The 55,859-nt window shown below is 70.4% G+C and carries 54 protein-coding genes; 15 read left to right on the forward strand and 39 right to left on the reverse strand.

Features of this window, described 5'->3' with window-relative positions:
- Positions 1-64 precede the first annotated feature (64 nt).
- A complete protein-coding gene (locus FGD71_RS27465) occupies positions 65-391 on the forward strand; it encodes a putative quinol monooxygenase (protein ID WP_240436794.1) in 327 nt (108 codons plus the stop codon).
- 92 nt (positions 392-483) lie between these two features.
- Here FGD71_RS27465 and FGD71_RS27470 read toward each other — a convergent pair whose 3' ends face one another.
- Together FGD71_RS27470 and FGD71_RS27475 are read right to left on the reverse strand one after the other, a co-directional pair.
- Complete coding sequence (locus tag FGD71_RS27470; RefSeq protein WP_119103218.1) at positions 484-714, reverse strand: tautomerase family protein; 231 nt, start codon at positions 712-714, stop codon at positions 484-486.
- A gap of 62 nt (positions 715-776) precedes the next feature.
- Complete coding sequence (locus tag FGD71_RS27475) at positions 777-1,559, reverse strand: SDR family oxidoreductase (protein WP_119103219.1); 783 nt, start codon at positions 1,557-1,559, stop codon at positions 777-779.
- 196 nt (positions 1,560-1,755) lie between these two features.
- On the opposite strand from FGD71_RS27475, the gene FGD71_RS27480 reads away from it, so the two are divergent.
- On the forward strand, positions 1,756-2,628 hold the full coding sequence (locus FGD71_RS27480) for a helix-turn-helix transcriptional regulator (RefSeq protein ID WP_119103220.1): 873 nt from the start codon (positions 1,756-1,758) through the stop codon (positions 2,626-2,628).
- A 27-nt stretch (positions 2,629-2,655) separates the two neighbouring features.
- Here the strand turns inward: FGD71_RS27480 and FGD71_RS49725 are convergent, their stop codons facing one another.
- The 4 genes from FGD71_RS49725 to FGD71_RS27500 form a co-directional block, all read right to left on the reverse strand.
- Positions 2,656-4,206 (reverse strand): FG-GAP and VCBS repeat-containing protein, encoded by a 1,551-nt coding sequence (locus FGD71_RS49725; protein WP_276147158.1) that lies wholly within the window; start codon positions 4,204-4,206, stop codon positions 2,656-2,658.
- 123 nt (positions 4,207-4,329) lie between these two features.
- Positions 4,330-5,091 carry an SDR family oxidoreductase gene (locus tag FGD71_RS27490; RefSeq protein WP_119103221.1) on the reverse strand — a complete coding sequence of 254 codons (762 nt, stop codon included), beginning with the start codon at positions 5,089-5,091 and terminating at the stop codon, positions 4,330-4,332.
- A 237-nt stretch (positions 5,092-5,328) separates the two neighbouring features.
- A complete protein-coding gene (locus tag FGD71_RS27495) occupies positions 5,329-6,180 on the reverse strand; it encodes an oxidoreductase (protein ID WP_119103311.1) in 852 nt (283 codons plus the stop codon).
- Positions 6,181-6,419: 239 nt separating this feature from the next.
- Positions 6,420-7,289 (reverse strand): helix-turn-helix transcriptional regulator, encoded by an 870-nt coding sequence (locus FGD71_RS27500; protein ID WP_119103222.1) that lies wholly within the window; start codon positions 7,287-7,289, stop codon positions 6,420-6,422.
- Between the two features lie 158 nt (positions 7,290-7,447).
- Between FGD71_RS27500 and FGD71_RS50235 the strand changes: the two genes are divergently transcribed.
- Positions 7,448-7,753, forward strand: coding sequence for a hypothetical protein (locus FGD71_RS50235; protein WP_425329668.1), 306 nt, complete (start codon positions 7,448-7,450; stop codon positions 7,751-7,753).
- A 186-nt stretch (positions 7,754-7,939) separates the two neighbouring features.
- Here FGD71_RS50235 and FGD71_RS27515 read toward each other — a convergent pair whose 3' ends face one another.
- Genes FGD71_RS27515 through FGD71_RS27530 form a run of 4 tightly spaced genes read right to left on the reverse strand, consistent with a single transcriptional unit; the run spans position 7,940 to position 10,932 of the window.
- The gene (locus tag FGD71_RS27515; RefSeq protein ID WP_119103224.1) at positions 7,940-8,983 is read right to left on the reverse strand and encodes an NADP-dependent oxidoreductase; all 1,044 of its coding nucleotides are present in this window, start codon (positions 8,981-8,983) and stop codon (positions 7,940-7,942) included.
- A gap of 4 nt (positions 8,984-8,987) precedes the next feature.
- Entirely contained in the window at positions 8,988-9,203 is a 216-nt protein-coding gene (locus FGD71_RS27520) for a transposase (RefSeq protein WP_119103225.1), read from the reverse strand.
- A gap of 5 nt (positions 9,204-9,208) precedes the next feature.
- Complete coding sequence (locus FGD71_RS27525) at positions 9,209-9,529, reverse strand: 2Fe-2S iron-sulfur cluster-binding protein (RefSeq protein ID WP_240436795.1); 321 nt, start codon at positions 9,527-9,529, stop codon at positions 9,209-9,211.
- Positions 9,526-10,932, reverse strand: coding sequence for an aromatic ring-hydroxylating oxygenase subunit alpha (locus FGD71_RS27530; RefSeq protein WP_119103226.1), 1,407 nt, complete (start codon positions 10,930-10,932; stop codon positions 9,526-9,528). The genes FGD71_RS27525 and FGD71_RS27530 overlap by 4 nt, the downstream gene beginning before the upstream one ends.
- Before the next feature lie 442 nt (positions 10,933-11,374).
- Between FGD71_RS27530 and FGD71_RS27535 the strand changes: the two genes are divergently transcribed.
- The 4 genes from FGD71_RS27535 (at position 11,375) to FGD71_RS27550 (ending at position 16,363) form a co-directional block, all read left to right on the forward strand.
- Positions 11,375-12,517, forward strand: coding sequence for a sugar ABC transporter substrate-binding protein (locus FGD71_RS27535; protein ID WP_119103227.1), 1,143 nt, complete (start codon positions 11,375-11,377; stop codon positions 12,515-12,517).
- Positions 12,518-12,580: 63 nt separating this feature from the next.
- Positions 12,581-14,179: a sugar ABC transporter ATP-binding protein gene (locus FGD71_RS27540; RefSeq protein WP_162931233.1), complete on the forward strand. Its 1,599-nt coding sequence runs from the start codon at positions 12,581-12,583 to the stop codon at positions 14,177-14,179.
- A 1-nt stretch (position 14,180) separates the two neighbouring features.
- Positions 14,181-15,317: an ABC transporter permease gene (locus FGD71_RS27545; protein ID WP_162931234.1), complete on the forward strand. Its 1,137-nt coding sequence runs from the start codon at positions 14,181-14,183 to the stop codon at positions 15,315-15,317.
- A 2-nt stretch (positions 15,318-15,319) separates the two neighbouring features.
- Entirely contained in the window at positions 15,320-16,363 is a 1,044-nt protein-coding gene (locus tag FGD71_RS27550) for an NAD(P)-dependent alcohol dehydrogenase (protein WP_119103230.1), read from the forward strand.
- 149 nt (positions 16,364-16,512) lie between these two features.
- On the opposite strand, the gene FGD71_RS27555 is transcribed toward FGD71_RS27550, so the two are convergent.
- The 4 genes from FGD71_RS27555 to FGD71_RS27570 all read right to left on the reverse strand — a co-directional run bounded on the left by FGD71_RS27555 (position 16,513) and on the right by FGD71_RS27570 (position 20,539).
- Positions 16,513-17,310 (reverse strand): serine hydrolase, encoded by a 798-nt coding sequence (locus tag FGD71_RS27555; protein WP_240436796.1) that lies wholly within the window; start codon positions 17,308-17,310, stop codon positions 16,513-16,515.
- Positions 17,311-17,547: 237 nt separating this feature from the next.
- Positions 17,548-18,345 carry a ThuA domain-containing protein gene (locus tag FGD71_RS27560; RefSeq protein ID WP_119103232.1) on the reverse strand — a complete coding sequence of 266 codons (798 nt, stop codon included), beginning with the start codon at positions 18,343-18,345 and terminating at the stop codon, positions 17,548-17,550.
- A gap of 3 nt (positions 18,346-18,348) precedes the next feature.
- Positions 18,349-19,113: an SDR family NAD(P)-dependent oxidoreductase gene (locus tag FGD71_RS27565; RefSeq protein ID WP_119103233.1), complete on the reverse strand. Its 765-nt coding sequence runs from the start codon at positions 19,111-19,113 to the stop codon at positions 18,349-18,351.
- A 151-nt stretch (positions 19,114-19,264) separates the two neighbouring features.
- Positions 19,265-20,539: an acyl-CoA dehydrogenase family protein gene (locus FGD71_RS27570; protein WP_119103234.1), complete on the reverse strand. Its 1,275-nt coding sequence runs from the start codon at positions 20,537-20,539 to the stop codon at positions 19,265-19,267.
- A 204-nt stretch (positions 20,540-20,743) separates the two neighbouring features.
- On the opposite strand from FGD71_RS27570, the gene FGD71_RS27575 reads away from it, so the two are divergent.
- The 5 genes from FGD71_RS27575 (at position 20,744) to FGD71_RS27595 (ending at position 26,415) form a co-directional block, all read left to right on the forward strand.
- Entirely contained in the window at positions 20,744-22,300 is a 1,557-nt protein-coding gene (locus FGD71_RS27575; protein WP_119103235.1) for an AMP-binding protein, read from the forward strand.
- Positions 22,301-22,383: 83 nt separating this feature from the next.
- Positions 22,384-22,989 carry a histidine phosphatase family protein gene (locus FGD71_RS27580; protein ID WP_119103236.1) on the forward strand — a complete coding sequence of 202 codons (606 nt, stop codon included), beginning with the start codon at positions 22,384-22,386 and terminating at the stop codon, positions 22,987-22,989.
- 40 nt (positions 22,990-23,029) lie between these two features.
- Complete coding sequence (locus tag FGD71_RS27585) at positions 23,030-24,220, forward strand: acetyl-CoA C-acyltransferase (RefSeq protein ID WP_119103237.1); 1,191 nt, start codon at positions 23,030-23,032, stop codon at positions 24,218-24,220.
- A gap of 68 nt (positions 24,221-24,288) precedes the next feature.
- Positions 24,289-25,257, forward strand: a complete 969-nt coding sequence (locus FGD71_RS27590) for a PDR/VanB family oxidoreductase (protein ID WP_119103238.1) — start codon at positions 24,289-24,291, stop codon at positions 25,255-25,257.
- Between the two features lie 186 nt (positions 25,258-25,443).
- On the forward strand, positions 25,444-26,415 hold the full coding sequence (locus tag FGD71_RS27595; RefSeq protein ID WP_240436797.1) for a TAXI family TRAP transporter solute-binding subunit: 972 nt from the start codon (positions 25,444-25,446) through the stop codon (positions 26,413-26,415).
- A 40-nt stretch (positions 26,416-26,455) separates the two neighbouring features.
- Here the strand turns inward: FGD71_RS27595 and FGD71_RS27600 are convergent, their stop codons facing one another.
- From FGD71_RS27600 to FGD71_RS27635, 8 genes are all read right to left on the reverse strand, one after another.
- Complete coding sequence (locus tag FGD71_RS27600; RefSeq protein WP_119103239.1) at positions 26,456-27,832, reverse strand: sensor histidine kinase; 1,377 nt, start codon at positions 27,830-27,832, stop codon at positions 26,456-26,458.
- Positions 27,829-28,551: a response regulator transcription factor gene (locus tag FGD71_RS27605; RefSeq protein WP_119103240.1), complete on the reverse strand. Its 723-nt coding sequence runs from the start codon at positions 28,549-28,551 to the stop codon at positions 27,829-27,831. The genes FGD71_RS27600 and FGD71_RS27605 overlap by 4 nt, the downstream gene beginning before the upstream one ends.
- Before the next feature lie 91 nt (positions 28,552-28,642).
- Entirely contained in the window at positions 28,643-30,004 is a 1,362-nt protein-coding gene (locus FGD71_RS27610; protein ID WP_119103314.1) for an MFS transporter, read from the reverse strand.
- A gap of 482 nt (positions 30,005-30,486) precedes the next feature.
- Entirely contained in the window at positions 30,487-31,425 is a 939-nt protein-coding gene (locus tag FGD71_RS27615) for a carbohydrate ABC transporter permease (RefSeq protein ID WP_240436798.1), read from the reverse strand.
- Positions 31,425-32,309: a carbohydrate ABC transporter permease gene (locus FGD71_RS27620; protein WP_119103241.1), complete on the reverse strand. Its 885-nt coding sequence runs from the start codon at positions 32,307-32,309 to the stop codon at positions 31,425-31,427. The genes FGD71_RS27615 and FGD71_RS27620 overlap by 1 nt, the downstream gene beginning before the upstream one ends.
- 10 nt (positions 32,310-32,319) lie before the next feature.
- On the reverse strand, positions 32,320-33,651 hold the full coding sequence (locus tag FGD71_RS27625) for an ABC transporter substrate-binding protein (RefSeq protein WP_119103242.1): 1,332 nt from the start codon (positions 33,649-33,651) through the stop codon (positions 32,320-32,322).
- A gap of 866 nt (positions 33,652-34,517) precedes the next feature.
- Positions 34,518-35,606 (reverse strand): LacI family DNA-binding transcriptional regulator, encoded by a 1,089-nt coding sequence (locus FGD71_RS27630; protein WP_119103243.1) that lies wholly within the window; start codon positions 35,604-35,606, stop codon positions 34,518-34,520.
- 298 nt (positions 35,607-35,904) lie between these two features.
- On the reverse strand, positions 35,905-36,369 hold the full coding sequence (locus FGD71_RS27635; protein ID WP_240436799.1) for an SRPBCC family protein: 465 nt from the start codon (positions 36,367-36,369) through the stop codon (positions 35,905-35,907).
- A gap of 224 nt (positions 36,370-36,593) precedes the next feature.
- Between FGD71_RS27635 and FGD71_RS27640 the strand changes: the two genes are divergently transcribed.
- The 3 genes from FGD71_RS27640 (at position 36,594) to FGD71_RS27650 (ending at position 39,765) form a co-directional block, all read left to right on the forward strand.
- Complete coding sequence (locus FGD71_RS27640; protein WP_119103245.1) at positions 36,594-37,790, forward strand: acyl-CoA dehydrogenase family protein; 1,197 nt, start codon at positions 36,594-36,596, stop codon at positions 37,788-37,790.
- Positions 37,787-38,857, forward strand: a complete 1,071-nt coding sequence (locus FGD71_RS27645; protein WP_119103246.1) for a phosphotransferase family protein — start codon at positions 37,787-37,789, stop codon at positions 38,855-38,857. The genes FGD71_RS27640 and FGD71_RS27645 overlap by 4 nt, the downstream gene beginning before the upstream one ends.
- 149 nt (positions 38,858-39,006) lie before the next feature.
- A complete protein-coding gene (locus tag FGD71_RS27650; protein WP_119103316.1) occupies positions 39,007-39,765 on the forward strand; it encodes an SDR family NAD(P)-dependent oxidoreductase in 759 nt (252 codons plus the stop codon).
- A 21-nt stretch (positions 39,766-39,786) separates the two neighbouring features.
- Here the strand turns inward: FGD71_RS27650 and FGD71_RS27655 are convergent, their stop codons facing one another.
- From FGD71_RS27655 to FGD71_RS27735, 17 genes are all read right to left on the reverse strand, one after another.
- Positions 39,787-40,827: an MBL fold metallo-hydrolase gene (locus FGD71_RS27655; protein WP_119103247.1), complete on the reverse strand. Its 1,041-nt coding sequence runs from the start codon at positions 40,825-40,827 to the stop codon at positions 39,787-39,789.
- Positions 40,828-40,941: 114 nt separating this feature from the next.
- Positions 40,942-42,513 carry a class I adenylate-forming enzyme family protein gene (locus tag FGD71_RS27660; RefSeq protein ID WP_119103248.1) on the reverse strand — a complete coding sequence of 524 codons (1,572 nt, stop codon included), beginning with the start codon at positions 42,511-42,513 and terminating at the stop codon, positions 40,942-40,944.
- Positions 42,514-42,641: 128 nt separating this feature from the next.
- Positions 42,642-42,962: an EthD family reductase gene (locus tag FGD71_RS27665; protein WP_119103249.1), complete on the reverse strand. Its 321-nt coding sequence runs from the start codon at positions 42,960-42,962 to the stop codon at positions 42,642-42,644.
- A 99-nt stretch (positions 42,963-43,061) separates the two neighbouring features.
- Complete coding sequence (locus tag FGD71_RS27670; protein ID WP_119103250.1) at positions 43,062-43,439, reverse strand: hypothetical protein; 378 nt, start codon at positions 43,437-43,439, stop codon at positions 43,062-43,064.
- Positions 43,436-43,807: a nuclear transport factor 2 family protein gene (locus FGD71_RS27675; protein WP_119103251.1), complete on the reverse strand. Its 372-nt coding sequence runs from the start codon at positions 43,805-43,807 to the stop codon at positions 43,436-43,438. Before FGD71_RS27675 ends, FGD71_RS27670 begins: the two co-directional genes overlap by 4 nt.
- A 206-nt stretch (positions 43,808-44,013) precedes the next feature.
- The gene (locus tag FGD71_RS27680; protein ID WP_119103252.1) at positions 44,014-44,637 is read right to left on the reverse strand and encodes a TetR/AcrR family transcriptional regulator; all 624 of its coding nucleotides are present in this window, start codon (positions 44,635-44,637) and stop codon (positions 44,014-44,016) included.
- A gap of 86 nt (positions 44,638-44,723) precedes the next feature.
- A complete protein-coding gene (locus FGD71_RS27685) occupies positions 44,724-45,890 on the reverse strand; it encodes an acetyl-CoA C-acetyltransferase (protein ID WP_240436800.1) in 1,167 nt (388 codons plus the stop codon).
- A gap of 89 nt (positions 45,891-45,979) precedes the next feature.
- The gene (locus FGD71_RS27690; RefSeq protein ID WP_240436801.1) at positions 45,980-46,774 is read right to left on the reverse strand and encodes an enoyl-CoA hydratase/isomerase family protein; all 795 of its coding nucleotides are present in this window, start codon (positions 46,772-46,774) and stop codon (positions 45,980-45,982) included.
- The gene (locus FGD71_RS27695; RefSeq protein ID WP_119103255.1) at positions 46,771-47,544 is read right to left on the reverse strand and encodes an SDR family NAD(P)-dependent oxidoreductase; all 774 of its coding nucleotides are present in this window, start codon (positions 47,542-47,544) and stop codon (positions 46,771-46,773) included. Before FGD71_RS27695 ends, FGD71_RS27690 begins: the two co-directional genes overlap by 4 nt.
- Positions 47,541-48,317 (reverse strand): SDR family oxidoreductase, encoded by a 777-nt coding sequence (locus FGD71_RS27700; RefSeq protein WP_119103256.1) that lies wholly within the window; start codon positions 48,315-48,317, stop codon positions 47,541-47,543. The genes FGD71_RS27695 and FGD71_RS27700 overlap by 4 nt, the downstream gene beginning before the upstream one ends.
- Positions 48,314-49,543, reverse strand: coding sequence for an acyl-CoA dehydrogenase family protein (locus tag FGD71_RS27705; RefSeq protein ID WP_119103257.1), 1,230 nt, complete (start codon positions 49,541-49,543; stop codon positions 48,314-48,316). The genes FGD71_RS27700 and FGD71_RS27705 overlap by 4 nt, the downstream gene beginning before the upstream one ends.
- A 37-nt stretch (positions 49,544-49,580) precedes the next feature.
- A complete protein-coding gene (locus FGD71_RS27710; protein ID WP_119103258.1) occupies positions 49,581-50,555 on the reverse strand; it encodes a phosphotransferase family protein in 975 nt (324 codons plus the stop codon).
- Positions 50,552-51,778, reverse strand: coding sequence for an acyl-CoA dehydrogenase family protein (locus FGD71_RS27715; protein WP_119103259.1), 1,227 nt, complete (start codon positions 51,776-51,778; stop codon positions 50,552-50,554). The genes FGD71_RS27710 and FGD71_RS27715 overlap by 4 nt, the downstream gene beginning before the upstream one ends.
- A gap of 30 nt (positions 51,779-51,808) precedes the next feature.
- Positions 51,809-52,954, reverse strand: coding sequence for a thiolase family protein (locus tag FGD71_RS27720; protein ID WP_119103260.1), 1,146 nt, complete (start codon positions 52,952-52,954; stop codon positions 51,809-51,811).
- Entirely contained in the window at positions 52,951-53,337 is a 387-nt protein-coding gene (locus tag FGD71_RS27725; RefSeq protein ID WP_119103317.1) for a Zn-ribbon domain-containing OB-fold protein, read from the reverse strand. Before FGD71_RS27725 ends, FGD71_RS27720 begins: the two co-directional genes overlap by 4 nt.
- A 5-nt stretch (positions 53,338-53,342) precedes the next feature.
- The gene (locus FGD71_RS27730) at positions 53,343-54,131 is read right to left on the reverse strand and encodes an enoyl-CoA hydratase/isomerase family protein (protein ID WP_119103261.1); all 789 of its coding nucleotides are present in this window, start codon (positions 54,129-54,131) and stop codon (positions 53,343-53,345) included.
- Positions 54,132-54,615: 484 nt separating this feature from the next.
- On the reverse strand, positions 54,616-55,770 hold the full coding sequence (locus FGD71_RS27735) for an acyl-CoA dehydrogenase family protein (RefSeq protein WP_119103262.1): 1,155 nt from the start codon (positions 55,768-55,770) through the stop codon (positions 54,616-54,618).
- Positions 55,771-55,859: the final 89 nt, after the last annotated feature.

Consider the following 55,859-nt stretch of genomic DNA (forward strand, 5'->3'; position numbering starts at 1 on the left):
CGTTCCTCTGCCGGAGGAACGGCGGGCCCGCGGCCATCACCTGGAAAGGATGGAAAGGACCACCGTGTCAGAGGACATCACCGCGGAAGTCATCGTCTCGGGCTGGATGGACTACTCACCCGGCGACCGCGACACGATGCTGGGGCATCTCGTCGAGCTGGGCCGCCTGACCCGCGAGGAGGAACCGGGCTGCCTGGACTACGCGATGACCGCGGACCCCACGGACGAGAGACGTATCCGGGTGTACGAGCGGTGGGCCTCCCAGCGGGCGCTCGACGAGCACTTCACCACAGCGCACATCAAGGACTTCCGGGCCGCGGTGTCCGGGCTGACCCGGGTGGGCGTGAGCCTCCAGGCCCACACCGTGGCCGCGTCGCGCGACATGCGCTGAGGCGGGCATGGTCGTCACCGACGCCGACGGAAGGCTGATGTTCGGCCACCCGGCCGAAGGTGGTGCGACCCCACTGACTGGTGATGGTCCCCCTACCGTTGCTCGGGCGATTGCTCGGGCGATTGCTCGAGCGTGGCGAGGGTCAGGACGTTGCCGCCGATGCCCCAGCCGCCGTCGGTGACCTCCTCGACCAGGACCATGGTGTTGGCGCGGGCCCGTTCGCCATAGATCTCGACGTAGAGCTCGGTGGTACGGGTGACGATCCGCTCTTTCTGCTTCTCGTCGAGGGTGCCGGCGGGGACCTTGAAGTTGGCGAACGGCATGGTGGTTCTCTTTTCTGGGATGGGATTACAGGGGGCTGCCTGCGCAAAGGCGCCGCGGTCGGTCAGATGATGCCGCCGTTGGCGCGGATGACCTGGCCGTTGACCCAGTGGCCGGCAGGCGAGGCGAGGAAGGCGACGACCTCGGCGACATCAGCGGGGGTGCCAAGCCGTTGCAGCGGGGGCTGGGCGGCCAGGCGTGCGATGGTCTCCTCGTCCTTGCCCTCGAGGAACAGGTCGGTGGCGGTGGGACCGGGGGCGACGGCGTTGACGGTGACGTCCCGGCCGCGCAGCTCTCGGGCGAGGATCATGGTGAGCGCCTCGATGGCACCCTTGCTGGCGCTGTAGGCGCCGTAGCCGGGAAACGCCAGACCCACCACCGACGTGGAGAACGTGACCACCGCCCCGCCTCCGCGGATCTTCCTGGCGGACTGCTGGGCGACGACGAAGCTCCCGCGGATGTTGGTGCGATGGACCGCGTCCAGCTTCGCCAGGTCCAGGTCGGCGACAGGGGACAGGTACAGTCGGCCGGCCGCGTGGACGACTACGTCGACGCCGCCGAACTCGGACTCGGCCGCGTCGAACAGCGCGGCCACCTGCTGCTCGTCGGCGACGTCGGCCTGGACAGCGACAGCCCGGCCACCGGCAGCGGTGACCTCCTTGACGGCGGCCTCGGCGAGATCACGGTTGCCCGCGTAACCGACCACGACGGCGAATCCGTCGGCGGACAGCCGGCTCACCGTCTCGCGGCCGATACCGCGGGAGCCGCCCGTGACGATGGCGACGCGGGGCTGGTCAGCATGGTGGTCGAGCGCAGCGCGAGGCGCCGCGGTTTCTTGGGGGGACATGAAGACTCCTGCAAGAGATGCCAGTTGCGGGATGCCACGACGGGTGGGTCGTGGCGTGGGGCGTCGGCGTTGTCACCGGCTGCTCCCTGCTTGCGCCTCCAGCGTGGGCCGTTGTCGCCGTGCCGGCCATGGCTGTCTCTACCCAGGGGTTGCCATCCCCTGGCTCAGGACGTCGGTGCGAGTCAGGATGGGGAGCGTGAACCACTCCGAACTCGCCGCCTATCTGAAGTCCCGGCGCGCCCGAATCCGCCCGTCCGACGTCGGCCTGCCCACTGGTCCGCGGCGCCGGGTGCCCGGACTGCGACGCGAGGAGGTCGCCCAGCTGGCGGGCCTGTCCGCCGACTACTACACCGAGTTGGAGCGTGGACGCGGCACCCAGCCCTCGGCTCAGGTGCTGGCCGCTCTGGCCCGGGCGCTGCGCTTGAACGGCGACGAACGCGACCATCTGTTCCATCTCGCCGGCCGTCGTGTCCCCCCGGCTGCGCTCGGCCCGACCGCGCACGTTCAGCCGGGCCTGCTCGGCCTGCTGGACCAGCTCACCACCACTCCTGCCCAGGTCATCACCGACCTGCACGAAACCCTCGTCCAAAACCCTCTGGCCGCCGCGCTCGTCGGCCGGCCCCCGGCCGTGCACGGTCCCGCGGCAAGCTTCGTCTACCGCTGGTTCACCGATCCTGACGCCCGTAGCCTCTACCCGGCCGAGGACCACCCTCACCACTCGCGGGTCTTCGTGGCCGACCTCCAGGCGGTCGCCGCACGGCGCGGCCGGGACGCCGAAGTGAACGAGATGGTGGCCGCACTACGACGGCGCAACCAGGAGTTCGCCGACCTGTGGGACACCCGCGATGTCGGCCTCCGACGGACCGACCACAAACGCATCGTGCACGCCACGCTGGGCGTCATCGAGCTGGACTGCCACAGTCTGTTCAGCGAGGACGGACGCCAGCGTCTGCTGTGGTTCTCCGCCCCACCCGGCACCGAAGGGGCTGCCCAGCTGCAGCTGCTCTCCGTCATCGGCACCCAGGACATGACGCCCAGCGCGAACGAACTCGGACAGCCACGGGCCTGAGCAGGGTCTGGCGCGGGCGTCATCGTGCTAGCAGGCGATCCCCGTGCCGCCCATCAGGAGGGACGGCACGCCCTTCGCATCGGCGAAGGAACTCCCGTGCAGGCGGGTGACACCCCGGGTGGACAGGCCGTCGGCGGCGCCGGGCAGCAGCCACGCGGAGCTGGGGCTCGTGTCGTCGCCCGGCGCCGACACCACGAGATCGGCCCGGTGGTCGCCGTCGAGGTCGGTGAGGCCGACGGCCTGCCCGAAGGCGTGATCCCTGCCCGGGACGCCGTGGACGTCACGTTCGTCGAACACGCGGGCGCCCCTGCCCGTCAGACCGTGCCGTGCGCCCAGGAAGAGCAGCACCTCCTCCGGGCCCGCCTTCGCGTACACCTCGGCCCGGGGAGCGCCGGCCACGACGTCGGCGTAGCCGTCTCCGTTCACGTCGCCGGTGTCCAGGGAGGTGAACACGGCGTCGTTGTCCGCGGTCCGGGGTTCCTTGCCGGGCACGCCCGGGGAGTCGCGGTCGAGGGTCGTGATTCGGGTCCCCGGGCCGTTCTCGGTGCCGTACGCCACTGTCACCGAGCTGCGGCTCGACCGGCCGCCTCGAGGGCTGACGACCAGGTCGCCGTAGCCGTCGGCGTCCACGTCGCCGACCGTCGCCGTCGCCCCGGCGGGGACGTGCGTGCCGTCCGGCCGTGCGAAGCCTTCGCGGCCGCCCTGGAGGTAGCTGCCGGCCCAGTGCAGGCCGGACCAGTCCTCCTCGCCGCCCGTGTCGTCGTCGTGGAAGCTCACCAGGTCGTCGATTCCGTCGCCGTTGAGGTCCCCGGCGACGAGATCCCGGTACGCCGCCTCGCCCGACAGGTCGTCGGGCATCCGGGGCGCGGGAACCCTGCCCGTTCCGGCGGGGGCGCCGTCCCGTCGGAACGGGCCCTTCAGCAGCCCCTTGCCGGAGCCGATCCCGAAGACGAGGTCGGCGTGCCCGTCGCCGTCGAAGTCACCGGCGGCGAGCTGCTCCTCGAGGATGGGCTCCCGCACCCCGGGAACACGGCTGCCGTCCGTCCCCGGCACCCGGGCGGCGTGGGTCAGTCCCCGCCGCGAGCCCCACATGACGATCACGTGGGCGCCGTCCCTCTCGAACACGGAGGCCGCGAGGTCGGTGTAGCCGTCGTCGTCGAAGTCACGGGCCACCGTGTCGAGCCCGAACATCGCCTCGTCGCGCGCCTCACCGGGTATCCCGGGGTCGTTCTGCGTGAGGAACTGGCACCGCTCCAGGCCCGTCCCGGCACCTGAGCCGTACGCCACCTGGATGCTCCCGCCGACGTAGCCGTTCTCGACGTCTCCCTCGCCCGCGGCCAGGGCCACATCTGAGTGGCCGTCACCGTCGAAGTCGGCGGCGGGGGCGGCCGGGCCCGGCTCGACCGAGGCGGCGCCGACGGCCGGTGCGGTGCCGTGGGCGGTGGTACGGCACGCGTGCGGCGCGGTGATGTCCCGCGGCTCGTCGTCCGCGACCACGAACCCCACGACGAGGGCTACCGCGAGAACCGCCGCACCGCCCCCGAACACCCACTGCCGCTCGCCGATGCGTCCCCGCACACGCCCCTCCTCGTCGCCTCACCGACCCCGTACGACCCAGCACGCCTCAGCCGCCCGCGGCGGTTCCACCCCGCGTCCTGCCGAAGCGCCTGCTACATGTGCTGCTCACCCCACCTTCCCGAGCTACGGGCGCTGCCGCACAGGCCGGATGACCAACTCGTTGAGGTCGACATCGGCGGGCTGGCTGATCGCATAGGAGATCGCACGAGCAATGGCATCGGGCGAGATGGCCGCCGAGCGGTAAGCCTTCATCGCCGCCGCGGCTCCTGGTTCAGTGATGGTTTCGGCCAGTTCGGACTCAACGACACCAGGTGAGACGGTGGTGACCCGGATGAACGGCTCAGCCTCCTGCCGCAGCCCCTCTGTGATCGCCCAGGCGGCGTACTTGGTGGCGCAGTACACAGCAGCCGTGGGAACGACTGAGTAGGCGCCGATCGACGCAATGGTGATGAAGTGCCCGCTGCTCTGGCGCTGGAAGTGCGGCATGGCCGCAGCGATGCCATGCAGCAGACCCTTGACGTTGACATCGACCATCCGGTCCCATTCGTCCACCAGCAGTGAGTCAAGCCGCGACAGCGGCATGACACCGGCGTTGTTGACGATCACGTCGATCTGCCCCCGGGCAGTGACCGTTTCGTCGACGAACCTGGCCACGTCGGCCCGGTCGGTGACATCGAGACGGCGTACGTCGATGCTGCCGCCGTCGGCTCGGACGCTCTCCGCCAGGCCGGTCAACCGATCCTCCCGACGCGCACCGGCAACGACGTGGTGGCCTTCAGCGGCAAGCCGCCTGGCGATGCCTTCGCCGATGCCGCTGGTGGCACCCGTGACGAGTACGACCTTCCGGTTGCCCTGCTCTGTGGTCTCTGGGGTTGTCTGTGTCACCGCGTGCTCCTTGCTCAGTCAGGGCAGAAGCCCCGTCAACGGATCGTTCGCCTTCGAACTTGCCGTGCCGGCAACGGCGGGAGAAGGCCGGGATCTTCCTAGGAGTGCTGCACACCCCGTACCTGGCCGACGAGCCGCACCGCGCGGGCAGGACAGCGGCGGAGGCGTCGGGCAACCGAACCCGGACGCAGGGCTGGGCCCGGACGGACACCACGACCGACGGCGCGGAGTCCCCACTCAGTCGTGGTCGGGATAGTCGGCGCTGAGCGTCACGTCGCGCCACGTGGTGAAGTTGGTCCGCAGCGAGTCGAGCCTGGCCAGAGCGACATCGAGGGCGACCTTGCCCAGGAGCAGTCGAAGCGGCGGGTTCTCCGCGTCGACGGCGGCCATGATGGCGGCGGCGGCACGTTCGGGGTCTCCCGGCTGGTGTCCGTAGGTGTCCAGAGTGCTCTTGCGCCGTGCTCCCGCGGTCGCCTCGTAGTCTTCGATGCGGGTCGCGGACTGACGCATGGACGGGCCGGACCAGTTGGTGCGGAAGGCTCCGGGTTCGACGATCGTGACGTTGATGCCCAGCGGGCCGACTTCGGCCGCGAGGGATTCGGAGAGGCCTTCGACGGCGAACTTCGTCGCATGGTAGTAACCGGTGGCGCCGAAGGCGGCGAGGCCACCGAGGGACGAGATGTTGACGATGTGGCCGCTGCGCTGCTCGCGCATGCCCGGCAGTACGGCTCGGGTGACGTCCACGAGGCCGAAGACGTTGGTGTCGAAGAGGGCGCGGACCTGGTGCTCCTCTCCCTCTTCGAGGGCCGCGAGGTATCCGTGTCCGGCGTTGTTGACGAGGACGTCGATGGGGCCGAGGGCGGCCGTCGCCGCCTTGACGGCCGCGGCGATCTGGGCGCCGTCGGTCACATCGAGGGCGAGGGCCAGAGCCCGGTCCTCGTGGCCGGAGACGACGTCCGCAACCGTTCGCGGATCGCGAGCAGTGACCGCGGCCTTCCAGCCGCGTTCGAGCACAGCGGTGGCCAGGGCACGGCCCAGACCTGTGGAGCAGCCCGTGATGAACCAGACGGGCGTGGTGTTGGCAGACATGTGCGCCATGTCCCTTCGTCGAAACGGCTGTTCGTCGCGGTGTTGTGTCGAAGTGTTCTGTCGAGGTGCTGCGGCGAGGTGCTGCGTAGAGGTGCTGTTCCGCGCGGGCGGCGGCTGCTCGGAGTGGCCGTGCGGGGACGGCTCGAGGCATGCGGCATGATCAGGCGCGCCCCGATGCGGCGCGCTCTGAGGGCTCGGGATGTGTGGGCCGGCGCTCTGAGGACGGTGAGGCGGGCCGCTCAGGTGTCGTGGGCAGGTTGGTCCGCCGCCGCGGCGGTTTCCGGGATCTGTGAGGCGATCAGGCTGCCCAGCAGGGAAAGAGTGTGTTCGGAGGGGCTGCCGGGTTCGGCCTGGTAGACGACCAGTTGCTGCCCCGGCGCGCTGTTGACGGTCAACGACTCGTACTCCACGGTGAGTTCGCCGACGACGGGGTGGTGGAAGCGCTTGGTCTCCCTCGTCTTCTGGCGGATGTCGTGACGTGCCCACAACCTGCGGAAGTCGGCGCTCTTGAGCGACAGTTCGCCGACCACCTCGATCAGTTGGGGATCGTTGAGGTCGGACCCCGCCGCCTCACGCAGGCCGGCCACCGTGTTGACAGCGACCCGGTCCCAGTCCGGGTAGAAGTCCCGGGCGTCGGGATCGAGGAAGACCAGGCGCATCAGATCCCCGCTGTAGGTGTGTCCGGCGAACAGCGCCCCGCCGAGCGGGTTGTGGGCCAGCACCTTCATGCAGCGGTCCAGGATCACGGCCGGGGTGTTCGGCCAGTTGTTCATCATCCGCAGCAGGCCCGGGCCGACCTGGCGACCGTGCGTGCTCCGGCGCCCCTTGGCCGGCCGTGGCCGTGCCAGCTGGTGGAGGTGGGCGATCCCGTCGTCATCCAGCATCAGGACAGCAGCCAGGGCGTCGAGTACCTGCACGGAGGGGTTCCGTTCACGCCCCTGTTCGAGTCGTACGTAGTAGTCGGTGCTCAGCCCGGCCAGCATCGCCACTTCCTCCCGGCGCAGGCCTGAGACCCGGCGCCGGTCACCGCCCGGCATGTTCAGGTCCTCGGGCCGCACCAGTCCGCGGCGGGCTCTGAGGAACTGTCCAAGGAGGTTGTCGCTGTCCATGACTCGACACTAGCTCCGCACCCGTGGCGCAGGGTGGCCCTGATACTCCCAGGCACGCTCAGCTCCGCACCGCGTGTCCGTACCGACCCGGCGCAGGCCGGTGCCCACAGTAGAACTCCCCGTCAGGCCTGACCTGTTCAGGCGTCCGCATGCCTAGGGTGACGTTGACGACGGTGGGGTGGGTGAAGGGGAAGGAGATCACCGCGGCGGGCGGGGGCGTGCCGGAGGAGCCAGGGTCGCCGGCCGACTGCGCGACGGTCAGCGTGATCGCGCCGGGTTCGACGCGTCGGCGCAGGTCCCTTCCGGTGAAGTACACACCCTCCGTCGGCCACGACGCCTGCTCGCCCGCGAAGACCCGCTGGATCGAGCCGCTCGCACCGAGCAGCCCGGCGGCACGCGTCCACCCCAACGAGCGCGGCGAGCGCGGCATGGCCGACGCCGTTCTGAGGGCCATCAGGGCCTGAGAGGCTCCGGGCGCGCGTGTCAGGGGCGAGCGTGCCCGGTCCGCACCGGCGCCCGTGGGGACGGGGCCGTCCGGTACGGGTGAACGACCCTGCCGCGATCCCCTGACGTCCCGGGATCCACGGCCGGGTCTTCGCCCCCCCCCGGCTGCCCCCCCCATCAGAGCCCCCTCCCCCACTCTTGCGTCGTCACCGTCCCGCCTGAGAAGGGCCGTCCAGCCTCACCAGCATCTTGCCGACGTTTCCGCCGGCGAGCAGGGACAGCAGCGCCTCCGGCGCGTTCTCCAGGCCGTCCACCACCGTCTCCCGCGCGAGAACGTCGCCCGAGCGCAGCCAGTCGGCGACCCGGCTCTCGAACTCCGGCCGCAGGTCCTCGTGATCGCGCACGATGAAGCCGCGCAGGGTCAGCCGCTTGAGGACGGCCTGGATCAGCTGGTTGATGTCGGCGGACCGGCGGTCGCCGCCGAACTGCGACATCATGCCGCACAGGGCGACGCGGCCGCCGGGCCGCAAGGCGTGCAGGGCAGCCGCGAGTTGCTCGCCGCCCACGTTGTCGAAGTAGACGTCGATGCCCTCCGGCGCCAGCCGGGCCAGTGCCTCGCGCACCGGCTCGGCGCGGTAGTCGGCGGCGGCGTCGTAGCCGAACTCCTTCACCAGCAGGGCGCACTTGTCCGGCCCGCCCGCGGTCCCGATGACACGCTCCGCGCCCAGCATCCGGGCGAACTGCCCGGCGGCGCTGCCCACGGCCCCGGCCGCCGCCGAGACGAAGACCGTGTCACCGGGGCGGACCTCGGCGATCCGCGCCAGCCCGACGTACGCGGTGAAGCCGGTCTGCCCGAGCAGCCCCAACCAGGTCGGCAGCGGGGCGAGTTCGGGGTCGATGCGCCCGGCGCCGTCGGTGTCGGCGGGGTCGAGGACGGCCCGTTCCCGCCAGCCCAGCTGGTGGCGTACGAAGCTGCCGGGCGGAACGGAGGGGCAGCGGCTCTCCTCCACGACGCCCAGCGCCCGGCCGTCCAGCGGGGATCCGGGGGTGAAGTTGTGCGTGTAGTGCTTCTCGGTGCTCTCCAGCCGACCGCGCATCGAGGGGTCGACGCTCATATAGAGGTTGCGGACGAGGAGTTGCCCCTCGGCGAGCGGCGGCAGCGGACGCTCCTCGACCGCGAAGTCGGCGGGGGCCGGCTCTCCGTCGGGCCGGCGCACCAGACAGACCACCCGTGTGGTGCGGGCTGTCACCGGCTCACTCCTCCGGCTGGCGGGCGGAGCGCCGCTGGGCGAGCCGGCCCACCCAACCGGCCATCTGGAGGTCCGCGTGGCGCAGTTCGCCCGACTGCCAGCGGGCCTGGAAGTCGAAGATGCCCTGCGCGCCGGTCTTGGGGTCGGTCACCTCGACCAGTCCGTCCTCGGTGAGCCGGTACACATGCCCGGTCAACGGATGTGTCACTTGCTTGGGCATGGTGCTCACTCCTGCACTGGGCGGCGCACGCCGCGTTTGGTCACGGTCACCGGGCCGGCGACCCGGAGCTGGCAGGCGAGCCGGGTCCGGCCGTCCACCGGCCGGCGGAGGGCCTGGATGCCCTCGCGCTCCAGCGGGCCCACGGGTGAGCAGTTCTCGGCGCCCTCGTCGACCTCCACGAAGCAGGTGCGGCAGGTGCCCTTGCCGCCGCAGACGGTGGGCCACCGGTATCCGAGACGGCGGGCTGCGGTGAACACGTCCTCGTCGCCCCGCACCTCCAGCTCGGCGCCCGAGGGGCGGATGGCCACACGGTGGGTCACGGTCACCGGTTCATCCACTGGTCGAGGGTGTGGTTGAAGTGCCGTATCCGGCTCTCCTGGTAGTTGGCCAGGGTGATACCGGGTTTGCGCAGGGTCTTCAGTCCCTGCTGCACGTACGGCAGGTTCTCGCAGTCCTGGTCGAAGACCGGGCCCAGCAGGCCGAGTTCGGGGATGTCGGCGAAGAGCAGGTCGTCCGGCACCCAGCGGATCTTCGCTGGGGGCGGAGTCTCGCCGGACTTCGGCGGGGAGGACATGAAGAAGATCTCGGCGACGCAGGAGTCGGGGTCGAGCCCGTTGGGCCGGAACCGGTAGACGATGTTGGACTTGGCGCCGCCCCAGGGGTTGAAGTTGGGGAACAGCAGGTAGTTGATGGCGTCCAGCAGCTCGCTGTCGGAGGTCTTCGAAAAGTCCTGGTCCGAGGTGGCCGCCAGCTGTTCTCGCATCCGGTGCGCGAGCACCTGGCGCGCGGTGCCGCCGGGCGGTATCGGGGGAAGCTCGCCGCCTTCCGGCAGTGCCAGGTCGCGGCCCTGGGTGGCCGCGTAGAAGGAGCGCGAGTAGTAGAACGCCTCCAGGACGTCCTCCTCGGTGACGGAGTCCGCCACGTGGGGGCTGGGGGCACCCTGGATGTTGATCATCCGGTTCCAGTTCGGCTGGCCGGCGATGACGTCGTACTGGGAGTTGGCGTCGGCGAGCCACGGCAGCATCTGCGGGTGCGTGGCGATCACGTGGAAGGACTCGATGAACGCGTCCTGCGCGACCTTCCAGTTGCAGGGCAGCACCTTGGCGATGTGCAGCGACTTGTAGCGGTTCTCCAACGGCCAGATGTAGTACTCGTCGAAGGTGCCCCGGTAGCTGTCGAAGGACTCGGCGTACGGGTCCATGTTGATGAAGACGAAGCCGCGCCAGGTGGCCACCTTGGCCTCCGGGAGCGAGAACTTCTCGGGGGTGACATGGGGGAAGTCCCAGACGCAGGGCGGGGTCTGCATGGTGCCGTCGAGGTTCCAGGCGAAGCCGTGGAAGGGGCAGCGGAACTCGGCGACGTTGCCCCCGCCGGTACGCAGCTTGCGGCCCCGGTGCAGGCACGCGTTGACGAAGGCGCGGATCTCGTCGGGTGCCGTGCGCACGATGATCAGTGAGTCGTTGCCGATCTCGTAGATCTCGTGGTCGCCGACTTCGGGGATCTCACTCTCCAGACAGGCGAACTGCCACACACGGCGCCACACCTGCTCCATCTCGCGTTCGGCCCATTCACGGGAGATGAAGCGGTCGATGTCGATGTCCTCGCTGCCGAGGTGGTCGTTGTGGTCGTACCTCAGCGCGGGGGGAACGGTCCCGCTGTCCCGGTCGAGGTAGTCCTGGACGCTGGGCCCGGGACACCGCTCCGTGCCCAACTCCGACGATTCGCCCATCTTCGCTCCTCCAGCAGAAACTATAGATGGAGTGTAGTTAGTGATCGCATGCCAGAGCAACAGTTGTGACGGCGTCGGACGCGCACATCACCCAAGGTCCTGAGAAAGTCGGGCGCCCGACCTCGAATTTATTTCCGCCGCCCCCTCGCCAAGCCGGTTGCGACATGTCACACTCCGACGCACTTGAGACTGTAGTACGTCACAAGTTTCTGTTTGCGGGGACGCGGCTGCGCCCGTTCCCGCCCGAGCGCCGCACGGTCCCTTCCGTCGGCCACCGCGCCGCCCCTCCCCCCACGGCGGCGACCGCCATGGTCAACTCCACCACCCCCCACTGTGCCCCCGCTTCGGGACCGCACCGGAAGAGACTGGACAGAGCCGCCCGCCAGGACCGGAACGCCACCGGCCCGGCGGTACCGGCGCCACATCACAGGAGTGCTCAACGATGAGTTTCAGACCTGTTCGCGCGGCCCGCCGCGCGATGACCGCGATCGTCCCCGTCACCGCGCTGCTCACCCTCGCCGCGTGCGGCGGCGGTGCCACTCCCGCCGCCGACTCGTCGCAGGCGGCGGCGGAAGACTCTCCGGGCCTGACCGCCGCCCGCAAGGCCCTGCAGCAGTACTCACAGCGGCCGACGCGGATTCCCGTCACCCAGCCGGTGGGCAAGAAGATCCCCGAAGGCAAGAAGATCGACTTCATCCTGTGCGGTGTCCAGTCCTGCAAGGACCTCGCCGACCACTTCACCGCCGCGGCCAAGCAGCTCGGCTGGGAAGTCAAGCAGATCGCCACCCAGGGCACACCGGAGTCCGTCCAGGCCGCGTACGAGCAGGCGGTGCGCGACAAGCCCGACGCCGTCGTCGCCTCCGGATTCCCTCGCGCGGTGTACGCCAAGCAGCTGGCTCAGCTGAAGAAGGCCGACATCCCCGTCATCCAGTCGAACGCCGACGACGTCCTGGGGGACGGAATCGAACTGCTGAAGAACGGGCCGGCTGACGTCGATGTGCAGGGCACGATGATCGCCTCGTGGGTGGTCTCGAACAGCGGCGCCAAGGCCAACACCGTCTACTTCGACCTGCCCGCGTACACGATCCTCAAGCCCGTCAGGGACGGGTTCGAGGCGAAGTACCGGGAGTGGTGCGAGGGTTGCGAGCTGGACACCGTCGACGTGCCGATCACCGCGATCGGCAAGGACATGCCGGACCGGGTGGTGTCGTACATCCGCTCGCACCCGAAGGTGACCCACATCGTCTTCTCGCTGGGCCTGCTCAACGTGGGCGTCCCGGCCGCTCTGAAGACCGCCGGCATCACGGGCAAGCACATCGTCGTCAACGTCGGTGACGCACAGAGCTACCAGTACATCGAGGGCGGTCTCACCGACGCGGCCATGGCTCTGAACCTGTACGAGACGGCCTGGATCCAGGTCGACGCGCTGGCCCGCCACTTCACCGGCCAGTCGATGGACCTGGACCAGAAGGCGGAGCTGCCCAACATGCTGATCACCAAGGAGAACCTCCCGTCCGCCGATGGCGACTTCCCGCTGGTCGAGGACTACCAGAAGCAGTTCAAGGCGCTCTGGGGCCTGAGCTGACCAGCCCGGCGCCGTCGGCCATCACGCCGGCGGCGCCAGGTGCGACGGATGGATGGAGTAGCGGTGCACGCTGACACATCAGCAGGGACGGCGTACGGGCCGGCCTGGACGGACGAGGCGGACCGGCCGGTGCTTCGCGTCTCGGGGCTGTCGAAACGGTTCGGCGGAACCCAGGCGCTGAAGGACGTGGACCTCGACATCGCCCCTGGCGAGATCCACGCGCTGATCGGGCCCAACGGTTCCGGCAAGTCCACCCTCATCAAGATCCTCGCCGGATACCACCACGCGGAGCCGGGAGCCGTCGCCGAACTCGACGGCGAGCGGTTCGAACTGGGCCAGGTCACCGGTTCGCGGCACGACCGGCTCCGCTTCGTCCACCAGGAGCTGGGGCTGGTGGAGGAGCTGAGCGCCACGGACAATCTCGCGCTCAGCCGTGGCTTCGCCCGTACGGCGTTCGGCAACATCCGCTGGCCCGAGATGGAGCGCCGGACGGCCGCGCTGGTCGAGCGGTTCGGCCTCGGCATCGACGTACGCCGGCCGCTGGCCATGGCCACCCCCGTCCAGCGCGCGGTGGTGGCCATCGCCGCCGCGCTCCAGGGCTGGGAGGGCCGACGCGGCGTGCTGGTCCTCGACGAGCCGACCGCCGTACTGCCACCGGGTGAAGTCGCCCGGCTCTTCCACATCGTGCGGGAGATCCGCGACGCGGGCGCCAGTGTGCTCTACGTGTCGCACCGGATGGACGAGATCTTCGCGCTCGCCGACCGGGTCACCGTGATCCGCGGCGGACGCCGGATCGCCACCCGTCCGGTGGCCGGGCTCACCCCCCGCGCGCTGGCGGAGCTGATGGCGGGCCAGGAGAAGGAGACCGGGCACCAGTCGCAACCGCCCACCAGCGGCACAGGCGGCAGCACAGGCGGCGGCACCGGCATCGGCGTGGCCGCGCTGGAGGTCCGCGACCTGTGGGCCGGCCCGCTGCGCGGCGTCGGCTTCGACCTGGCCAGGGGCGAGCGGCTGGGCGTCACCGGTCTGGTCGGCTCCGGCCACGAGGCCGTGCCGTACGCGGTGTGCGGGGCCTGGACCGGGCCGGTGCGCGGCCGGGTGCGGATACCGGAGCGCTCCCCCCGGTGGGTCGACGCACGGAACGCCGCCGGCCTCGGCATCCCCCTGGTCCCCGCCGACCGGGCGAACGAAGGGGTGGTCGGCGACTTCTCGGTCGGGGAGAACCTCACCCTCCCCCTGCTCGACCGGCTCCGCGCCCGTCTCGGCCGACTGCACCGGAGGCGGGAGGACGCGCTCACCGAGGCGTGGATCCGGCGGGTTGAGGTGCGCACGGCCGGACGCGGAGCGCGGATCACCACGCTCAGCGGCGGCAACCAGCAGAAGGTCGTCATGGCCCGCTGTCTGGCCCAGCAGCCACCGGTGCTGGTGCTGTGCGAACCCACGGCAGGCGTGGACGTCGCCACCCGGCAGCAGCTCTACGAACTGATCGGGCGTCAGGCGGACGACGGCATGGGCGTGATCGTGTCCTCGTCCGACACGGAGGACCTGCTCGCGCTGTGCACCCGCGTCCTGGTGGTGCGGGACGGCCGGATCGTGCGGGAGATCAGCGGCCGGGACATCACCGAGCCCGCGCTCGTCCATGCCATGGAAGGAACCGAGTGACATGACATCCACCCCGACCCGGGCGGCGCAGCATCGGCCGGCCGAACCGAAGGTGCCCGCGGTGTCCGCCGTGGGGACACCGGTGGAGCTGGGCCGGCGAGCGGCGGCCGCCCTGTCGTTCCGGAACATCGGCGCCGTCTACGTATGGCTGCTGATCGCCGTGATCTTCTCCGTGTGGGCGCCGGAGACCTTCCCGACGGCCACCACGGTCAAGCAGGTACTGAACGGCAACGCCGTGGCCGGACTGGTGGCGCTCAGCGTCGTCACGCCGCTGGCCGCCCGTGTCTTCGACCTGTCGGTCGCCTACACCATGTCGCTCACCAGCGTGCTGACCGCCCGCTTCCTGGTCTCCGCGGGCCTCGGCCCGGGCACCGCGATCACCCTGGCGATGACGGCCGCCCTGCTGATCGGGGTGATCAACGGAATCGTGGTGGTGGTGCTGCGGGTCGACTCGTTCATCGCCACGCTGGCCACCGGCGCGCTGATCCAGTCCCTCATCACCATGGTGACCAACGACAGCTCGATCACCGGCGTGCAAATGCTGGCCAAGCCGTTCGCGAGCATCGCCCAACTGGACGCGGGCGGTATCACGCTCCCAGTGCTGTATCTGCTCGTCGCCGCGGTGGCCATCTGGTTCCTGCTGGAGCACACCGCCACGGGGCGCCGGCTGTACGCGACCGGCTTCAACCAGAACGCGGCACGCCTGCAGGGAGTGCGCACCGACCGGCTGCGCTTCATGACCCTGGTGACGGCCGCGCTGCTCTCCGGTTTCGCCGGAGTCGTCTTCGCGTCCTCCGTCGGCTCCGGATCGCCGAGCGCCGGCACGCCGTATCTGCTGTCGGCCTACGCGGCGGCCTTCGTAGGAGCCACCCAGCTGCGCGCCGGCCGCTTCAACGCCTGGGGCACGGTGATCGCGGTGCTGCTGCTCGGCACCGGCATCACCGGACTCGGGCTGGCCACCAGCGCACCGTGGGCCACGAGCCTGTTCACCGGCTCGGTCCTCATCATCGCGCTGGTCCTCACCGGAGGACGGATCGCCCTGCCGGCCATGCTGCGCCGCCGGAAGCCGTCCGCGCCGGGCTCCGATCCAGACGGAGCCGGCCCCGTACCCGTACCAGCACCCGACAAGGAGGCCTGACCATGAGAGCGGTTCAGTACCGAAAGGTGGGCAGTGCCCCCGAGGTCGTCGAGGTCCCCATGCCCGAACCCGGCCCGGGTCAGGTGCTGCTCAAGGTGACGGCGGCCGGCCTGTGCCACTCCGACCTGGCGGTCATGGGCTGGCCCGAGGAAGTGTTCCCCTACCCCCTGCCGCTGACGCTGGGTCACGAGGGCGTCGGCACCGTCGCGGCGCTGGGCCGGGGTGTCACCGGGCTCGCGGAGGGCGACGCGGTGGCGGTGTACGGACCCTGGGGCTGCGGCCTGTGCCGCAAGTGCGCGGAGGGAAAGGAGAACTACTGCCTGCGAGCCGCCGAGCTCGGGATCATGCCGCCCGGTCTCGGCTCCCCCGGCGCCCTCGCGGAGTTCATGGTGGTGGACTCGCCCCGCCACCTGGTGCCGCTGAACGGGCTCGACCCGGCGCAGGCGGCACCACTCACCGACGCGGGGCTGACCCCGTATCACGCGATTCTGAAATCCCTGCCCAAGCTGGGACCGGGCAGCACGGCGGTGGTGATCGGCGTCGGAGGACTGGGCCATCTCGCCGTCCAGCTGCTGCGCGCCCTGACCCCGGCCCGGGTGATCGCCCTCGATGTGAGCCAGGAGAAGCTCGAGCTGGCGCGCACCGTCGGCGCTCACGAGACGCTGCTCTCGAACGCCGAGGCTTCGGAGCGCGTCCGGGAACTCACCGGCGGAGTGGGGGCGGAGGCGGTACTGGACTTCGTGGGAGTCGAGGCGACGCTGTCGGTCGCCGCCGCTTCGGTGGCGGTGGAGGGCGACGTGACCATCGTCGGCATCGGTGGAGGCACCCTGGCGGTCGGCTTCGGCGGCGGACTGCCGTTCGAGGTCTCCGCCTGCTTCCCCTACTGGGGCAGCCGGACGGAGTTCATCGACGTCGTCGAACTGGCCCGGCAGGGCCTCGTCTCCTCCCATGTCGAGACGTTCTCACTGGAGGAGGCGCCCATGGCGTACGAGCGCCTGCACGCCGGGGAGATCAACGGCCGCGCGGTGGTGCTGCCGCACGGCTGAGCGAGCAGCGAACCGTCGGACCGGGCCAGGCCTCGGCCGGGTACTGGACAGGACCAGGTACTCGCCAGGGCCAGGTACTCGCCAGGGCCAGGCCCGACGGGTGTCCGCGGCGGGCGCGCGAGCCCTCGACTCGCCGTCCGGCCGGCCGCTCACTCCAGCCATGGCCGGGGCCAGGCCCGGGTACTGACCGCGCCGACCGCCGCTTTGGCCGCCCGCTCGACCAGCGAGATTCCGCCCCCCATCGACGCGTTGTCGCCACTGAGGACCGAGATCAGATAGCGGCGCCCGTGCACCGTGACCTGGCCGATGCTGTTGATGTCCCACAGCTCGGTCGTGCTGCGCTTCAGCCAGCCGTTCTTGAGGGACCATCGGGAACCTGCCGCCGCAGAGACCCCCCAGTCCTGGCCTTCCGTGATCTCGCTCATCAGCCGGCGGATGTACGCACGCGACTTCTGGTTCAGCCCCGCGGAAGCACGCGAGGACATCTGGCCCTCACCGCCGAACACCGCGCGCAGCAGCCTGACCTGGTCCTCCGCCGTCGTCTGGGTCAAGCCCCAGCGGGCGCCGTGGCCACCCTGCGTCGAGGACAGCCCCAGCTTCTCATTGGCCGCGTCCAGCCCCGGCGCCCGGCCGATCGCCCGCCACAGGGCATTGGCCGCCTCGTTGTCGCTCGCCTGGATCATCACCTTGGCATGACTGTGCTCCTCGTCGGTCAACTCGCGCTCCTTCTCCTGTGCCTGAAGGAGCAGTGTCGCGAGAATGTTGACCTTGACGATGCTCGCCGTGTCGAACGTCGCGCGGTCGCCGTACGACGCGATCTGCCGGTCGGCGTCGTCCAGGCGGAGCACCGCCACCGCCAGCCGCGCGTCGTCGTCGTCCGACAACACCGGCTCGATCGACCTGGCCAGCGCCGCGCCGAGGCCCTCGCGCGGTGCTGCCGCTCCCATGGCGGGCCCCGCTGCGGCAGATTTCCGCGGAGCGGGGCCCTTGACGGTGCCGGCCGAGGAGCAGCCTGCCGGCAGCGCCATGAGGGCGATGGCGGCGCAGACGATCAGAGTCTGCCGTCGGCGGCCGGGGGGCGTTGTGGTCTCTCTGTCCGTGCGGTGGTGGCTTCTGTACGACATGGCTGGGCGACCCTCAGCATCCTGGGTGGAGGAGACATGAGGGTATGAAAATATGACAAATCAGCCTCTTGGGCAGTTTGTGAAGTCTCGCCAGGCGCCGACGGCCCGCTCCAAGCACCGCTCGAGCACGGTCAGGAACTCCGGTGTCTCCCAGGGGCCCCGGTCCACGCGCCCGGTGTCGTCCACGCCCAGATCCTGCATGTCATAGCGGCCTCGGCAGTGGCCGAGGGTGAAGTAGCAGATCTCGCCCAGGCCGTGCCGCTTCAGGTAGAGCACGGGGCGGCGGGCGTCGTCGACAGCGGCCGTGTCGCCCTCGGCGAAACCTCGGCACGGCCCCGAGTACTCGGCATGCAGCAGCACCTCCAACTCCCCGTGCAGTTCGCAGACGTACAGCTCGTCGGAGACCGTGAAGGGCTCGATCCCGGCTACCAGCGGATGGTCCGGCCGAGTGACCCGTACCTCGTACGGCTCGATCGGCGGATGGGCCAGGAACTGGCTGCCGAGCACCTCGGCCAGGTCGCCGAGGAGCCGCGGGGTGGTGAACACCCGGGGCCCGTCGGGAGCGGGCGCCTCGATCACGGAGTTGGTGCCGTGCAGGGCGAGCCAGCGCCCGCCCCGCTCGACGAAGTGCGTCAACGCCTTCTGCTGCCCGGCGTCCGGACGTACGTCGCAGGTGTAGGTGAGCAACAGGTCGGCGGCCTCCAGAGCCGGCAGGCAGGCGAAGTCCCCGTACACCCGGGTGCGTACCCGTGGGTGATCACCGAGCAGTTCCAGCAGCCGCAGCCGCGCGTAGTCGAAGTCGTGCCACTTGCCGCCGCAGACCAGTACGGCGTCCAAGCGGCCTGCCGGGCCCGCCACGGCTCAGTACTGGACGCGGGTCAACAGCCCGCCGTCCACCACGAGGTTGACGCCGACACAGAACGAGCCGGTGCGGCCGAGGAGGAACGTCACCGCCGCGGCCACGTCCTCCGGGGTGCCGTAGCGGCCGATCGGCAGCTTGCCGAGCACCTCCTCGTACACCTCCGGGCGGCCCGTGCGGATCGTCTCCCAGGCGCCGCCCGGGAACTCGATCGGGCCGGGCGAGACGGTGTTGACCCGGATGCCCTTGGGGGCGAGGGCATGGGCGAGCGCCGAGGCGTGCTGGACCACGGCGGCCTTGATGGCTGAGTAGGAGTTGGCGCCCGCCGGGCGGGCGGTGTCCGAGGCGTTGGTCGTACCGATCACGACGACCGACGCGCGGTCGGAGCGTTCCAGGTGCGGCAGCGCCGCCTCGACCAGACCGGCGAACGGCAGGAGGTCACCGCGCAGGCTCGCCTCCCAGGACTCGGGGCCCTTGACGTTGCCCGCCGACACATTGGACACCAGCAGGTCGAGGCCGCCGAGTTCGTCGGCCGAGCGCTCCACGAAGCCCGCGAGCGCGGCCGGGTCGGTGACGTCGACCGGTTCGGCGAACACGGTCGCTCCGTCCGCGCGCAGTTCCGCGGCGGCCTTCGCCAGCGCCTCCTCACCCCGCGCGCACAGTGCCAGCGAGCAGCCCTCGGCGGCCAGTGTCCGGGCGATCGCCCGGCCGATGCCCCGGCTGGCGCCGGTCACGAGCGCCTTCGCGCCGGTCAGTCCTGTGTCCATCACTCTCACTCCTCGGTCGGTTCACGGCGCCGGGGCACAGGGGCAGCCATCACTGTCCTGCGGCTCGGCTGTGCTCGGCTGTGCTGTGCTCGGCTGGGCTCCGCTGCTGTGCTCAGCTCGTACTGGCGTGTCAGTGGCAAGCAACTCGTCATCAGCTGCTGGGCAGTTCGGAGAACGGCACTCGGTCCGTTCGCGGCTCGCCGGGCAGTCCCAGCACGCGCTCGCCGATCAGGTTGCGCTGGATCTGATCGGTGCCGCCGGCCAGCCGGTAGCCGGGGGCGCCCAGCAGGTGCTGCGTCCAGGCGAACGTGTCCGGCTCTCCGGTGTCGGCGCTGATCCGGGCACCCATCACTTCGGCCGCCGTCTGCCCCGTGCGAGTGAGCAGGTCGGAGGCCATGAGCTTGGTCAGCGACGCCTCCGGGCCCGGCCGGCCTCCGCCGGCGCTCGCCCTGGCGACCCGGTCCACGGTGGCCGCGCGCAGCGCGGACCGCACATACAGGTCGGCGAGACGCTGACGGACCAGCGGGTCTCCGGTGCGGCCGAGCGAGCGCGCGAGGGCGAGTACGTCCGCGAAGGTGCCGCCCTTGCGCCGGCTGCCGGTGCCCGAGGCGGTCCGTTCGAAGGCGAGGGTGGTGGTGGCGACCTCCCAGCCCTGCCCGGGGCGGCCGATCCGCAACCGGTCCGGGACGCGTACGCCGCTGAGGAACACCTCGTTGAAGGAGGCACCGCCGCTCATCTGGCGGATGGGGCGTATCTCCACGCCGGCGGCGTCCATCGGGACCAGAAAAGCGGTGATGCCCGCCTGTTTGACGACGTCAGGGTCGGTACGGGCCAACAGCAGTCCGTAGTCGGCGAACTGGGCTCCCGAGGTCCACACCTTCTGACCGTCGATCACCCAGTCGCCCTCGTCGCCGCCCCGCCCATCGCCTTCATCGGCGACCCTCTCCTGGCGGGCGCGGGTGCGCAGGGCGGCCAGGTCGGATCCGGCGCCGGGTTCGCTGAAGAGCTGGCAGGCCAGCAGGTCGGTGCGCAGGAACGCGCGAGCGTAGTCGTCGCGCTGCTCAGTCGTGCCGAAGAGCGAGACGGCCATCGCCACGAGTCGCACGGTGACGCTGATCAGCTCGGTCGACGGCGGCACGTCGAAGGCCGACTCCTCCTGGGCGAAGGCCGCCGCGTGGGCGGCACTCAGGCCCGCCCCGCCGCTGGCCCGAGGGAGGGTCAGGGCCTGGTATCCGGCGTCGAAGCGGGCTCGCTGGTAGGCGCGGCAGCGCTGAAGCAGCAACCGTTCGTCGTCGTCGGAGAGGTTGTGGAACACGGCGAGATCGGCGGCTTCCGAGGCGGACTCCGGCGCCCGGCCCGGTTCGAGGACGGTGGCCAGCCACTGCCTCACCTGTGTGCGCCACGTGTCCACATCCGGCTGGGACATGGCTCCTCCTCGGGACAGTTACCAGACGACAGCTTCAGTAACGGTGAGTCGAACGGTCATCCCCCTCGCCTCTAAACAGGCGAAACGTGCGGTGATGCCTCCGGCTCGGATCAGAGTGTTCCGCACTTTCTTGATAAACGCTACAGTCTCTGCATCGACTCTCCCCTGAATCCAGGAGAGGACCGAGGAGCCGCCGGAGGAACCATGTCCTTGCCGCCACTCGACCGCCGCGCCCACGAGACACCTGACGAGCCCGCCCTGGTGGACGACCGGGGGGTGCTGTCCTGGGCCGGGCTCGCCGACCAGGTCGCGCGGGCGTCGGCACGGCTGCTGCAGTTCGCTCCCGGCCCCGACGACCGGGTCGCCGTCCTCGGGGACAACGCGATACCGACCCTGGTGGCCCACCTGGCCGGACTGTGCGCCGGAGTCGGGACCGTGGCCACCTCCCGGCAGCTGACGGTGGGCGAACTCGTCGACCAGATCATCGACGCGGGCGTGACCGGCATCATCGCCGGACCCGTCGGCGCCCCTGTCGCCCTCGAAGCGGCCCGCGAACTGGGCCTGCCGGTCGTGACGCACGGAACCCCGCCGGCCGGGCATGCCTTCGACTGGGACCTGTGGCTGGCCGCGGCCGCGCCCTCCACTGGCGCCACTGCCGCCCCTGCCGCCTCCGCGGACCGCCCCGCCCGGCCGCCCCTCGTCTACACCTCGGGAACCACCGGGCGGGCCCGCGGCACCGAGGTGCGCTGGGTGAGCCCTCCGGCCGCCGACAGCGCCGCGTACCTGGCCGCGCTGGCCGCCCGGTCCGGATTCCCGCCGGGGCCCCACCTGGTGTGCGGCCCGCTGCAGCACAACGGCCCGCTCACCTCGCTGCGGCACCTGGCGGCCGGTCAGCAGGTCGTGGTGCTCGGCAAGTTCGACGCGGAGGCGTTCCTGCGCCGCGTCGAGGAATGGCGGGTCACCTCCACCGTCATGGTGCCCACCCACTTCCAGCGCCTGCTCTCCCTGCCGGAAGAAGTGCGCGGCCGGTACGACGTCTCCAGCCTGCTGCAGGTCTCCCACACCGGGTCCGCGTGCCCGCCCGAGGTGAAGCACGCCATGATCGAGTGGTTCGGTCCGGTGCTGACGGAGTCGTACGGCGCCAGCGAGGCCGGCACCGTGGCACGCATCAGCAGCACCGAGTGGCTTGAGCACCCGGGCTCGGTCGGGCGCGTCCAGCCCCCGTTCGAGGTTCTGGTGACCGGCGACGACGGCCATCCGCTGCCGCCCGGCGAGCTCGGCCTGCTGGCCTTCCGGGCCCCGGAAGGCCGGGGCGTGCGCTACCACGCCGACCCGGACAAGACCAAGGCCGCCTACCTCTCCCCCGGAGTCTTCACCCTCGGCGACATCGGTTACGTCGACCCCGACGGCTTCATCTTCATCACCGACCGGGCCGCCGACATCGTGGTCTCCGGCGGCGTCAACCTGTACCCGGCGGAGAGCGAGGCGGTGCTGCGCGGGCACCCCGCGGTCGCCGAGGTCGCGATCATCGGCGTGCCCGACCCGGATTTCGGCGAGTCACTGCGGGCACTGGTCGTGGCCGCCGGGGACGAGCCGCCGGCCGAAGAGCTGGACCGGTTCTGCCGCGAGCGGCTGGCCGCCTACAAGTGCCCGAAGGCGTACGAGTTCGTCCCCGAACTGCTGCGCAACGCCATGGGCAAGCTCGACAAACGCGCGATGCGCCGCCCGTACTGGCGCTCCGAGCGGACCATCGCCGGCTGAGCAATCCAACCGGCCACCGCACAGCCCTCACCGATGGCGCCCGCCCCAGTGCTGACGCCCGCCGCTCGTAAGAAGGATGACCCATGACCGAACTCCTCCTCATCCGCCACGGTCTCCCGATGGGGGGCGTGTACGACCCCGGGCTGTCGCCGGAGGGCACAGACCAGGCCGAGCGCCTCGCCGCCTGGCTCGTGCACGAGGACATCGACGCCCTGTACGTCAGCCCCTTCCAGCGCGCCCGCGAGACGGCGGCACCGCTGGAGCGGCTCACCGGCCTGACCGCCACCGTGCTGGACGACCTGCGCGAATGGGACACGGACGTCTCGCACCCGTACACGCCACCGGAGCAGATCCGGGCGGACGACCCCCGGTCGGTGGCGCTCGCCGAGGGACGGTACGAGGACTTCGTACCCGATCTCGACTGGGAGGCCTTCCGCGCTCGATCCGTGCGGGCCATGGACACCATCCTGGACGCCCACCCCGTAGGGCGGGTCGCGGCCGTGTGCCACGGCGGCATCACCAACACCTATCTGGCGACGATGCTCGGCCTGCCCCTCATGTTCTGGTTCCATCCCGGCTACACCTCGGTCAGCCGCGTACGGCGGCTGCCGGGCGGCCGGGTCGTGCTGCACTCGGTGAACGAGACCGCCCACATGATCGCGGAACGCGCCGTCGACGCCGCCGCCTGACCAGAGCCGATCCGCTCACATCCCCCAGGAGGTCCCGGCCATGCCCGGATCCGTCATCGTCGCCGGTGTCAGAACGCCCATCGGCAAACTGATGGGCGCCCTGAGCGCCGTGTCCGCCGCCGACCTCGGCGCCCACGCCATCAGCGCCGCGCTGGCCGACGCGCGTCTGGACCCGGCCGCCGTGGAGGCCGTCGTCATGGGTCATGTCGTCCAGGCCGGTGCCGGCCCCAATCCGGCACGGCAGGCCGCCGTCCGCGCCGGCATTCCGTTCGCCGTCCCGGCGAGCACAGTCAACAAGCTGTGCCTGTCCGGTCTGCACGCCATCGCCCTCGCCGACCTCATGATCGCCTCCGGGCGCCACGAGGTGGTCGTCGCGGGCGGGATGGAATCCATGTCGGGCGCCCCGCACCTGCTACGCGGAGCACGCGGCGGCTGGAAGTACGGCACGGCCACCGCCGAGGACTCCCTCGACCGCGACGCACTCGTCTGCGCCTTCGACGGCGTCTCCATGGGCGCGGCCACCGAGCGGTACCAGCGGCCGTTCGCCCTGACCCGCGAGGAGCAGGACGAGTACAGCGCGCTGTCGCACCAAAGGGCCTCCCGGGCCCAGGATTCCGGCGCGCTGGCCGCGGAGATCACCCCGGTCACGGTGGCCGGACGCGGTGGCGGGACGGTGGTGGACACCGACGAGGGCGTACGGCCGCGGAGCACCGCCGAGAGCCTGGGACGCCTGAAGCCCGCCTTCTCCGGCGAGGGCACCATCACCGCGGGCAACTCCTCACAGCTCTCCGACGGCGCCGCCGCCGTCGTCGTGATGAGCGCGGAACGCGCGCGCCGGGAGGGCCTGTCACCGCTCGCGGAGATCGGCGCCTACGGCACCGTCGCGGGCCCCGACCCCTCGCTGCTCGTCCAGCCGGCCGGCGCGGTCCGCGACGCCCTGGCACGGGACGGCCGGCTGAAGACCGCCGACCTCGACCTGTTCGAGATCAACGAGGCGTTCGCCGGCGTGGCCCTGGCTTCCGTACGGGAGCTGGACATCCCGCTGGAGAAGGTGAACGTCAACGGCGGCGCGATCGCCCTGGGGCACCCGGTCGGCATGACCGGCGCCCGGCTCGTACTGACCCTCACGGCGGAACTGCGGCGGCGCGGAGGCGGCACCGGAGCGGCCGCCCTGTGCGGGGGCGGCGGCCAGGGCGACGCCCTGCTGCTGCACGTACCACCGCAGGTCTGACTCTTCCCCCACACCTGCCCACTCCCCTACATCCGAGTCCACGCCGCACGAGACCAGGTTGACCCACCATGACCGACCCCCTGCCCCTGGACGGGACGCCCCTCGTCGTGGCGACCCGCACCCCCGCCGCCGACGGTGTCGTCTCCCTCACCCTGCGCCGCCCCGACGGCGAGCCGCTGCCCTCCTGGACCCCGGGCGCACACATCGACCTGCTCCTGGACGGCGGTCTGATCCGTCAGTACTCACTGTGCGGGCACCCCGCCGACCACGAGGCCTGGCGCATCGCCGTGCTGCGCGAGCCGCAGGGCCGCGGCGGCTCGGCGTACGTCCACGAACACCTTGAGGAAGGCGCCACCGTGCGGGTCCGCGGGCCGCGGAACAACTTCCCGCTGCGGCCGGCCGCACGCCACCTCTTCATCGCGGGCGGCGTCGGCATCACACCCGTCCTTCCCATGGTCGAGGCCGCCGAGGCCGCGGGGGCCGACTGGCGTCTGCTGTACGGCGGCCGCACCCGCACCTCCATGGCGTTCCTGGACCGTCTCGCACCGTACGGGGACCGGGTACTCGTACGCCCACAGGACGAGTACGGCCTGCTCGACCTCGCTGCCTTCCTCGGCTCACCCGAGGAGGGCACCCTGGTGCACGCCTGCGGCCCGGAACCCCTGCTGCAAGCGGTGCAGGAGCGGTGTGCGGACGCGGACTGGCCGCCCGGCACGCTGGGCGTGGAGCGGTTCGCCCCGGCGCGGACAGCCGAGGGTGCCGGCCCGGCCGAGGCATTCGAGGTGGTGCTCGCCCGTGCCGGGCTCACCGTCACCGTGCCGCCGGACCACTCGGTGCTCGAGGCCGTCGAAAAGGCCGGCGTCACGGTGGACTTCTCCTGTCGGGAAGGCACGTGCGGCACCTGCGAGACCGACGTGCTCGACGGTACGCCCGACCACCGGGACTCGCTGCTGAGCGAGGACGAGCGGGAGACCGGTGACACCATGCTCATCTGTGTCTCCCGCTCGTGCGGGCCCCGCCTGGTTCTCGACCTGTGACCGTGATCGGCCATCGTCTTCAGGGTGCTGGTCGCTCGCGCAGTTCCCAGATGTGCGCAGGCTCCAGCGCCTCCCGAAGAGGTCGAGCGCTGCCATGAGCGGCCGTCCCGTGCTGGAGCCGCGTATTGCGCAACATTGGGGAGCAGCGGTTCGGACGCGTGCCTGGATGCTGGTTACCCTTCGTCGGTGACCAGCGCGAAGGTGGGCCGTCGGCAGGCGCTCGGCGCCGGGCTCGGAGGTGTGGCGGCAGCTGTCCTGTCCGGATGCGCCGCGGACACGGGACCCGTGCAGCGGCTGCGGTTGGCGACCGGGCCGCGAGGCGGGCCGTACAACGCCTTCGGGAGGGCACTTGCCCGAGCAGTCGCCGGGAGCGGCCGCCGGCTGGAGATCGCTGCTGTGAGCACGGCGGCGAGCGTGGACAATCTGCGCAGGCTGAACGACGGCTCGGTGGAGCTGGCACTGGCCATGGCGGACGCGTCGGAGGACGCGGTACGGGGGCGGGAGCCTTTCTTGCGAAAGGCCGCGGTGACGGCGCTGGCGCGCATCTACGTGAACTACACGCATCTCGTCGTCCCGGCGGACGGCCCCGTACGGTCCGTGAAGGAGCTGGCCGGCCGGCAGGTCGCTTCGGGCGCGGCCGGGTCGGGAGTGCAGGTCGTGGTGGGCCGACTGCTGCGTGCGGCAGGACTGCTCGACGGCCGCTCGCCGGTACGGGAACGCAGACTCGGCCTGGCGGACTCAGTCGACGGGCTGCGTGCGGGCACGGTGGACGCGCTGTTCTGGTCCGGCGGCGTTCCTACGCCGGCGCTGTCGGCGCTGGCGGCCGAACTGCCCCTGCGGTTCCTGCCGCTGGATGGGTATGTGAGCGCGCTGCGCGAGCGGCACGGTCCCGTCTACACGACGGTCACGCTGCCCGCCGGGGCGTACGGGCTGCGGGAGCCGGTGGGCACCATCGGGGTGGGCAACTATCTGCTGGCCCGCGCCGATGTGCCCGATCGTGCGGTGCGTGAGCTGCTCCAGGTGGTGTTCGACCAGTGGCGAGTGCTCCTGCGCGAGGTGACCGCGGGCGCCCGGTTGGAGCCCCGGTTCGCCATCTCCACCGGTCGGGTGCCGCTCCATCCGGGCGCGAAAGCGTACTACCGGTCGGTGTACGGCTGAGCCGAATGGCAGGGTGCCGAAGGCTTCGGTTCGGGGTGCGTCAGGCAGAAGGCAGCCGGAGTTCGACGGTCAGTCCTCGCGGGCTGCCGGAGCTCGCGTGGAGCCGACCGCCACTGATCCGGGCGATCTCGTCGGCGATGGCGAGGCCCAGTCCGCTGCCGGGGATGTTCTGGTGCTCGCGAGCCCGGGTGAAGCGCCGTAGCAGCAAGGGCAATTGGTCCTCGGGGACTCCGGGGCCGTCGTCGGTGACACGGACGACGACCTGCCCGTCCGGAGCGGGGGCCGCCCACACTTCGACGCGTCCCCCGGGCGGTACGAACTTGGCGGCATTGTCGAGGAGCGCGTCGAGGATCCGGCCCGCCGCGTCGGGCAGTGCCCGCGCCCGCAGACCGTCGGCCACCTCGGGGACCAATGCGGTCCCGGCCTCCCGGAGCACCGGCGTCCAGGCCGCTACGCGGTCCCGCACAGCCCGGGACACGTCCTGGTCCGTGAGCTGCGCCGTGGCGGACTCCACCCGTGCCAGGGCGAGCAAACCGTCGAGCAGTTCCTCCAGGCGCTCCGCCTCGTCCAGGGCGCGGCTGTGCTCGGCCCTGCCGTGGCCCGGGCCGATGTGCGGCTCCACGTTCTCGAGTTGCAGCACCAGGGTGGCGAGTGGGTTGCGCAGCTGGTGGGAGGCGTCCGCGACGAAGTCGCGCTGGCGGGCGATGGAGTCGGCCACTGCCTCGGCCATGGTGTTGAAGTGGCGTCGCAGGCTGCGTAGTTCCGGCGGTCCGGTGTCGGAGTCGGCCCGCGCCTTCAGGCTTCCGGCTGTCAGCTTCTCCACGGCCCGGTCGAGATCGCGGACCGGGCGCATCAGCCAGCGAGTGATGCCCGCGGCGACCAGGGCCGCGGCCGCGAAGGCGGCGACCGCCCCGGCGGCGATGAGCGACCAGCGGACGGTGACATCGCGGCGGGCCCCGGCAGTCGGTACGGACATCAGTACAGCCCCGCTGACCCGCTCGTCCCGTCCCACCGGCTCAGCGAGCACAACGGTCCCCGGTCCCCAGGGACGCACGGCCGGCAGCTGCTCGGTGGAGCGGCCGGTGAGGGCCCGCTGCCGGGCGTCGTCCGCCTCCGGGCCGCCCGTACCGCCGAGGTCGGGACCTGCATGGGCGACGGTCCGGCCCGCCGTGTCGACGACGGCTACGGCGGCTCCGTACAGCTCGGCGTACCGGGTGATCTCGGCGGACAGTTCGGCCCGGTCCGCCTCGGTGCGCACCCGGTCGGCGAGGTCGGCGAACCGCACGGCCTCGGAGCGCCGCTGCAGCAGCAGGTGCTCGGTGCGCTCGCTCGCATAGGAGTTGGCCAGGGGAACGGACAGCAGCAGAGCCGCGGCTCCCATGAGCACCATCAGCACGGCGAGAAGCCTGCGTCTCATCCGCCGCCGTCCCGCTCGTCACCCAGCGAAGAGGAGCCGCCGCCCGGGGACGGAGAGCCGAGCTGGTATCCGAAGCCCCGGACAGTACGGACCAGGTCGGTCCGACCTGTCTTGGCACGAATGCCCGCAACATGCACGTCCAGGGAACGGGAGGCGGCGAGGAACGCATCGCCCCAGATCCGGTCCAGGATCTGCTCGCGGGAATGCACTTCGTCCGGTCGGGCGGCCAGGAAGGCGAGTACATCGAACTCGCGCCGGGTGAGCTGCACTTGGGCTCCGGCGACCATGACGGCACGGCCCGCGATGTCGATCTCCACATCGCCGGTGTGTACCGATGCCCCCGTGCCGTCCGGGTGGCCGTGCGGTGGCGCGGTGCGGCGACGCACGGTGTCGATCCGGGCCATCAGCTCGGCCATCCGGAACGGCTTGACCACGTAGTCGTCGGCGCCGGCGCGCAGCCCCTGCACGATGTCGCGCTCCTCGCAGCGGGCGGTGACCACGATCAGCGGCGCGTCGCAGACCGTGCGCAGCCTCCGCAGCAGTTCCAGCCCGTCAAGGTCCGGCAGGCCGAGGTCGAGCAGGACGAACTCGGCCTCGCGGACGTGCCGCAGGGCGTCCAGGGCACGGCCGACCCGGCGGATGGTGTGCCCGCGCTGGGTCAGGGCGGTGCCCAGGGCCTGAGCCATGCGGTCGTCGTCCTCGACGAGCAGCGCGTGCATAGGTACTTCCTTGTCGCGCTCGGACCGTTGCGAGCCTGGTGACCTGAAGCAGCAGCTTACGGAAGGTGCCGCCCCAGGTCACCGTCCGGGCTCAGCGCAGGACGTCGACGGGGTCGGCGGCCGAAGCCCGGCCCTGGGCGGAGTCGGCCTCGGCCTCGACGCGGCTGAGCGCGACGTCGCGGGTGTCGGGCATCAGTACATAGGTGACGAGGGAGATGAGCGCGCATCCGGACACGTACCAGAAGAACCCCGTCTCGTGGCCGCTGTCCTTGAACCACAGCGCCACGTACTCCGCCGTGCCGCCGAAGAGGGCGTTGGCGATCGCGTAGGGCAGCGCCACGCCCAGGGCGCGAATCCGGGTCGGGAAGAGCTCGGCTTTGACGGCAGCGTTGATCGAGGTGTAGCCGGTGACGATCACCAGGGCCAGCAGGGACAGACCGAGCGCCGACCAGTACGAGGACGCCGACCCGAGGGCGGTCATGATCGGATAAGTGCCGACGGTGCAGCCGACCGCGAAGGTGATCAGCAACGGGCGGCGTCCGATCCGGTCCGACAGCATCCCGGCGAACGGCTGCAACACGGCGAAGAGGGCGAGGGCGGTGAAGCTCACCAGCGTGGCGGTGGTCTTCGCCATGCCCGCGCTGCCGACCAGGTACTTGGTCAGATAGGTGGTGTACGTGTAGTAGGCGACGGTGCCGCCGAGGGTGAGCGCCATGACCAGTCCCGCCTGACGGCGGTGCTGCCACAACGCCTTCAGCGTGCCGCGTGCGTCGTGGCCACCCTCACCGGACGCCTCCTCAGCGAAGGCGTCGGTCTCCTGCAGTCGGCGCCGCAGCCAGAACACCACCACCGCGAAGAGCGCCCCGAGCAGGAACGGGATCCGCCAGCCCCAGCTCTCCAGCTGGGCGGTGGTGAGCGTGTGCTGCATCGTGATCAGCATGCCCAGACCCAGCAGTTGGCCGCAGGTCATCGACACGTACTGAAAGGACGAGCCGAGGCCACGCCGGTTGCGGGCCGACGCCTCGGTCAGATACGTCGCGCTCGCCGCGTACTCACCGCCGATGCTCATGCCCTGAAGCAGCCGCGCCAGCAGCAGCACCACCGCACCGAAGTAGCCGGCCTGGCCATAGGTCGGTGCGGCGGCGATCAGCAGCGCGGCCACGGACATCATCGTGACGGTGAGGGTGAGCGCACTCTTGCGTCCGTGCCGGTCCGCGGCCCGGCCGAGCACCCAGCCGCCCACCGGCCGCATCAGGAAGCCGACCGCGAAAATCCCGGCGGTGTTCATCAGTTGCGTGGTCGGGTTGTCGCCCGGGAAGAAGGAGTCGGCGAAGTAGATCGCGAAGCTGGCGTAGACGAACCAGTCGTACCACTCGACGAGATTGCCGAGGGATCCGCCGACGAGAGCGAGGCGACGTTTTTGGCGGAGGTCCTGTGGCGTGCTTCCGGGCATGACGGGGGACGAGGACATGGCGGCTCCAGGAGGAAGTCCCAGTGGGGAGACGGGGAGTTGCCCTTGAGTAAGGACGCGCACGAGCATGCGGTCGGCCTCCACGGCCGGACAAGGTCCGGCACACAGATCTAACCTCCCGCTAAGGAAGCGCACCCCGTCGTGGAAGAACCGCGCGGCAACTCGGGTACGCCGCGCGGAAGCCGGTTCCAGAGCTGTCGCCATCTGCTGCCCGGGGCAGGCTCCACCGGTCGCCGGCCACGCCCATGACGTCCGCCCCCATACAGGGAGACGTCGGTCTCCGGGAGCACATCCAGGTCCTGGAGACCGACGTCGAGCCGGCGTGAATCAACGGCTGGGGTGAGCCGCCCCGCGGTGAGACGCCGTGTGAAGGTGCGGGTGCGTGTGGTCGACCAACTGGCGGGCGTACGCGTCCGGGTCGGGATCCGGGGCGACACCACGAATGACGGGGTCGCACGTCACGGTCACTTGAGAGCTCCCAGGGTGACGCCGGTCCGCCAGTAACGGCGCATCGCGACCATCATGATCGCCATCGGCACGATGGACAACAAGGCGCCCGTGAGGACGAGACTGGTCACGTCGATGCCCGACTCCAGCCGTTTCCCGGTCCAGTTGTACAGACCCAGGTTGAGCGTCCAGTTCTCCTCGCCACGCAGCACGGTCAAGGGGAGGAAGAAGGCGTTCCAGGTGTTGACGAAGGCGAGCAGAAACACCGTCGCGCCGCCCGTGGTCATCATCCGCAGCACGATGCTGAAGAAGATCCGCAGCTCACCGGCGCCGTCGATACGGGCCGCCTCCAGCAGCTCGAACGGGATCGTGGCCTCGGTGTAGACCTTGGCCAGGTACACGCTGAACGGGTTGATCAGACACGGGATCAGCATGGCCCAAGGGGTGTCGACCATCCCGATCGCCGAGAACAGCAGGTACAGCGGCAAGGTGAGCAGCGCGATCGGGATGAGGAAGGACCCCACCACGGCCGCGAACACCGCACCCCGCCCGGGGAAGTCGAACCGGGCGAGCCCGTAGCCCGTGGCAAGGGCGATGAGGGTGCCGCCGAGAGAGCCGACCCCCGCGTACAGGAACGAGTTGGCGGTCCAGCGCAGGAAGATGCCGTCGTCGTACGTGAACACCTGCTGCAGGTTGTCCCACAGGTGCCAGCCGGAGAACCACAGCCCGTTGCTCTGGTACAGCCCCACGCGGTCCTTGGTCGCGGCGATGATCAGCCAGTACACCGGGAACAGGCTGTAGGCGCTGGCCAGGGCCAGGCCGACGAGGAGGAAGCGCTGGCCGCCCCGGGAGCGTGCGGCCGGGTCCGGGCGGGTGAGCCGCCGCACGGTGCGCCCGCGGGGTGGCTCGCCGTCGTTTTCCGTGCCGGTTTCCTTACGGTTTTCCGTCAGCGCCATCAGTCCGCCTCCCTCGAGGTCAGCCGGTAGAAGAGGAAGGACGCGACGCCGAGGATCAGGGCGAGCAGCACCGACAGGGCCGCGGCGTAGTGATAGTTGGCGGCGTTGAACGCCTGGTTGTAGATGATCATGATCGGGGTGAAGCTGTCGCTGACCGTCTCAGGGGTCACGTTCCGGAACAGTGCGGGCTCGTTGAAGATCTGCAGCATCTGGATGATCGACAGCAGAGCCGTCAGGACGAGCGCCCCGCGCACGAACGGGATCTTGATGCTCAGCGCGATGCGCAGCTCCGAGGCGCCGTCCAGCCGCGCGGCCTCGAACAGCTCACGGGACACGCCCTGGAGCGCCGCGTAGATGATCACCATGTTGTAGCCGATGCCGTGCCAGGTCAGCAGGTTGCCGATGGCTGGCCACACCATCGAGGGCGCGAAGAAGTTCCAGTCGAATCCGAACAGCTCGCCGACCGGCGTCAGCGGGCCCACATCGGGGCTGTAGAGGTTGACCCACACGATGGCCGCGACCACCCCGGGGATCATGTACGGGATCAGCAGGAGGATCCGGAACCTGCCGGCCACCTTGGAGGTGACCGCGTCCAGGAACAGCGCCAGCACGAGGCTGATGAGCAGCATGAACGGGATCTGGACGCAGGCGAACACCACCACCCGCAGGATGGAGGTCATGAACGCCGAGTCGGTCAGGCCGTTCTGGTAGTTCTCCAGCCCGACGAACTCCGTGGTCGCACCGCCGAGACCGAGACCGGACTGTTTCTGAAGGAACAGCGACTGGTAGACCGCGTAGCCGATCGGAAGCAGGTAGAGAAAGACGAAGCCGAGCTGGAAGGGCACCGTGAACGCGGCACCCTTCCAGCGCAGTGAGCGAATCATCGAGTCTGCCTCAGCCCTTGACGCTGATGCCGCGCTGCTTCAGGTCATTGACCGTCCACTCCTGCATGTGTGCCAGGAGGTCGGTGACCTTCTGCTTCTTGCTGACGACCTTGGCCCACTCGTCCTGCATCTCCGTGAACATCGCGGTCCAGTTGGGGCCGAACGTCCAGTCGGTGGTGACGGTGCCCAGGCTGTCCGTCACGACCTTCTTGGCCGGCTCATAGTTCTTGCCGAGCAGCTTCTCGGAGATCGCCTCTGAGACGTAGGTATCGCTGTCGGCCAGCGCCGGCATTACACCGCTGCCGGTCTCCGGGCTCGCCATGGTCTTGACCGCACCGGTGTCGGTGGACATCCACAGCGCCGCCTCAGCGGCCTGCTCCTTGTGCTTGCACTGCTCGCTCACCAGCGTCAGGTTGCCGCTCTGGTTGGTCCCGGCCGGCGTCTTGGGTGCCTGGCCCTCGAAGGTCGGCCAGGGGGACAGTGCCCAGTCGCCGAAGGACTTGGTGAAGTTCTGCACCATGCCGGACATCTGCCAGGTGGAGATCTGCCGGGTCGCGGTGCCGCCGTTGTCGTAGTTGCGCTGCACGGCGGCGTAGTCCGCGAACGAGAGCTTGGAGTTCAGGTCGTTGTCGACGATCTCCTGGATCACCTTCGCGGCCTTGAGGCTGCCCTCGTCCTCGAAGTTCACCTTCCACGCATCGCCTTCGACGGAGTACCAGTGCGCCCCGGCCTGCATGGCGAGCACCTCCAGGGTGCTCGGGTCCTCACCGGCGTAGTTGGTGATCTTGATGTCGTGCTTCTTCAGTTTCTTGCCGGCGGCGATGAAGTCATCCCAGGTCGCGGGCGCCTCCAGACCGTACTTCTTGAAGATGTCGGTGCGGTAGATGGTGAAGGCGGGCGCCGAGGCGGTGGGGACGCCGTAGACCTTGCCCTGGACCTGGCCGGTGGCCCACGAGCCGGTGTTGAACTTGTCCTTGCTGGACTCGACGTACTTGGTGATGTCGGCGAGCGCTCCCTGCGAGACCCAGCTCGTGACGTACTCGCCGGTGTTCTGCAGCATGCAGGGCGCGTTCCCGGCCTTGACGGCGTTGGTCAGCTGCTTCTGCATGGTCAGCTGGTCGGTGACCTTGGTGTACTTCAGCTTGACGTCCTTGTGGCTGGCGTTGAACGCCTTGACGACGGCCTCCTGGCCGTTCGCCCAGCCCCAGAAGTCGAGGGTGACCGGGCCGGAGGACTTGGGTTCGTCGGAGCCCGATTCGCCGCACGCGGAGAGCAGGCCCGCCAGCGCCAGGGCCGCTGCGGCGGCACTCACGAGCTTTCTGCGCGGACTGGTGGAGTTCATGGAGCAGTCATCCTTCTGGCTGAAAGGGTTCGCGGAGGAGGGCAAGAACGTGTCTTCGGGGCGTGCGCTGGGGGCCGACGCGGAAGCGCAGGGTGCCGGGTGTCCGGCACCGGGAGGGGAAACCGGTTGCTGGCCTGTCCGACCGAGGCACGGGGACGGCGCTGTCAACGCCGCCGGGCCGACCCGTGGTGGTGCGGGCCTTCACCGTGGTGACCTAACCCGCGCCCTCTGCCGAGGACGCGCGACGGGGACTGATGGGGCGGCGTCTGGTCCACATCGCCGCCGACGGAGGCGATCATCGAGTCGGTCGGGTGGCCGGGAAACGGCGCCTTGCAGGAGGTCTTCCCGCTGGACGTCCGACGTGGGGAATCGCCCGGATACGATGGGCCGCCGACCGGGATCGTCGGGATGCTGCCGGATTCGCCCGGGCACGGCTCGCTCTTCATATGCGGGCTTCCTCCCTTCCTGGTGGCGCGGGTGGCGGTGCCACGCGCAGGGACAGCGGCCAGGTGATCACCCTCGGGGCCTACCTGCCGGTACAAGTTGTAGTAACCGGTTGCTGTGAAACGTAAGCCGGTCCCGGATCGCAGGCAAGAGCCACGAGACGATTTGTTGCGGGCGATTTTCTGCGACGTTGCCGCTCTCCGCTGCCGCGCAGGCGCTGGTCGGCAGCGCGTTTTCGCATGTCAGAGGCTCTGGAGGCGCGCCACGTCCAGCGCTCGGAGCGGGCGGTGAGGTCGGGGCCACATCCGCATAACATTTTCGAAACCGGTTACTACCGATCCTCGGGCAGGGCTCTGAGCTGCCACGCCACAGACGGCGCAGGTCAGGCGAAACTCCTACGCCGTACCGCCCGTCGGGTCTGTCTACGCGCGGCGGGCCGGAGGCTGGACGGACTGGCGCACGACGACATGCGTTCCCAGCACCACGTGGTCGCCCTCCCTGGCCGTTCTACGGCCGCCGCGCTCACGCTGGTCGGCCACCGCGCGCACCGCGACGCGCCCCATCTCCTCATAGGGCACGTGGACGGTCGTGAGCTGCGGAAACAGTTGGGATGCGAGCGGAATGTCGTCGTAGCCGACGATCGAGACATCGCCGGGCACGGTGAGCCCGGCCTCTCGCACCGCCTGCATCGCGCCCGCGGCGACCACATCGGTACCGGCCAGCACCGCCGTGAAGCCCAGCTTGCGCCGCAGCCCCTCCTGGACCGCCTGGTAACCGTATTCCGGGGAGTAACCCCCGTGGTGGTTCACCATCTCCGGGTCGAAGGGCACACCGTGCGCCGCAAACGCCCTGCGTGTGCCCGCCAGGCGGCCTTGCGCCGTGGTGAAGTCCGAGTGGCCCGGCAGGGTGAGGATCTTGCGGTGCCCCGCGGACAACAGGTGACTGGCCATGGCATAGGCGCCGCTCTCGTTGTCGTAGTCGACGGCGGTCGCCGGCACATCACCGTCGAGCGGCGGCCTGCCGACCAGCACAAGACGCGAGCCTGCCGCGTCCAGGGACCGGGCGAAGCGGGCCATCCGCAGTTGGTAGTCCTCGACGTCGTACGCGCCACCGAGCAGGATCACGGCGGCGACACCTTGCTGGCGCATGAGGTTGACCAGAGCGAGTTCCCGTTCGGGATCGTCGCTGGTGGTGCACACCATCGAGAGCCAGCCCCGGACCGAGGCCGCGTTCTCGACGCCCTGGGCGATATGCGCGAAGGCGGCGCCGGTGATGTTGTTGATCAGGATCGCCACCGTAGGTGTTCCGCCGCCGGCGAGGGAACGGGCATGAGCGTTGGTGACGTAGTCCATCTCCCGCACGACCTTCATCACACGGGAACGCAACTCGTCCGACACCGGATAGTTGCCGGACAGGACGCGCGACACGCTGGCGACCGACACGCCGGCCCGTTCCGCCACGTCACGGATGGTGGCGCGGCCGGAATCCGCAGACGCTTTGTGCTGACTCACCGCAACGGCTCCCTCTCAGGGCGGGCAGCGGACCGCCCGCGAGTGGGGAAACCGTATCCCATTGTTTCTTCCCACCGGCACCGGTGCGGGCGGGTGCCGGGCCGGCAACGCGCGTGCACGCCACCGACCTGCCCTGTCGAAAGCTCCGTGCCAGATCGGACGGGTGTCGGCTTCCCGGCTCCGCACGCCAGGAGTCCCGGCTCCGGACTCACCTACCTCGGCGCTGTCGCCGCGTTTGTGATCACTGTTTCGGAAACTTCGGAAACAGAAACAGAACCCGGGTCGGCGTTCGCGGTTTTCAGCGTGTGGGATTCTCCAGGGTCGCCGCCACGTCGGCGAGGTCCTTCGTGATCGTCCTCGCCACCGCCTTGGCGCCGATGCCGCCGAGAAGCCTGGCCAGCAGACCGGTGACACCTCCGGAGGATGTCGCGGTGAAGGTCATCCGCACGGTGGTGGAACCGGGCCCCTCCTCGGACAGGGCGAACTCCGAGACGTAACGGGTGCCTTGCGCGTGGGCCTCGACCACGTAGCGGGAGGGCGGCTCGCACGCCGTGACGCGCATCTCCTCGGTCGCCCGCTTGCCGAACATACGGCGGGTCTCGCGCCAGCGGGTACCGACGGTGAACGGGCCCTCGGTGAGGACCTCGACCCGGTCCACGCCACTCAGTACCGACGGCATGCCGTCAAGATCGGTGAGCACCTCCCACACCGGCCCCGCGGGCGCGGCGATCCGCCGTTCGACGACCACTCTCGTATCAGCCACGGCAACCTCCTGCTCCCATGAGAGCAGGAGGCCACGAAATCCGCGTGCCATGCCGCCGTGCGGTCTGTCCAGGCACCGACCGTTCGCATGTGCGGACGGACTCCGTGGCTATCAATGATTAGCCACGCCTTCCTCCTTTCTCCCGCGCGATTTGTCACCGACCTTGACACACTGAGCCCTTTCCCCTTGAGATGGCTAATGACTAGTAGCCGATTGCGAGGGTCATGGTGTCCATCGGGTTCGAGATCGACGAGAGGGTCGCCGCCCTCGCGCGGCGCACCACCGAGTTCGTCCGGGACGTGGCGTTGCCCGAGGAACAGGCGTGCGACGGGAACGTCCATGACGGGCCGGAGCCGCTGCGGCGCCGCCTGCAGCAAGCGGCGCGGGCCGCTGGGGTGTTCGCTCCACATGTCGGCGCGGAGTGGGGCGGGCTCGGGCTGGACCTCTGCGGGCAGGCGGTGGTTTTCGAGGCTGCGGGACACTCGCTGCTCGGCCCGCTGGCGCTCAACTGCGCCGCACCCGACGAGGGGAACATGCATCTGCTCGAAGTGGTCGCCACCGAGGAACAGAAGGAGCGGTATCTGCGTCCCCTGGCGGCCGGCGAGGTGCGCTCCTGCTTCGCGATGACCGAACCGGCGCCGGGCGCCGGATCGGACCCCCGTGCGCTGGTCACCACCGCGACGAAGACCGAGAGCGGCTGGCGTATCGACGGCCGCAAGTGGTTCATCAGCGGCGCCGATGGGGCTGCCTTCGCCATCTGTATGGCCCGCACCAGCGGCGGCCCCGGCGACCCGGGCGGCGCGACGATGTTCCTCGTCGACGCCGACAACCCCGGCATGAAGATCGTCCGGAATATCGACACCCTGGATCAGGGCCTGTTCGGCGGGCACAGCGAGGTCGTCTTCGACGGCTGCGAGGTCGGCGACGGCGCCACACTGGGCAAGGTGGGCCAGGGCTTCAGGCATGCTCAGGTGCGTCTCGGGCCCGCCCGTATGACGCACTGCATGCGCTGGCTCGGAGTGGCGCGCCGGGCGCAGGACATCGCCCTCGAGCGTGCGGCGGATCGCTCGGCCTTCGGCGGGCCGCTCGCCGAACTGGGCATGGTGCAACAGCTGTTGGCCGACTCCGAGATCGACATCGAGACCAGCCGGGCGGTGCTGTGGCGGGCCTGCTGGGAACTGGACCAGGGCCGCTCGGCCGCCCAGCACACCTCGATCGCCAAGACCTACGTCTCCGAGGCGGTGAACCGGGTGGTCGACCGGGCCGTGCAGGTGTGCGGCGCGCTCGGTATCTCGGGGGACGCCCCGCTGTCGAGGCTGTACCGAGAGGTGCGTCCGTTCCGGATCTATGACGGTCCGTCCGAGACCCACCGCTGGGCCATCGCCAAGCGCGCGGTGCGGGAGCGGAGGAGCGCGCGATGACCACACCGGAGTCGCCCGTGACCCATCCGAAGACCGCGACGCCCCCACCGGAGACGACCGTGGTCGGCATCGACCGGCACGCCCTGCAACGCTACTTCGCACGCCATGTGCCGCAGTGCGCAGGCCCGTTGGAGGTGAAGCCGCTGCACGGTGGACGCTCCAACCTCACCTACGAAGTGACCGACGGGACGCACCGGTGGGTCCTGCGGCGCCCTCCGCTGGGCGTGCTCACACCGACCGCACACGACATGGACCGCGAATACCGCGTCGTCGCGGCGCTCGGTGCCACCGAAGTGCCGGTCGCCGAAGCCGTACTGTCGTGCCGGGACCCGGCGGTGATCGGGGCGCCGTTCTGTGTCGTCGACTTCGTGGCGGGCACCGTGCTGCGCGACGGGGACGAGGCCGCCACCGTGCCGCGGGCCGACGCACGACGCAGTGCCGAGGCGCTGGTGGACGCCCTGGTGGCCCTGCACTCGGTCGACGCCGCCGATATCGGGCTCGGCGACTTCGGCCGTCCCGACGGCTACCTGGAGCGTCAGGTACGGCGATGGCGCAGCCAGTGGGACAAGGTCGCCACCCGTGCGCTGCCCGACGTCGACACGCTGCACGGCCGGCTCGCCCGCGCCGTGCCGGTGAGCGCCGCCCCGGCGATCGTGCACGGTGACTACCGCCTGGACAACACCATCCTGGCGCCCGGCGACTTCGGGCGGATCGCCGCGATCGTCGACTGGGAGATGGCCACGCTCGGCGATCCTCTCGCCGACCTCGGGATGCTGCTCATGTACTGGGATCCGGTCTGCGAGCCGGTGCTCGGGGCACGCCACGTCCCCACGGCCAACCCCGGTTTCCCCTCGGGCCGCGAGCTGATCGAGCGGTACGCCGCGCGGTCCGGCCGAGACGTCGAAGCCCTGGCCTTCTATCAGGCGCTGGGCTGCTTCAAGCTGGCCGTCATCGCCGAGGGCATCCACGCCCGCTATCTCGCGGGGCAGACCGTCGGCGCCGGCTTCGACCGGGTCGGCTCGGCGGTTCCGGCGCTGCTGCGCTCGGGATTGGAGCTGCTGCCGTGACGACCATGGACACCAACGACACCGACGACACCAACGACGCCGACGCCACTGACGCCACTGACGCCACCACCATCGACACCGACCACACGGAGCCCACCGACCACACCGACCACACCGTCCACAGCGACGCGCTCAGCGAAGGAGAACTCGTGCGAGACCGGCTGTCCGGAGAGATCGCCCTCATTACCGGCGCGACCGGCGGCATCGGCGACGCCGTCGCGCGCCGCCTGACCGCCGAGGGTGCCGCGGTGGTCGTGACCGACGTGGACGCCGGCCGCTGTCAGGCGCTGGCGAAGGAGCTGACAGACGGCGGGGGGCGGGCGCTCGGCCTGGCCCTGGACGTCAGCGACGAGGAGGCGTGGCGCAGCGCGGTCGAGCGGGTGGTCGCCGAGCTGGGCGGCCTGTCGGTGCTCGTCAACAACGCGGGCATCGCCGAGACGCGGACCGTGGAGACGGAGACCCAGGAGTCCTGGGACAAGGTCATCGCGGTCACCCAGACCGGGGTCTGGCTGGGCATGAAGCACGGCGGGCCCGCGATCGAGCGCTCCGGTGGCGGCTCGATCGTCAACATCGCCTCGATCTTCGGTACGGTCGGCGGCTTCGGCAGCCAGTTCTCGTACCACGCCGCCAAGGGCGCGGTCCGCCTGATGACGAAGAATGCCGCGCTGCACTGGGCCACGCGCGGTGTGCGCGTCAACTCGATCCACCCCGGTTTCATCGAAACGCCCCGTTCCCGCGAACTGTGGCGGGGCACGCCCCGGCACACCGCCATGGTCGAGGGCACCCCTCTGGGACGGCTAGGCCGGCCCGACGAGGTCGCGGGAGCGGTGGCGTTCCTCGCTTCGCAGGACGCGAGCTTCGTCACCGGCTCCGAGCTGTACGTGGACGGGGGCTGGACGGCACGCTGACGACACGCCTCGCCTCTGGCGTCACCACACACGCGTGTACTGGTTCACGCCGCCCAGGAACCTCACCTTCACCTGCCCCCGCAGCACGAGGACGTCCAGGTGGGCCGCCGTCTCGTTGACCGCGAGCATCTGGTTGAAGGCGTTGAGTTCCCCGAACGGAACCGCCCGGCGCGTCCATCCGAGCTTGCGCGCAACGGCGTGGGCGTCGAGCGTGTCCTCCCCCAGCGCCGCCAGACTCTTGGCGAGCCGGTCGTCGTGGTGGGCGAGCAGCTCGCCGACCCGGCTGTGGGCGCTGTCGGCGACCGGCCCGTGCGCGGGCAGCAAACGGGCGTCGGCGTACCGGGTCATCAGCCGCAACGAGTCCAGGTAGTCGGCGAGCGGACGGCCACCCGGCTCGGCCAGCTCGAAACCGATGGACGGGGTGATGTGCGGCAGGACGTGATCCCCGGAGAACAGCAACTCCCGCTGCTCGTCCAGGAAGACCACATGTCCCTTGGTGTGTCCGGGAGTCGGTACGACGTGCAGCTCGCGGTCGCCGAAGCGCAGGGTCTCGGCGCCGAGCCAGCGATCCGGGGCCTCCCACACGCTCGGGTCGTATCCGCCGTGGTCCATCGCCTCGATGCGGTCGGCGAGTTCGCCGGCTCCTGCCCTGCGCAGGGTCCGCAGTGAGCCGACGGGTTGGTCGCTGCGCAGTCGGTCCAGCATTTCCAGGCCCGGTCGTTCCCCCGCGCCGAGACAGACGCGGGAACCCAGCAGCCGGCGCAGTTCCACCGCCTGCGTGTAGTGGTCGCGGTGGATGTGGGTGACCAGGATGTGGCTGATGTCCCCGAGGTCGCGGCCGATGGCCGCCAGGGCTTCCTCCAAGGCCTTGCGTGCCTCAGGGATCGCCCAGCCGCCGTCGATCATGACGATGCCACCGTCGTCGGCCAGGTCCTCCAGAAGGTAGACGTTGACGGCATGCAGGCCGTCGTTGGGAAGTGGCAGAGGAACGCGGTGCACCCCGGGCTGTACGGTCTGGAGTCCGGCTGCGGCCCACGGGCCCTGGTCGAACCGCGCTGTCATGTTCCTCCTCATTGGTTCCTTCATTGGTTCCTTCATTGATTCCTCATTGATGGCCGCCGTGGATCACGGCCGTATGGCTTGCGTGGCGGCACAGTTGACGCATGTGCTGCCTCGTCAGGCCTGATCGGGCTGATGGATCTGACCGGCCTGGTGAGCCTGGTCGGGCTGACCGGCCTCGGTGGACGTACGGGCATGCAGTCTCATCGCCAGTTCCCGGGCCCCGCCCCGGTCGAGCTTGCCGACCTTGGTCTGGGGCAACTCCTCGATGCCGTACACGTACTCGGGCCACTTGGTCTTCGACAGACCGACGCTCTCCAGGTGTCCGGTCACCTCGGTCAGGTCGATGCCACGGCCGTCCTCGGTGACGACGAGAAGCGCCACGCGTTCGCCGAGGACTTCATCGGGAACCGCCGCGACACAGGCCCTCGCCACGCGTGGGTACCCGGCGACAGCACGCTCTATCTCGGTGATGTCGATGTTGCGGCCGCCGCGGATGATGATGTCCTTCTCGCGGCCCATGATGCTGATGGTGCCGTCCTCGTGTGTCATCAGCAGGTCGCCGGTGGGGAGATAGCCGTCCTCCGTCAACGTCGGCGGATCGATCTTGCCGTCGCGGGCGTAGCCGAGGAAGAGGGACGGCCCGCGCACCTGAGCCCGGCCGATCACGCCCGGTCCGGCTACCTGCCCGTCGGGGGTGAGCGCGCGCACATCCGTGCCCGGGAAGGGACGGCCGTCTCTGCCGAGCCGGATCTCCTCGGGGTCGTCTGGGCTCGGCGAGGTGTGGCCGAGGCACTCGGACATGCCGAAGACGCGGAGAATCTTCGTGCCCAGGGACCGTTCGGCCCTGCCCAGTGCGCCGCGGTCCATGGGCCCGCCGCCGACAGTGATCGACCTGGTCCCGCGGAGAATGCCCGAGCCGGCCGCCTCGGCTCCCATCTGCAGCGCCATGGTCGGTACGCACATGGTCCATCGGGCGTCGGCATCGGCCATCCGCCGCAGTGCGACGGCCCTGTCCCACTTCGCCGTCATGACGAGCGGCCCGCGCAACAGGAGGGAGAGGTACACCCCGAAGCAGTACGCCGCCGTCGACGACAGCGGCACGATCGCGGCGACGGCATCGCCGGGCGACAGACCGTTGATGGCGATGGTGCTCCGGGCGGCATAGCGCAATGCCCGCTCGGACTGTACGACCCCTTTCGGGCGCCCGGTCGACCCGGAGGTGAGGCCGATCAGCGCGCCGCCCGACCAGCGCGACACCTCACGCCTGTGGGGTGTGGACAAGCACTTCCAGCCGCCGAGGACCGTCTGTGCCGCTCCCGGCAGCCGTTCGGGCACCGCCCACTCGTCCATCGCCGAGGGCTCGGCGACCACGGCGTCCGGGCGGATGTCCTCCCAGGCCGCGGTGAACTCGGCGGGCGTGGTGTGCCGGTTGACGACCGCGATGACACCGCCGTCCCCGCCGCTCAGGCCGACGGCGAGAGTGGCGGCGACAGTACGCCATGAGTTGTCGGCCTGGACCATGACGGTGCCGACGGCTCCGTCGGCCTTTCCGGTGGACAGCGCCCCGGCCAGGAGCGTCGCCTCGTCGAGCAGCTGCCGTGCCGTATGGCTGCCCGCATCGTCGATGACGGCGACGAAGTCGGCCTCGTCCGCCTTCTGTTGGAACTCCCGCACTACCTGTCGCATCTCGTCCCTCGCTGCGCTGTGCCGAATTGCGCTGTGCCGAACTCCGTCTACTGAACGCTGGGGTGCTCGCCATGCCGGCGAGCCGGGATCGGCCGGCCAGAACCGGGATCGGCCGGCCAGGGGAAACCTCAGGCGAGGAACATCTCCGCCTCGTGCCCCATGACCGCGATGCGGCGGCCTTTCATGTCGCCGACCTGTGCGACCGCGTCGGCCCACTCGGGGCTCGCGAGAGCCTTCCGCAGGTCCTCCGGAGAGTCGAAGCCGAGCACCGAGATCCCGTCCCAGCCTTCGGAGCGCGGCTCCAGAGCGGCGTCGATCTCGGTGTGCCGCCAGGCACGCAGTCCGGGCAGGCGGCAGGTCAGCTCGGCGTGGTCGCCTCGCCACCACTCGATGAACTGCTCATGCGTCCACTCCGGCGGCCGAGCTGCCAGCAGGACGAGGTTGTACATGGCGGTCCTCCGCACGGGGTCGGTTGAACGAACGTGATCGGTGGGAGAGGCGTACTCGGCCGGGCGGGCGAACACGCTCGGCCGGGCGGACGAACGTGATCAGGTGAAGCGGATCTCGGTAGAGCGCCCGATCAGAAGGCGCTGCAGTCGGCCTTCGTCGTTCACGCGGCCGGCGGCGACGAAACTCGCCTCGGGGACACCCGCGCGTCGTACCTCCCCCAGGAAGAGCTCGTCCTGCCCGAGGGTGGTCGCCGACAGTCGATGGTGCGTGCGGGTGCCCTTCTCACGCTGCTCCAGGTAGCCCACGAGGGCGGCGCGGCCCCCGGCGAAGTCGGTGGCGTTGCCGTCGCCGGTGGAGAACAGGATGGACAGCGAGAAATCGTCGCTGATCAGGTCGAGGATCCGGGACGGCTCGTCCCCGTCGAGGATCTCGAACCATGCGGTGAGGAAGGGGGCCGCGGTCGACGTGTCGGTCATGCCCGGCTCCTGTCCTGCGCGGACCAGTCGACCAGCTCGAACGAGGTGGTGAAGAAGGACTGGTAGCGCGCCATGAGTCCGCCGGGCGAGACCACCGCGGCCGAGAGGAAGGAGCCGGTGTAGCGCCCGCCCTCCGTCACCACTCCATAGACGGTCTCGAGGTCGCCGTCCCGGCTGTAGCGCAGGATCTCGTGCGCCCGGTCCACGGGATTGCGGCCGGCGATGTACGCGGCGAAGTCCTCCTTGGACTTGCCGATGATCTCCTTGCCGGGCAGGGCTATCAGGAAGCGGAAGTCCGGTTCGAGCAGGTCCAGCGTCCGTTCCGGTTGCCGACTGTCCATGCCGGCCATGTACGCGCGCAACGCCATGAGTGAGCCCCTTCGGTCGGCGGCCGCAGCCCTTCAGATCAACCTGAGCCAAGTTCAATTCAGTTAGGATGGTATTCCGGTGGAAACACGCCTGGCAATAGTGCTTCACGGAGCTACCACGGCGGCAGGGGCACCGGCGCAATCGGCACGACAAAGCCCCCCGACGGAATCCGCCGGGGGGTGGGAAGACCGGGACGCTCAGGGCGTCACGTGGCGACCATCCGCACGCAGGCGCCCTCGATCAGTTCGCTGACCTCCGACAGCGGCGTCGGCCCCGACGGCCGGTACCACCGCCAGACGCTGACGATCAGGCCCAGCACGCTCGCACCCAGCAGTTGCGCGTCCCGCAGGGGGAAGGCGCCCTGCGACATGCCCCTTACCAGCAGGTTCGTCCAGTCCCGCTCGACGAGCTGGACCAGCTGGCGGGCCGCGACGCGCTCGGCCTCCTCCCGCTTGGACTTGCGCGGGCCGGAGAGCAGGTCCATGTGGTTCTGCAGGATGCGCATCTGCAGGACCTCGTGGTCGGAGACGTCGTAGGCCGCTCGTACGGCCGCCCGGAGCGCCTCGACGGGCTCCGCGGTGTCCGGCGCCGCCTCCGTGAACTTGTCGTGGGAACGCTGGAGTTCCAGCCGCATGATGGTGAGCAGGCAGTGGGTCTTGGACTCGAAGTAGTGGTACAGCGCGGTCTGCCCGATGCCGACCCGCTCGGCCACGGTGGACCACTTGGTGGCCTCGAAGCCTGTCTCACCGAAGCAGTCGACCGCCGCCGCCAGAATGGCGGCGCGCTTTGACCTCGGTCCCGCTTCCGGTTCAACGATCCTTGTCGCCATGACTGCCCTGTCTCCTGGCTGCCGCCCGCCTCGTCCGTACCCGAGGGTAGCCCCAAGTTGAACTCAGTTGCCAATCGACTTTCAGGTCAAAGGCGCTCCAGCACGGTCGCGTTCGCCATGCCGCCTCCCTCGCACATCGTCTGCAGACCATAGCGTCCGCCGGTCCTGCGCAGCTGGTGGACGAGCGTGGTCATGAGCCGGGCGCCGGTGGCGCCGAGCGGATGCCCCAGCGCGATGGCGCCGCCGAAGGCGTTGATCCGTTCCTCGGCGGCGCCGGTCTCCTTCTGCCAGGCGAGGACGACGGAGGCGAAGGCCTCGTTGATCTCGACCAGGTCGATGTGGTCGATCGACAGCCCAGCCCTGTGCAGGACCTTCTCGGTGGCGGGGATCGGGCCGGTCAGCATGTGAATCGGGTCGGAGCCGACCACGGCCATGGTGTGCACGCGCGCGAGCGGCGTCAGAGCGTGGCGGCGCACCGCCTCCTCGGAAGCGATCAGCAAGGCGGCCGCGCCGTCGGAGATCTGGCTGGAGACGGCGGCGGTGAGCCGGCCGTCCTCGGTGAGGGGCTTCAGGCCGGCCATCTTCTCGAGGGTGGTGTCGGCGCGCGGGCCCTCGTCGGCGGTGAGCCCGAAGGCCGGGGTGATCTCGTCGTCGAAGGAACCGGCGGCCTGGGCGGCCAGGGCCCGCCGGTGGCTGGCGAGCGCGAACCGTTCCATTTCCGCGCGGGAGATGGCCCATTTCTCGGCGATCAGCTCGGCCCCACGGAACTGTGAGACCTCCTGGTCCCCGAAGTGCTCACGCCAGCCGTCACCCGCGTACGGGCTGCCCATGCCGGCCTGTTCGCCGACGTACATGGGGCTGGCGATGGGCACGAGGCTCATCACCTCCACACCACCGGCGACCACCAGGTCCGCGGTGCCGGAGCCGACCGCCTGCGCGGCGAAGTGCACGGCCTGCTGGGAGGAACCGCACTGGCGGTCGATGGTGGTGCCGGGGACGTGCTGCGGCAGCCCAGCCGACAGCCAGGCGGTGCGTGCGATGTTGCCGGTCTGTGCGCCGATCTGGCTGACGCACCCGAAGTACACGTCGTCGACAGCGCCCGGATCGGCGCCGGTGCGCTCCAGAAGGGCCCGCAGGACATGAGCGCCGAGGTCGGCGGGATGCACGCCGCTGAGCGTGCCTTTCCGGCGGCCGACAGGGGTGCGGACGGCTCCGACGATGAACGCTTGCGACGCGGTGGGCGCGGTGGGCACGTGAGGCTCCATGAGGGCTCGGGGCTCGGTGTTCGGGCTCGGTGTTCGGGCTCGGTGTTCGGGCTCGGTGTTCGGGATTCGGAACGGGATCAGGTCCCGCGCGAGGCGTGCGTGAAGTCGGGCGTCCGCTTGCCGAGGAAGGCGGCGACGCCCTCACGACCCGCGTCGGAGGCGGCCGCGGTGACCAGCGCACGGGCCTCGCGGTCCAGGTGCCGGCCGAGGTCCGAGGTGAGCCCGGCGGCGACGAGCCGGCGGGTGGCGCCGAACGCGGCGGTGGGTCCGCGGCGCAGGGCTTCCGCCGTACGCGCGGCCTCGGCGGCCAGCCGGTCGGCGGTGACGACCCGGCTCACCAGGCCGATGTCCGCGGCCTCCGCCGCCGGTATCCGACGGTTCGTCAGCAGCAGGTCCAGAGCCCGCTTGGGGCCGATGAGACGGGGCAGGAACCAGCTGACACCGGCGTCCGGTGAGTAACCGATGCCGGTGTACGCGGCGGTGAACGTCGCATCGTCGGCGGCGAGAGTCACATCGGCGGCCGCGGCCAGCCCGATGCCCGCGCCCGCGACGGCTCCCTGCACGGCGGCCACCACGGGCGCATCGCTCGCGGCGAACGTCCGCAGGGCGTCGTGCAGTGCGTCGGTCACCTCGGTGAGGTGCTTCTCCAGCGCCTCACCCGAGAGCCGGGAGAACTCTCGGAGATCGCCGCCGACACAGAAGGACCTCCCCTCGCCGGTGAGCAGCACCGCCCGTACGGCCCGGTGTGCGCAGGCCCGTGCCGCGTCCAGCAGTCCGCGCGCCATGGTCAGGTCGATGGCGTTGCCCGCCTCGCCCCGGCGCAGGGTGATGCGGGCCAGCCCGTGGTCGTCGATCTCGATGCCGACGCTCATCGCGCCGTCCATCCGCCGTCGACGGTCAGTACCTGTCCGGTGCAGTACGAGGAGGCGTCCGAGGCGAGGAACAGCAGTGCGCCGTCGAGTTCATGGCCGTCGCCTCCGCGCCGCAGCAGGGTGTTGCGCTCGACCCAGTGGCTGGAGCGCTCGTCGTCGAAGAGGTCCGCGGTCATCTCGGTGCGGAACCAGCCCGGGGCGAGCGCGTTGACACGGGTTCCGCTCGGGCCCCACTGTCCGGCCAGCTCTCGGGTCAGGCCGATCAGTCCGGCCTTGGACGCCGAGTAACTCGCGCCGCCGAGGGGCGCGGCGGTCACCAGACCGAGGATGGAGGAGACATTGATGATGCTCCTGCCGCCCGCGTCACCGGGTGCCTCGGCGGTGAGGCGGGCCAGGTGGAAGGGCGCGGTGAGGTTGACGTCGAGGACGTCGGCGAACGCCTCCGGCGGTTCGTCCTCGGCACGGGTCTCGCCGGAGGTGGCCGCGTTGTTGACCAGGATGTCGATGCGGCCGGTGGCGGTCAGCGCGGCTCCGGCCAGCCGCGTACGGTCGTCTGACCGCGAGACGTCGCAGGCCACGGGGTGGATGCGTGCGTGGGAGTCGGCGAGTTCCTTCAGCCGGTCGATGCGGCGGGCCGCGGCGAACACGGTGGCGCCGGCCTGTGCGAGGACGGCGGCGAAGCGTGCGCCGAGCCCGGCGGAGGCACCGGTGACCAGAGCTGTCCTGCCGTGGAGCGAGAACAGTTCGGCGGCGGATCGCGGCGCGCTCACTCGTCCACCCCGATCGGCAGGGCGGTCGCGCCGCCGTCGAGCACCAGGGTCTGGCCGGTCATCCAGGAGGAGGCGTCGGAGGCCAGGAACAGCGCCGCGTTCGCCACGTCCTCCACCGTGCCGAGGCGCCTCAGCGGCAGCTTGGCGGTGAGGATCGGCTCGCGTACCTCCCATACCGCCCGCGCCAGTTCGGTCTTGATCAGACCGGGAGCGATGGCGTTCACCCGTGCCCGGGGCCCGAGTTCGTAGGCGAGCTGCCGGGTCATGTGCAGCATGGCGGCTTTGGTGGCGTTGTAGTAGCCGATGTGCGGGTCGACGATCAGCCCGCCGACGGAGGCGATGTTGACCACCGCTCCCCCGTGCTCGGCCATCCAGGCCCGCCAGGCGTACCGGGTCCAGGCGATCATGCCGTACTGGTTGACGCGTACGGTCTTCTCCGCGCGCGGCAGGTCCAGGTCGAGCAGATCACCGTGGTACGGGTTCGTCGCCGCGTTGTTGACGAGGATGTCGACCCGGCCGAAACGGGCCATGGTCTCGTCGACGCAGGCCTCGGCCTGCTCGGGCTCGCCGGCGTTGGCCACCACCGTGTGCAGGTCGCCGTCACCCTTGACGCGCAGCAACTCCTCGCGCGCCTCGGCGAGTCCGGCCGCCTTGCGGGCCGCGATCACCACATGCGCGCCGGCCGCTCGATACGCGGTGGCGATGCCGAGGCCGATGCCGCGGGATCCTCCGGTGATGACGGCGACCTTGCCGTCGAGGCTGTTGGTGCTCACACTGCCTCCGCCTTCGTGTCGGTCTTCTTGTACTTCGCGAGTTCCTGGCGGGCCACCGTCCGCAGATGCACTTCGTCGGGGCCGTCGGCGATGCGCAGCGCCCGGGTGATGGCGTACAGCCGGGCCAGTACGGTGTCGTCACTGACCCCCGCCGCGCCATGTGCCTGCACCGCGCGGTCGACCACCTTGTGGGCGACCTCCAGCGCCGCGACCTTGATGGCGGCGACCTCCGTGCGGGCGGCGGCGTTGCCGACGGTGTCCATCAGCCAGGCCGACTTGAGGACCAGCAGGCGCACCTGTTCGATCTCGATGCGGCTGCGGGCGATCCACTCACGCACCACGCCTCGGTCGGCGAGCGGCCCGCCGAAGGCGACGCGTTCGGTGACGCGCTCGCACATCAGCTGCAGGGCGCGCTCGGCGAAGCCCACGGCGCGCATCGCGTAGTGCATCCGCCCCGGGCCGAGCCGCCCCTGGGCGAGGGCGAACCCCTCCCCCTCGCCCCGGAGGATGTTCGCCGTCGGCACGCGCACGTCCTCGAAGAGCACGTCGCCGTGTCCGAGCCGGTCGGTGTAGCCGAACATCGGCAGGTCGCGCAGGACCGTGACGCCCGGTGTGTCGCGGGGAATGAGCAGCATGCTCTGCTGGCGGTAGGTGGGCGCGTCCGGATCGGTCTTGCCCATCAGGATGATCAGTTCGCAGTCGGGGTCGAGGATCCCGGAGGTGTACCACTTGCGCCCGTTGACGACGTAGCTGTCGCCGTCACGGGTGATCCGGGTCCGGATGTTGCGGGCGTCGGAGCTGGCGACCTCGGGCTCGGTCATGGCGAAGCACGAACGGATCTCCGCGTCCAGCAGGGGCCGCAGCCACCGCTCCTGCTGCTCGGGGGTGCCGTACAGCGCGAGCAGCTCCATGTTGCCGGTGTCGGGTGCCGAGCAGTTGAACACCTCGGGGCCGATGATGGAGCGGCCCGCCAGCTCGGCGAGCGGTGCGTAGTCGAGGTTGCTGAGCCCGGCGCCCCAGTCGCCGTGCGCCATGAAGAGGTTCCACATGCCCTCGGCGCGCGCCTTCTCCTTCAGTTCGGCCATTACGGGCGGCAGCGCGTGCGGGTTGTCCCCTTCGGCGAGCTGGCGGTCATAGACGGCTTCCGCGGGGAAGACGTGCTGTTCCATGAACGACCGCATGCGGCCTTGGAGTTCACTCGCGCGGGGCGAGAATCCGAAATCCACGATTGCTCCTGTCCGGGATTCGTGTGGTCGGTCCGGATCAGCCGAGGATGTCGCGTGCCGTGCGGATCATCGCGGCGATGGTGGGCGGCAGTCGCTCCTGGTCCGGGTCGTGGTGCTTGCCCTCGCGATGCCGGCGCAGGTTGTGGCCCATGATCGCGGCCATCTTCAGGCGGCCGAGCGCACGGAACCAGTCCATCGCCGGCAGCGGCGGCCGGCCGTCGAGGTAGACGGCCAGCAGTTCGGCCTCGCTGGGCAGGCCGTGTACGGCGTGCCCCACCTGGGGGAAGTTGCGGTGGTCGGTGAAGAGCAGGAACCAGCCGAGGTCGATGCGCGGATCGCCGACGCTCCAGATCTCCCAGTCGACGACGGCCACCGCGCGCTCGCCGGCGCACAGCACGTTGCCGAGCCGGAAGTCCCCGTGCAGCAGCACCGGTGAACGGCCGGCGGGCACATCATGAGCCAGGCGCGCCAACAACTCCTCGCCACCCGGGCGCAGTTCGGCGGGGACGGCGTGCAGGGTGCGGCTCCACCGCTCCAACTCCCCCGTCGCGTCGAGTGGTTCGGGCGCGTCGAATCCCGGTGTGTGGATGTCGGTAGCGTGCAGCCGCCGCAGAACCGTGGCGATCTCCAGCATCCGGGCGCGGGCCGTCGCGACGGGCACGTCTGCCTCGTCGAGTACGGGTTCGACGGCCTCGCCGACCGCGAAGTCCATCGCGAACCAAGCCGGTTGTGTCGCGTCGACGGCCACTACGCCCGGCACCGGGACCGGGGACCCTGCCAGTGCGCGCAGCACCCGTGCCTGGCGCAGCACGTCGTTGCGTCCCACGGGCCGCTGCCCCGGGGGCACCGCCTTGACGACGTACCTGGCATCGCCTGCCGCAACCGAGTACGTCAGCCCCGAGTGGCCACCCGGCAGCACCTTCAACTCGCCAATCGGAGCGCCTGGATGACGGCGGGCGAGCCGGTCACGGACCCGGACTGCCAGCGGCGGCACCTGCGTGGCCGTGCTCATCGGACGGGCTCCTTGGGCAGGCCGAGCACGCGTTCGGCGAGGATGTTGTGCTGGATCTCGTCGGTGCCGCCCGCGATGCTGTAGCCCGGGGCACCGAGCAGGTGCTCCGTCCAGGCGTAGGTCCCCCACTCCCCCGTGTCCGCGACGAGGCTCGGTCCCAGGAGCTCGGAGACCAGGTCGCTGGTGCGCCGCATGGTCTCGGTGGCGTAGAGCTTGCCGACCGAGGCTTCCGCGCCGGGCTCGCGTCCGGCGACGAGGGCGGCGGTCACCCGCAGGCCGATGAGCCGTTGGACGAGGGTGCGGAGGTAAAGGTCGGCGGCGCGCTGCTGTTCGCTGCCGGTGAGCGGGCGGGGCAGGCGCCCGGCCAGTTCGAGCGCTCGGTCGGCGTTGTCCAGGCCGAGGTTGCCGGAGTCCAGCCGCTCGGCGGCCAGCACACTCAGCGTGACCCGCCAGCCCTCGCCGACCGGACCGAGCCGGTCGGTGTCGGGCACCATCACACCGTCGAGGTAGACCTCGTTGAAGCTGGTGCCGCCGGTCATCTGCCGTATGGGCCGTACGGTCACGCCCGGTGCGTCCATGCGCACCAGGAAGACGGTGATGCCCGCATGCTTGCGTACGTCCGGGTCGGTGCGGCACACCGCGACGCCCCAGGTCGCCACGCGGGCGCCGGAGGTCCACACCTTGTGCCCCCGCAGCACCCAGTGGTCGCCCTCGCGCACTGCCCTGGTCCGCACCGCGGCGAGGTCGGACCCGGCCTCGGTCTCCGAGAACAGCTGGCAGGCCAGCTCGTCGGTGCGCAGCATGGGCCGCAGCCAGCGTCGCTTCTGCTCCTCCGTGCCCCAGATGCCGACCGCGGGGGCGACCAGCTGCTGCGTCACCGGGAAGATCTCGGTGCGGTGCGGCACGTCGAAGGCCGCCTCTTCGGTGCGGTAGAGCTGCTCGTAGTACGCGGGCAGGCCCCGGCCTCCGTACTCCGCCTGCCAGTTGAGCGCGCCCCACCCCTGGTCATAGCGGGCGCGTTCCCACTCCTGGGTGCGCAAGGTGTGCTCGCGCTCCTGCTCCTCGGTCCAGTTCTCGAACACGGCGACGGAGTCGGAGCCGCTGCCCCACTGCTCGTCGTCGGCGCGGGTCCTGGCGACCGTGGAGAGCCATTGCCGGGCCCCGGCGCGGAACTCCTCGGGCTCCGGGACAGGTTCCGGGATGGATTCTGGAATGCCGCTCATCTGTTCTTCCACCTCCGATCGGCGAGAGGTTCAGCGGGACAGCACCGTGCAGGCGCTCACACCTGGGGCGCCGTACACATGGGTGAAACCGACTCTGGGACGGCCCGGGACCTGGCGCTCGCCGGCCCGGCCGCGCAGTTGCTGGACGATCTCGTGGACCTGGCGCAGTCCGGAGGCGCCGATGGGTTCGCCGTTGGCGATGCAGCCGCCATCGGTGTTGACCGGCAGCGTTCCGCCGATCTCGGTGGCGCCGGAGGCGACCAGCCGCTCCTGCTCGCCGTCCTCGCAGAACCCGCATTCGGCCATGTGCATGACCTCGGCGCCGCTCTCGGTGTCCTGCAGCTGGCAGACGTCGATGTCGCCGGGACCGATTCCCGCCTCCTCGAACGCGGCTGCTGACGCGTCACGGCTGACACTGGTCAGCTCGCCGCCCGGGATCGAGGGGCTGAAGACCTCGAACGAGCCGAAGCGCCGGGTACGCACGGCCACCGAGCGCAAGGTGACCGGCGTGCCGTCCAGGGTGCGGGCGGCCTCGGGTGAGCAGAGCACCAACGCGACCGCGCCGGCTCCCGGGGAGCAGAACATGTACCGGGTCAGCGGGTCACTGACCATGCCGGAGTCGAGGATCTCGTCGGCCGAGAGCGGCTTGCGGCGCCACGCCTCGGGAGTCAGACCACCGTTGCGGTACGCCTTCTCGGCGACCAGTGCCAGGGTGCGCGGGGTGATCGCGTGGTCGTACATATAGCGCTGGATCTTCATACCGAAGAACTGGGTCGTCACCATCAGCCCGTCGCTGCCGTACTCCGCTCCCAGCCCCCAGTCCTCGGGGCGGGGGTCGAAAGCGCCGCGCGGGTGTTTGTCGAAACCGACGGCGAGGACGACGTCCGCCATGCCGGAGCGGATCGCGTTCACGGCGGAGACCAGTGCGCTGCCGCCGGTGGCGCAGCCGTTCTTGACATTGACGAACGGCAGGCCGGTGAGACCGAGTTGGGCCACCAGAGTGTCGGCGAGGCCGGCGCTGTCACTGCCGCCGAACGCGGCTCGCACCCGCGACCAGTCGATCCCTGCGTCCGCCAGCGCGGCATTCACCGCGCTGACGGCGAGCTGTCGGCCACTCGCCTCCGACCGGCCGAACGGGGTGCGCCCGGCGCCGCAGATCAGGACGTCGGTACTCATGCGCGCTCCTCGCCCGGTGGCGTGGGCCTGGCGCGCGGAACGCCGTGGCCCGCGGTCACGGTGAGGGGCATGCCGATGCGGATGTCGTCGTGGTCGTCGAGGTCGAGTACGGCGGCCACCCGCACGTCGTCCGCCAGCTCCACGTAGCCGACCGCGAACGGCTCGAAGCCACCGGGCGGGGGCTGATAGGGCGGCGACTTGGGGGCGTACCTCTGTACCGTCCAGGTCCACAGTGTGCCCGTGCCCCGGAGGACCGCCCGGTCGGCCGGCCCTCCGCAGCGTGGACATGCGTCGTCCGCGGGGTAGACCGTCACCGAGCAGTCGGAGCAGCGTGCGCCCTGGAGCCCGTCGGTCACGGTCGGACTCCGCGGATCCACGACCATCCGGATCAGCGCCCCTGCCACTTGGGTTCACGCTTCTCCAGGAACGCCGACACGCCTTCGTTCGCGTCCTCGGAGTTGAGCGCCACGCCGACGGCGAGGTGCTCCATCACCATCAGGGACTGGGTGTCGGCGTCCAGGCTGCGGTCGATCGTCATCTTCGTGAGCCACATCGTGAAGGGGCTCTTGTCGACGAGGTCCCCGATGAAGTCCTCGACCGTCGCGTCCAGCTTGTCGGCCGGGGCGGACTTGTTGATCAGGCCGAACTCGGCGGCCTCGATGCCGGAGAGGAGCTTGCCGGTGAGCATCAGCTCCTTGGTCTTGCGGATGCCGATCATGCGCGGCACCCGGTAGATCGGGCCGGCGCCGCCGAACAGGGCGCGGCGGATGTGGAAGTCGCCGATCTTGGCGTCGTCCGCGGAGATGGCGAAGTCGCAGGAGATCATGATTTCGAAGCCGCCGGCCGTGACATGGCCCTCCAGGACGGCGACCGAGGGGGTCTTCATCGAGTAGAGGCGGTCGCACACCTTCGCGGATTTCACGGCGACGTCGATCGCGTTCGACTTGCCGACGTACTCGGCCTTCAGGCTGTCGAGGTCGAAGCCCGAGCAGAACGTGCCGCCGCGGCCACGGACCACCAGGACCCGCAAATCGGGGTCCTCGTCGACCTCGGTGATGATCTCGTCAAGCCGGTCCAGTATCGGCACGGTGACGCAGTTCTTCTTCCACGGACGATTGAGCCACACACGAGCGACGTTGCCGTCACGCTCGAACTGGATCTCGTCTTCCACTGCCATGCCCTCACCCTTCCGACCTGAACTGAATTGAATTCACTCCGAGTCTGGGAGGCGGAGGATGCCCTGTCAACCCCTTGATCGGGACAGGTTCAGGAGAGACTCAACTGTGCGGGCACCAGGAGGGCACCGAGGAGGCGCGAGCGTAACCGCGAACGAGGGTCAGCCGAGGGCCACGCTTAAACCGAATCCGATTCAAGAGAAGGCGTACGGGATCGACGGTGGCGGGGCCCCTGGCGACGCGGTGGACGGCGGAACGCCTGTGCTCGCGGTGGGCGGACGCGCCGGGACTGCGCCGTGGTGGAGGGTGCCGAAGCGGAACGACTGGCCCGGGGCGCGACCACCGAGACGCGCTGGGCGGCCGGAGAACGGGTCGTCCGCGTGGACTTCAGCCCCTGCTGCCGGGTGAGTCGGCCGCGCCGCTGTCGACGACGGGTGAGGCCGAGTTCTGCTGCGGACGGCCAGTGCGTACGCGTGCCTCGCCTTCTCACGCGGCGGGGCGGACGGCGAGGCCGATGAGTTCGGCGAGCCGGACCCGGTGCCGGTCGGTCGTGCCGAACAGCACCTCGCTGGTGCGTGCGCGGCGCACGTACAGATGCGCCGGGTGTTCCCAGGTGAAGCCGATACCTCCGTGCAGTTGCACATACTCGGCCGTCGCCAGGCGGAAGGTCTCGGAGCAGACCACCGCGGCGGCGCAGGCGGCCACCGGCAACTGCGGCGAGCAGGCGGCCGCACAGGCAGACGCGTACGAGGACGCCGAGCGCGCCGCCTCCAGCGCGACGAGCACGTCGGCCAGCCGGTGCTTGACGGCCTGGAAGGAACCGATGGGGCGCCCGAACTGGTGGCGCTGCGCGACGAAATCGACCGTCGCGTCCAGCGCGTGCCCGCTGCCGCCGACCTGTTCGGCCGCCAGTGCGGCCCGCCCCGTGTCGAGGGTCGCCGAGACGATGTCTTCGGTGCCTTCCGTGGTGCCCACGGTGATGGCCGGGGCCCCTCGGAACTCCACGAGCGCCTGTCGCCGCGTCTCGTCCAGGACGCTGCGCGGAGTCCGCCGGCAGGCTTCCGGTGTGGGCTCACAGGCGAACAGCCGTGGCCCGGCGGGAGTTCGGGCACGTACCAGGATCAGGTCCGCGCCGGCCCCGTCGAGCACGAAGTCCGCCTGGCCGCGCAGCACCCAGCCCGAGCCTCCCTGCTCCGCCGTGACCTGCGAGTCGGCGGGGCCGTCGGCGTCGAACCCGGCCACCGTCGCCGTGAGCGTTCCGTCCGCGATCCGCGGCAGGTAGCGCTCGCATGCCGCGCGGTCACCACTGTGCAGCAGGGCGGGGGCGGCGAGGGCCACCGTGGGCAACAGGGGCGCGCAGTAGAGGGCACGCCCGGCTTCCTCCAGGGCCACGGCCAGTTCGGCGAACGTGAAGCCCGACCCGCCGTACTCCTCCGGAACGGCCAGCCCATGGACGCCTATCTCGCCCGCGAGCCGCATCCAGAGCAATTCGTCGTATCCGCGCGGAGTGGCCAGATGCTTGCGGACGCCCTCGGGTCCGCCGGCCTCGGTGTGGAAGTCCCGCAGAACGGTGCGCAGTTGCCGCTGTTCGTCGGTTTCGGACAGCAACTGGGGGTCGATCTCGGGGTGACGAAGGTGCATGGCGTGGTCTCCATCGTGCTCGTACGACGCGGAGTGACCGCTGGGCAAGGTTGAGAATTGAACTCAATTCATGAACCGTAGGCAGCCGC

This window comes from Streptomyces sporangiiformans (assembly GCF_005768555.2).
Classification (GTDB): Bacteria; Actinomycetota; Actinomycetes; order Streptomycetales; family Streptomycetaceae; genus Streptomyces; species Streptomyces sporangiiformans.

What these genes read in the sequence shown, in the direction of transcription:
- FGD71_RS27605 (WP_119103240.1), bottom strand. Translation starts at nt 28,551, where the DNA reads ATGCACGCGCTGCTCGTCGAGGACGACGACCGCATGGCTCAGGCCCTG.
- FGD71_RS27590 (WP_119103238.1), top strand. Translation starts at nt 24,289, where the DNA reads ATGACCGACCCCCTGCCCCTGGACGGGACGCCCCTCGTCGTGGCGACC.
- FGD71_RS27500 (WP_119103222.1), bottom strand. Translation starts at nt 7,289, where the DNA reads ATGGACAGCGACAACCTCCTTGGACAGTTCCTCAGAGCCCGCCGCGGA.
- FGD71_RS27545 (WP_162931234.1), top strand. Translation starts at nt 14,181, where the DNA reads ATGACATCCACCCCGACCCGGGCGGCGCAGCATCGGCCGGCCGAACCG.
- FGD71_RS27670 (WP_119103250.1), bottom strand. Translation starts at nt 43,439, where the DNA reads ATGACCGACACGTCGACCGCGGCCCCCTTCCTCACCGCATGGTTCGAG.
- FGD71_RS27660 (WP_119103248.1), bottom strand. Translation starts at nt 42,513, where the DNA reads ATGCGACAGGTAGTGCGGGAGTTCCAACAGAAGGCGGACGAGGCCGAC.
- FGD71_RS27645 (WP_119103246.1), top strand. Translation starts at nt 37,787, where the DNA reads ATGACCACACCGGAGTCGCCCGTGACCCATCCGAAGACCGCGACGCCC.
- FGD71_RS27620 (WP_119103241.1), bottom strand. Translation starts at nt 32,309, where the DNA reads ATGATTCGCTCACTGCGCTGGAAGGGTGCCGCGTTCACGGTGCCCTTC.
- FGD71_RS27580 (WP_119103236.1), top strand. Translation starts at nt 22,384, where the DNA reads ATGACCGAACTCCTCCTCATCCGCCACGGTCTCCCGATGGGGGGCGTG.
- FGD71_RS27575 (WP_119103235.1), top strand. Translation starts at nt 20,744, where the DNA reads ATGTCCTTGCCGCCACTCGACCGCCGCGCCCACGAGACACCTGACGAG.
- FGD71_RS27610 (WP_119103314.1), bottom strand. Translation starts at nt 30,004, where the DNA reads ATGCCCGGAAGCACGCCACAGGACCTCCGCCAAAAACGTCGCCTCGCT.
- FGD71_RS27615 (WP_240436798.1), bottom strand. Translation starts at nt 31,425, where the DNA reads ATGGCGCTGACGGAAAACCGTAAGGAAACCGGCACGGAAAACGACGGC.
- FGD71_RS27530 (WP_119103226.1), bottom strand. Translation starts at nt 10,932, where the DNA reads ATGGGCGAATCGTCGGAGTTGGGCACGGAGCGGTGTCCCGGGCCCAGC.
- FGD71_RS27730 (WP_119103261.1), bottom strand. Translation starts at nt 54,131, where the DNA reads ATGGCAGTGGAAGACGAGATCCAGTTCGAGCGTGACGGCAACGTCGCT.
- FGD71_RS27555 (WP_240436796.1), bottom strand. Translation starts at nt 17,310, where the DNA reads ATGGGAGCGGCAGCACCGCGCGAGGGCCTCGGCGCGGCGCTGGCCAGG.
- FGD71_RS27475 (WP_119103219.1), bottom strand. Translation starts at nt 1,559, where the DNA reads ATGTCCCCCCAAGAAACCGCGGCGCCTCGCGCTGCGCTCGACCACCAT.
- FGD71_RS27710 (WP_119103258.1), bottom strand. Translation starts at nt 50,555, where the DNA reads ATGAGCACGGCCACGCAGGTGCCGCCGCTGGCAGTCCGGGTCCGTGAC.
- FGD71_RS27585 (WP_119103237.1), top strand. Translation starts at nt 23,030, where the DNA reads ATGCCCGGATCCGTCATCGTCGCCGGTGTCAGAACGCCCATCGGCAAA.
- FGD71_RS27680 (WP_119103252.1), bottom strand. Translation starts at nt 44,637, where the DNA reads ATGGCGACAAGGATCGTTGAACCGGAAGCGGGACCGAGGTCAAAGCGC.
- FGD71_RS27570 (WP_119103234.1), bottom strand. Translation starts at nt 20,539, where the DNA reads ATGTCCCAGCCGGATGTGGACACGTGGCGCACACAGGTGAGGCAGTGG.
- FGD71_RS27550 (WP_119103230.1), top strand. Translation starts at nt 15,320, where the DNA reads ATGAGAGCGGTTCAGTACCGAAAGGTGGGCAGTGCCCCCGAGGTCGTC.
- FGD71_RS27520 (WP_119103225.1), bottom strand. Translation starts at nt 9,203, where the DNA reads ATGCCCAAGCAAGTGACACATCCGTTGACCGGGCATGTGTACCGGCTC.
- FGD71_RS27715 (WP_119103259.1), bottom strand. Translation starts at nt 51,778, where the DNA reads ATGAGCGGCATTCCAGAATCCATCCCGGAACCTGTCCCGGAGCCCGAG.
- FGD71_RS27690 (WP_240436801.1), bottom strand. Translation starts at nt 46,774, where the DNA reads ATGAGCGTCGGCATCGAGATCGACGACCACGGGCTGGCCCGCATCACC.
- FGD71_RS27735 (WP_119103262.1), bottom strand. Translation starts at nt 55,770, where the DNA reads ATGCACCTTCGTCACCCCGAGATCGACCCCCAGTTGCTGTCCGAAACC.
- FGD71_RS27565 (WP_119103233.1), bottom strand. Translation starts at nt 19,113, where the DNA reads ATGGACACAGGACTGACCGGCGCGAAGGCGCTCGTGACCGGCGCCAGC.
- FGD71_RS27625 (WP_119103242.1), bottom strand. Translation starts at nt 33,651, where the DNA reads ATGAACTCCACCAGTCCGCGCAGAAAGCTCGTGAGTGCCGCCGCAGCG.
- FGD71_RS27535 (WP_119103227.1), top strand. Translation starts at nt 11,375, where the DNA reads ATGAGTTTCAGACCTGTTCGCGCGGCCCGCCGCGCGATGACCGCGATC.
- FGD71_RS27720 (WP_119103260.1), bottom strand. Translation starts at nt 52,954, where the DNA reads ATGAGTACCGACGTCCTGATCTGCGGCGCCGGGCGCACCCCGTTCGGC.
- FGD71_RS27675 (WP_119103251.1), bottom strand. Translation starts at nt 43,807, where the DNA reads ATGGCGTTGCGCGCGTACATGGCCGGCATGGACAGTCGGCAACCGGAA.
- FGD71_RS27725 (WP_119103317.1), bottom strand. Translation starts at nt 53,337, where the DNA reads ATGGTCGTGGATCCGCGGAGTCCGACCGTGACCGACGGGCTCCAGGGC.
- FGD71_RS27655 (WP_119103247.1), bottom strand. Translation starts at nt 40,827, where the DNA reads ATGACAGCGCGGTTCGACCAGGGCCCGTGGGCCGCAGCCGGACTCCAG.
- FGD71_RS27495 (WP_119103311.1), bottom strand. Translation starts at nt 6,180, where the DNA reads ATGTCTGCCAACACCACGCCCGTCTGGTTCATCACGGGCTGCTCCACA.
- FGD71_RS27470 (WP_119103218.1), bottom strand. Translation starts at nt 714, where the DNA reads ATGCCGTTCGCCAACTTCAAGGTCCCCGCCGGCACCCTCGACGAGAAG.
- FGD71_RS27640 (WP_119103245.1), top strand. Translation starts at nt 36,594, where the DNA reads ATGGTGTCCATCGGGTTCGAGATCGACGAGAGGGTCGCCGCCCTCGCG.
- FGD71_RS27665 (WP_119103249.1), bottom strand. Translation starts at nt 42,962, where the DNA reads ATGTACAACCTCGTCCTGCTGGCAGCTCGGCCGCCGGAGTGGACGCAT.
- FGD71_RS27600 (WP_119103239.1), bottom strand. Translation starts at nt 27,832, where the DNA reads ATGAGACGCAGGCTTCTCGCCGTGCTGATGGTGCTCATGGGAGCCGCG.